Origin of the sequence: Haloactinospora alba (assembly GCF_006717075.1) — a bacterium.
Taxonomy (GTDB): Bacteria; Actinomycetota; Actinomycetes; order Streptosporangiales; family Streptosporangiaceae; genus Haloactinospora; species Haloactinospora alba.
In genome coordinates, this window is sequence record NZ_VFQC01000001.1 from 2895369 (window position 1) to 2953039 (window position 57671).

The window sequence follows — 57671 nt, forward strand, 5'->3', positions numbered from 1 at the left end:
GGGGCCGCTGGTTCTGGGAGAGCTGGGCGAGTACTGCCCTGGAGTCGGCGGTAAAGACGGCTTCGGCCGCTGTGTAGGCCTCTCCCCCACCCCAGCGCCCTGTCTGGGGATAGGAGGTCGCATAGGCCACGTCGCGCAGCAGTCCCCATGTCTGCAGGTCATCGGCCCAGGTGCCGACCGCTGCGGCGGTGTCACCGAAGGTGGCGGGGCGGGAGTCGGGAAGCGTGATGCGCAGCCGGAGATAGTGGTCATGGTCGTCGCGGAAGCGCAGGAACCACCACACCGGCGGGTCACTGCCCCAGTGGGAGAGCAGCGTCGGTAGGTGTTCGGTGAGGATCGTGTCCTGCCGGGCGAGGTCACCGTAGAGCTTGACGAACAGCAGTGGGGATGCTGCGGGGGTCTGCCCGTGGCTGCGGTCAATGACACGCTGGGAGGTGGGTTGGGGCGGTGGGGAGCGCCGGGACGGTTGGCGAGCGGCCAGCGGTACCACCATCTCGTGGGCCCGACCATCGCACCAGCCAGCGGCCTGCTCGTCAGGGCCTTCCTCCAGGAGGGCGTGGTTCCGTGTGCGCAGATGCTCGCCCAACAGTGTGCGGTGCCCGGACTCGTTCAAGTCCAACGGGAGGCGTTGGTCATCCTCGACGAGCAGCACTCTGGAGGGCAGGCGGCGTTGCCTGCACCATGCAGACAGAGCCGTGTCCCATGCGTGCCACCCGGCGGTGGGGTCGGGAAGGTCGGCGGCCTCCAGGCGCCAGCGGGCGGGGGAGAGCACTGTTCGACCGTGGCGAAGCCGGGGCACGAACGGCAGGCGCGTGGCAGCACCCCAGTCAAACGTTGTGACCTGGGTGCAGTTCTCGCGTGAGAGTTCCGTGATCAACCGGGCCAGCGGTGGAGTGTGGCGGTGCAGGTTCAGCGCGTGCATCGGCCAGGCCTGCACCCGTGTTCCCCACGCCGGGGCGGCTAAATACAACCGGTGACTGTCGCAGCCCACCGCCAGGTCCTCGGCCGTCAGCACAGATGCGTCATCAGGGTCACGGTGTTCAGCGATGCTCACCACTGTGGGCAGCACACGCCCCGCCCGGGCGACATGCGCTGTTGACGGATCCAGTGGTGCGAACGAAAGTTGCGCGTTCACACTGCCAGGGCCTGGTTCCAGATCCTGAATGTCGGTTGTCGCCTGGTGGCGGTCCGCACGGGAGAGGACATCGAAAAAACGCCCTGTTGCCACACCCGCACCGCGCGAGACCGAGGTTACGACAAGCTGGAAGTTCCCGTGGCGCAGCGCGTGTACGCCGGTGGCCTCCACGCGCACCCCCAGTTCCAGGTGCGGTGGATAGTGGGCTTCGCTTGCCTCGCCTGTCTCGAGTTCGGCGATCATCGCCTCGTCTACCGCGACCTCCCTGCGGCCTTCCAACGCGGCGGATTGGGCCAATGCCAACAGGTAATCGTCGCGGCGTGACACAGCACGCGGCCGTTGCGGATCGGTTGCGCCAGGATAGCCATCGGGCCAGCCGATCCCGCTGTCGGCCACAACATCGAGTAGCGGCACCAGCGTTCCGGGGCCAAAACGTTGGTAGAAGCGACGGTGGTACTCACGCCAGGCGGGCGTGCCCGACGGGTGGGGGCTCAGGCGCGCCAGGACGTGGGCCGCTCGCTCGGACTCCCGAGCCACGGCTGTGGGAACGGTCAGGGTGGTATCCAGCCGCAGATCCACAGCCAGCGGGTGGCGGCGCGGCCGGGCCAGGCGGCGCATGCGGGCGGCGATTTCCCTCCGACGGGCATGGTTGTGTTCCCTGGGGGTCTGATTGTGTTGGCCCATCAGGCCATGAATCTCGCCGAGGGCAGCAGCCAGCCCGGCCACATCCGACACTGTCGCGGCGCCGGCGTCCTCCAGTTGTTCCAGTAGCCACCCCAAGGCATCCGGTTCGGTGCTTGGCGCGTGCAGACTGGTGATCAACGCGCGGCGCACGACCAGTGTGGTGAGCATGTTCCGGACCTGTTCCCGGCTGGCCTGAGGGAACTCGGCCAGTACCTTCTTCTCCACCTCTGCCAACCGTGTCGGTGCAGAAGCCGCCGCAAGCGCGGCGCGAACGGCGGAGGTGTAGCGCAGTGACACGTCCACTGCCGTCGTGCCGTGCTCGTCTTCGTGCGGCTGGTGGAAAACAACCAGGCGGCTGCCGCGCAGCATAGCTGCGGAGTTCGCGACAACAGGCACGCGTTCGAGAAGGTCGAAACACCCCTCCAACTGGGCAATGATCTCGGCCAGCCATCCGGCATCTGCCCGGACCATGGACTGATGCTCCTCACCCCAACGCACCTGGGGCTGTCCGAATGTCGCGGGGGCCACCCCCGCCAGCAGACCGAACGGGGTCGGCCGGCCGACCATGCGCCGCAGGTAGCGCGCCACCGACACCACCGCCCGGCGTGTCCGGCGGAGCCCAGGCGTGTGCGTGGCCTGCAGCAGCTCGGTGACTTCACGATCGAGTCCGGGGCTGGCGTGACCAATGGCCTCGGCTGTCTCCGACATCGCCCACACCAGGCGCAACCACTCCACCCACGCGGCGACATCACCAGAACGGCTCTTAGCCAGCTCGGGCCACGGTGGCAGATCTCGCCCGCGGTGAGGGCTGGCACGCACCAGCGCCTGTCCCAGCGCTTGGAACTCTGCCTGACGGTGACCAGACGTGCTCACACGCAGCCTCCTGAACGGTCAAGAAGACACAGGGGGGGGTCATTTGGCTTCCCTGTGTGGGGCACCTCAGGATCTGAGGTGCCCCACAGGCTCATGCGCCGCTGATGCAGGTATCCTTCTCGCAGGTCGTCCCGCACCCGTCATTGGTCATGTTGACCAGACTGGCCGGGTCTTCCCTTTCCACCAGGGAAACGTCCAGATCGAAAACATCAGACTGGACTACCAGGTCGTCGGGGCGCATAGCGTTTACTCCTTCTCCGAACGATGAGAGAACAGTTGTGTCAGGGGGAGTGGGAACCGGCGTGCTCGGGCCTGTGTAAGGCCGAGAGCACACCGTCGAGATCAGGGGCGGTGTGGTCCGTGAACACCTCCCATGCTTTGAGGGTCTCGGCGATCGCCTCGATCGCCTCAGCTGGCAGTCCCGCATCAGCCAGAGCGCGGGCGGTGTCGTGCATCTCCGGCTCCCAGCGCCACGCACGACGGGCCAGCGGGGGAAGTTGTGCGGGATCAGCAGCCGGATGGGACCAGCCGTGCACACTGTCGGCCAATTCCTGGCCCACGCCGTGGTCAGCAGCAAGAGCATGACCGAGCGCGGCAAGCATGCGAGAGCCCTTCTGCACCACGGCCTGTGCGGTCTTCAGCCCGGATGCGCTACCGATCTGGGGGGCGAGTTCACGAAACTCCACGGCCGTGCCGGAGAAAATGTCACCTACCAGGCGAAGAGATTCTTCAGGACCAGAGGCGAAGAACCGCGTCGGAACCGCGGGATCGTGATCGAGTGGAGGTGCTCCGATCACGCAGGCATCCACGACGGTGCCGGTCATCGCCGCGGCGATGGCTTCCACCCGGGCGGACCGGATGGCGTTGGCCTCGACATAGATCCCGCTGAAGCCCTCCTCTTCAACCGCCGCTGCGGTGGCTTCCGCATAGGTGGGCGGTACGAGCGAGATGATCACCTCGCTTGCCTCAACCAGTTCCGCCAACGATGCGGATTCCAGCCCGGCGTCCTCGGCGCGGCGCAGCGACGCCTCACTCCGCCCTTCCGGACACCACAGGGTGCGGGATCGGCCAGCCCGAAGTTGGGCACCAACTGCGGCGCCCATCTGGCCTGGGTGCAGGAGACCGATCGTCCTTGTCATTCACGTACCTCCGTCCAAGGGAAGGCGTTGTCGGGAATCGCGAACATAGTCATACAGTTCGTCGCGGATTCCCCGCAGCGACGGAACAGAACGGCAGGCAGGCTGATCCAGGATCGCGGTCAACTGCAGTATCCGACGCACGACGGCCTCGATGTGCCTGTGCTGCGCAGAAGACAAGACCGGACCCACGTCCGTAGCGATCCCCTCGTGCTCGCCCTGCAGGATCCGGGCGGTGGCCAGGTCGAGGCGGGTCAGGCTCATCTCTCCGGTTCGACGGTGCTCGCCCGGAGCGGCTTCGTAGAGTTCCAACGCGCTGAGAGCCGCGGACTCCGCTCGGCCAGCACGTTGCCTCAGCCCCGAGCCGATGTGTGCGGAGGCGGCCCAGAACAATGACTTCGCTGGGGGAAACGACAGAATGCCGGGGAACTCATCGTCGCGTTCTTCTGCACGCAACTCTTCGGCCCGGTGCAGTGCGGCATCGAGTTCATCCACCTTGCCCAACTGCGCCAACGCACGAGCACGAATACCGTGGGCGCGCACCAGTGTTGTCCCCTCCGCACCGAGGAAGCCACACGCGAACTCGGCGTGCTCCGCCGCATCATGGGGGCGGCCGTCCCAGTAAGCGATAAGGGCGTGCAGGCTCCTCGACCAAGCGCACAGGGTCACATCCCCCACCAGCTCGGCATGCAGATCGGCCACCCGGAGATGCGTCTGCGCTGCGGTCATCCCGCCCAGGTCGAAGCTCGCGTTCGCCATCACCACTGACAACCAGCCCGCGATGCGGTGGAGGTCATGAATCTGTATGGGACGCTGGCACTGTTCCCGCAGCGTCCATGCCCGCAGACGCAGTTCCTTGGCCCGCATCAGTGTCGGCAGCACAGGAGTGTGGGGATAGGAACCGGCCACACTGTGCAGTGCGGCCTCCAACTCCTCGATGGTGTAGGACCCGATGGGGGTATCCATTCGGGCCCCGTAACGCTGGGATTCCTCAGCGCACACCGCCACTGCCTGTTGCGGTGTCAACGGTTGAGCATGTGCCGGAGGAGAGGGCTGCTCCTCCACCTGTCGGTAGCTGGGGGCGAACCCCAGACACACAGCATCGCTCGCGAAAAAACGCGAGAGCAGGTCCAGGTTGTGCGGCCCCGGACGACCGCCGGCTTCCCAGTTCTGCCAACTGCGCACATCGAGCCCGCTCGCAGGGAGCCCTTGCTCGGTCTGCCACTGCCGGATGGCCTCCACCGCGTCATCGGCGCGCCGCCACCCGCAGGCCAGCCGCATGGACTTGAACCGCGTGTGACGACAGTGCTGTTGGATCTGGACAGCCACCTCGTGAGGATCAACGCCCTGTCCACGCTCGGCCAGAATCCGTGCGCGTACCTCCAGAGCGCACTGAATCGCGTGTGGCTCACAACGGCCGTTGGACATCATCCCGCCTTCGTCTCCGATCAAGGACACCACCAGATCCTAACGAAGAATCCCCCCATCCACATCAAGTGAAACAATTATTCACTACCCACGAACAGTCTTTTCATCAGACACAAAATTCAACAATAAAAACACAAAAAATAGTTTAACAATACATTCTTTTGCGATAATTTATAATTATCACACTTTGCCCATCCCTCTTCTAGCAAAAAAGACAGCGAACCCAGATATGAGCCGTACAGCTCGCTGGCGCTCCGTCACGAATACGGGGTGTCGGCATCGGTGAGGGCCTGGCGTCCGACCAAGAACGCCTCGTGAGGGCGCGTCCATATCTATGAGTAGCGAGATCAGGCGCAGGTGGGAGAACACGCGCACACGAGGGCAGTGGGCATCGTACAGCCGGATGGCGGTACGCAGCAGGGGCACAGCCAGTTCGTAAGGCTGGCCCCGCAGCGCGAGGGCAGGGCGGAGACTCATGTACAAAACGGCAATTGCCTTTCCTGCTCTTCGTTAATCATGGAGGAGGCTGCATCCCCCTTCGCTATCGCGCTTACGAGCTATTCACGCAGCTCGTGTATGCAGGAAACGCTTCCAGAACCTTAACCTGGTCTTCTGCGACCTCGATTCCGACCGCGGCAGCCACCCGTTTGGCCCAGGAATTCGGAGAGCTCCTCCTGAGACGTGGACAGCCGGACGCACGAGTCCGGTCTACCATCACTGAAATGGCCACCGGCTGCAGATCACCCACGATGAGCTGATCGAAGGTACCAACGTGGCTAGTGTCCTGGGTCTGAAATTCGTTGTAGATATCGGGCGAGGGAGTCAAGGATCTCCTCGGCGGTCTTGCGCCAGACGAACGGGCGGGAGCGGGTGTCGACTGCTCGATCCAGTCGCGCACGTCCTGTTCCAGTGCAGCCACGCTTTTGCGCACGCCGCGGCGGGTGAGCTGGGTGGCGAGGAAGGCGAACCAGCGCTCGACCTGGTTGATCCAGGAGGAGCCGGTCGGGGTGACGTGCACATGGAAGCGGGGGTGGCGGACCAGTCACTACTGGGGATCAGCGGGGTCTTATGCGCGGCGTCGTTGTCGCAGGCCAGGTGGATGTCCAACCCCTCGGGTACCGCCCTGTCGATGCTGGTGAGGAAGCTGGTGAACGCGGCTGCGCGGTGGCGGCGGTGCAGCTCGCCGAGGACAGTGCCGCCGGCGATGTTGAACGCGGCGACTCCCCCGCGAGCGGGAGGTGCCCCCGGCTGGTGGCGCCGTGGCGGACGTAGTCGTGACTGGCCCGTTCGGGCGTGCCCGGCATCATCGGCAGTACCGGCGGGGAACGGTCCAGAGCCTGCATCCGATTCTTCTCGTCCACGCACAGCACCACCGCCCGCTCGGGCAGGGTGTGATACAGCCCGACCACCTCGACCACCTTCTCCACAAACAGCGGGACGGTGGAGATCGCGAAGCCCTCAGCGCGGTGCGGCTTCAGGTCGAAGCGCCGCCAGATCCGCCCGATCGTGGACCGGCTCAACCCGGTGCGCCGCACCATCGAGGCCCGCGACTAGTGGGTGGCATCGGGCGGGCTCTGCTCCAGGGTCAGCTCCACCACCTGCTGGACCCGGTCGAGCAGGATCGAGGGCGGTCGGCCCGGCCGGGACTCGGAGCTTCCCCCAATGCCGGATAGTTAAGGATCTCGGCGTCTACGCAAGTGGCGCGGTTGTGGACCCACCCAGGAAGAACGTAGGCAACGAAGCCTTGTAGAACAGGGAGTCGACCAAGACAGCTTGTCCTTCCGGAACTCCGTTGCCTTACCATTCTCCCTCAATGTCTGCTGTGACCACGATCCCCCGCACAGTCACGGTCGCCGCGGGGGTGTTCGCGCCCGGCCACCTCAGGGCGTTGACCGCTATCATCCCGTTCGCACTCGTCGACGCGGTCCTTGAGGAGACGCGGATGCTCCAGCAGCGGTTGCGCGCGCTTCCCTCGCGGGTGGGTGTGTACTTCCTGTTGGCGATGTGTTTGTTTCCTGAGCTCGGCGACCGGCGGGTGTGGGACACGATGGCCACCGGGCTGGTCGGGCTTTCGTTCGTCTGGGGGTCCCCCACGCCCGGGAATCCCTGCGAGGGATCGAAGCGAACACCTCAGCGCAAAACGCGTCGAGATCTCGCGTAGTTCCTCTACGGCGGCCAGATCCATCAATCCATGATCACGTCAACACAACACGAACGCAGCAACCTAACGAAGCACTATTAGTCCCATAGAGGGAAGGTGCGGTCTATTCCCGCGTGCGCGGGACCTTCCGGGGGCAGCGCCAGGTGTACTGGGCGCGGTACGGTCCACTCCCGCGTGCGCGGGACCTTCCGATCGAAGAGGGGATGCCCACCGTGGCCGCGCGGTCCACTCCCGCGTGCGCGGGACCTTCGGGCGGAGCCGGTCCGGATCATCAGCCGGAGACGGTCCACTCCCGCGTGCGCGGGACCTTCGGTGAGGCCCGGCGTTCGGGGGAGCGCCGGGCCGGTCCACTCCCGCGTGCGCGGGACCTTCACGTGGGTGAGCCGCTTTGACAGGTGCGGCGACGGTCCACTCCCGCGTGCGCGGGACCTTCGGACCTTGTAGTTATAGGTCATCGGGCATCCACGGTCCACTCCCGCGTGCGCGGGACCTTCGCTACACCCTGTCCATTCTGGACTGCATGGTTCGGTCCACTCCCGCGTGCGCGGGACCTTCGCCACGGCCTGATCCAGCGCGGGCACCGTCTCGGTCCACTCCCGCGTGCGCGGGACCTTCAGTCGTTCCGGCCAAACGAAAACGAAAAATGACGGTCCACTCCCGCGTGCGCGGGACCTTCCGAGGACTCGGTCAAGTCCTCGAACAGTGATGCGGTCCACTCCCGCGTGCGCGGGACCTTCAACCTCACGCCTGGTGTCCGGATCGCCCAGGTCGGTCCACTCCCGCGTGCGCGGGACCTTCCCGTGGGCGTTCTACGACCCCGACTCGTGTTCCGGTCCACTCCCGCGTGCGCGGGACCTTCCACGCAAGGAGCAAGCAGTGGCAGAGACCGATCGGTCCACTCCCGCGTGCGCGGGACCTTCTCAACGTTCCTTGACACAAGCATGTCAATGTTTCGGTCCACTCCCGCGTGCGCGGGACCTTCAAACTGAACCAGTTCTCATCTGGACGTTCCTTCGGTCCACTCCCGCGTGCGCGGGACCTTCGCCGCGTCATCGCCCTGCGTGTCGGTGCTGTCCGGTCCACTCCCGCGTGCGCGGGACCTTCTCGTCGTCATCGCCGGAGGAGGAGGCGGCGGCCGGTCCACTCCCGCGTGCGCGGGACCTTCGTCGCCCATCGTTTGGGGCACTTGCGGAGTGGAGGTCCACTCCCGCGTGCGCGGGACCTTCGCGGGCGCGGTTGTATCCGGCGCCGGTCTCGTCGGTCCACTCCCGCGTGCGCGGGACCTTCAGCACTTCACCTGCAAAAACGTGGAGCGTTACCTTGTTGCAACCTTCGCTGGGACAACAAACGCATCACCATCCATCTGGCACCTGCCGCTTCACCTCGACTTCAGACGGCGCGAGAGGGTTCATCTGCACCAGCATCATCCCCTCCCAATCCACGACCTCCCGCCGCCGCTCACCAGCCGTGCGTACGTCGAATCCCTGCTCGTTGTCGGCGGGATACAGGCACACAGCCGCCCCATCCCCCACCGACGCACTGACCGCATCCCACAGTTCATCGCGGACGCGCGCGCTCATCGTTCCCACATACACGCCAGTGGACGGCTCCACCATCCATCGCGACAACGCTCCCCGAACATGGTCGGGCACCGCAGTCGTGGTGATGACGACCATGGACCCCATCCTCAGTGGCCTCCCTCGGGGACGTCCGGATCGGACGCCGGCACTGTCCGGGCCGCGTCCTCGCCACCGTAGTTAACCCCGCCACCCACGCTGCCACCTCCGTCGGGATCCCACAGCTCCACAACGCGCCACTGCCCTTCGGCTTCGTCCTCCTCCTCGGCGTCCTCGGGTGCAAGGAGGTACTGGATGTCGCGCACCATCCGCGGAATCAGCCGATACAACCGGTAGTGGGTACGCAGCCGGTACCGGGCGTCTCTGTCGGGGGAATCGGACGCGTGCAGGGAGAACGCTAGCGGCACGGTCGTCTCCGCCTTGTACAGGTCCGCCACGTCATAGACGAACGAATGCTGCTTGCCGTGGTGGACAAACCCGAGCGCGGGCGAGCACCCCAAATGGGCGATGACCGTGTGCACGACCCCGTACAGCGCGGCATTGGCCGCACCGTAGGCCTTGTTGACCGGGTTCTGTTCGTCCCAGGCACCCGGGTCGTAGTTGCGTCGGAACGGCTGCAGCTTGTATTTGGTGCTCAGGTTCCGGTACAGCTTCTGCATCCGATTGCCTTCCAGACGCCTCAACTGAGCAACCGGCGCCTCTGGCGGGGGCGTCTCCTCGAACCGCATCTCGTACATCGCCCGGGCGACCTCCAAGCGTCGCGCCTCATCGGCGTAGGCGGCCACCTGGTGCTGCAGCCAGAAGGTGGACTTCTCGCTGGGCTGCCAGGCCCCGTAGTGCAGGATGCCGCCGAAACCGGAGGTGACCACGGTCGTGCCGTGGCGAAGGAACGTGGCCAGCGCCGGCTGGGTGATGGAGGTGCCCGGCCCCAGCAGCAGGCATCCCAGCGAGGCTGTAGGGAGATAGACCCGCCGGATACGGCCGGAGTCGGTTTCGGTCTCAGCGCACACGCCGGTGTCGGTTTGGACGATGCGGACGAGGTCGGCATACAGGAAGGACAGGTTGTCCGAGACGCGGGGCAGCATGGCCAGGGTCGGCCGGGCCAGAGCCGTGCGGGGGTTGTCGGCGTTCATCTGACTCCTCACTCCCCCGGCGCCAAGCTGAGCAGACCTAGGCCGAAGGCTTTGCCGCGTCCGATCCCCTCAGCCAGCGCTCGGCGCGCAGTCTGAGGGTCGGTGACGGTGGCCAGGCCGTCGAAGCACACGGCCGGCAGGCGGATCCTGCGCCGCGGATCGGCGACCTCCTCGGCTTCGCCGGCATTGATACTGCGCAGCTCGAGCCCATGGTCTGCGGCTTTGCGCTGCCACCATTCCTCGGCGGCGGCACCGCGCAGCGTGGTGGTGTGTTCCTTGGACGACAGCCGTTCTCCGTCCTCGGTCGTCAACTCCCGTTGCTGCTCGGTCTTACCGAGGCGTTTCACCGGAGCCGCGACGATGCGATAGCGCAGGGTGGGTTCCTGGTCCAATACCTCCAGGACGGCGCTGATATCGCGGCTGGCCTCCAAGGTGTATCCGGGGCCCAGTGCGGAATGGTCCAGCGGCGTCTGGCTTTGGACGATCAGGCACCGTCCGGCCCGGGTGGTTTCGTCGCGGAACAGCAGCCCGGCGGTTTGCCGGGCGCCCTGTCCGGAGGTCGAGGGGAGCGGGCCCAACGTTTTGGTGAGCATACGGTGGTGATCTCCTGCGCTAGCGCGGGCGACGCCCCGGTTCGCGGTGTCCAACCGGATGCGGTGTAGCAGCAGTCTCATCGGGTTCCTCCTTTCATGTAGTCCATGAGCTCCTTCCGGTAGGTGCCGGCCCGGCTGTTACGCAGTTCGTCGGGTACGGGCTCGGGGGTGATGAGGACCTCGCGGAAGGTGAAGGACCGTTCGATGCCGCCGGCCGGACCTGCGGGCACCGGCACATCGTTGAGTACCGCGCGGGTGCGTTCGGTTCCCGCTCCGGGGTTTTGGAAGGCGTCGGCCTCGTGAACGAAGTCGATCTTTTGGCGTTCTGGCCGTGCGGGCGGCAGCGGCACCCGTTGTTTGAGTTCGGCCACGGCGTCGGCCAAGCCGTGGCGCAGCAGCATCGGCTGGTCGGGCACGAAAGCGCGACGCCCCAGGTAGGGCTGCCAGTGCGGTCGCTGCAGCGCCGCTGCGGTGATGTCGATGACCGCGTCGGGGCCGGTGACCGCCACGGTGAACACCGCCCCGGCCAGGTAGGAGCGCCAGGTCTGCACCGTGGCCTGTTTCTTGCCTCGGCGTTTGCCTTCGGCAGTGGGCACCGTGCGTTTGGGAGGCAGTCCGCCGCCGACGGTGTGGTAGTCGACGTGGCGGTCGCCGGGCCGGTCGATGCGCACCGTGAAGGAAACGGTGTCGTAGTCGCCGAGGTCGCCGCCCCGCGGTATGCCGCGGGTGGCGGCCAGCAGTCCGATCAGCCCGGAGCGGGTGGGGTGGGGTTGGGTGTCGCGGTGGCCGAATGCGCTGTGCTCGCCCCAGCTCTGCATGGGTCCGGCGAGCCGGAGTACCAGTCCGCTCACTGTGCAGCCTCGTCGGCACCGGCGGGGGCGGCCTGCTGCACGGCTTGCTCGATCAGGGCTGCATACGACCCGGTGTTGGCGCCGAGGGAGGGCAGGTCCTTGTCCAGTCCAAGGCCGGCGTGGCCCTGGTAGAGGATGGCGTCGGGCCACCACACGGAGGCGAGCTCGCCGGCGTAGGCCTCGAGGCGGTCGCGGGCGGTGGCCAGGTGCCCGTGGGTGCCGGCGACGGGTTCTTCGAACGCCGTGGCGTAGGAGACGGGCCGGTCGCTGCGCACCGCGACGTGGACCAGATCGGGGACGGTGACCGCGGCGGTGGCGGTCTGCTTGCCCGAAGGGACGGTGTTCACGAAAGCCCGCAGGAATTCGGCAGCCAGGCGGGCGGCTTCGTGGGTGTCGCCTCCGGAGTTGTCCACCAGCTGGGTGAGGTTGAGGTTGGCGTAGCGGTAGAAGGTTCCGGCCGAGAACATGCCCTCGTTCATGTGGCCGCTGCCGCGGTCGTCGTCTTTGAGGAGATCGTCGACGGCGGTGAAGAAGTCGACGTCGATGTTGGTGGGGTGAACGGTGAAGGCGTGGGCGAACTGCACGGCGCCGTCGAGTTCGGTTTCTGGCAACTCGGCCAGCATCCGGCCGAACAGGCGCACCGAGGCGTTGCGGGAGTTGAGGATGGCCACAATCCGCTCGGTCGGCAGCACCGCCTTGGGCTGCTTCTTTCCGGTTTGGGCGGCAATGGCGTCGGCGTGTTCGGCTGCGAGCTCGGCCAGCTGGGCGATGGCGTCGCTGGGCAGATACAGCAGGACGGAGGTGTCGGGGGGCAGAGTCTCGCCCTTGTGGTTCTTCTTAGCCGGTTCGAGGCTGATGTCCTTGCCGGCCGAGCGCACGACCTGTTTGCCCGCCTCCAGTGCGTTCTCCTCGCTCCAGCCGGATGTGTGGAGGCGCTCGGCTACGGCCGCAACCAGTCGACGGGTGCGTACCGCCGGGTCACCGAGCCGGGTCTCGACGTGGCGTCGCACCTCGCGTTTCCAGCTTTGGCTCGATACCCGGGTGCGTTCGGCACCGCCGAACACGAGGGTCTTGGGCGAGCCGAGGTCGTCGCGGTTGAGGTTGGAGTAGGGAAGGGTCTGCAGGGCGTGGATGTCGATGTAGGCGGGATTGGGCATGGGAGCCTTGCTTTCTCTGGTGTCGGTTGGACGGGTCGGAAGTGTTGTCCGGTGGTCGACAGCGGGTTGTGACTGAGTCAGGCCTCCTGGGAGGGCGGTGTGTCTCCGGCGGGTTCCTGACGGCGTCGGCGGGCCTCCTCGATCGAAACCGTGCGGTAGTAACCGTCCAGCCACTGCTTGGCCACACGGTTACGCCCGTTGGTTCCGCCCTCACCCCACGTCGCCAGGTCGCAGGCCAACCTCGCCCAGTCGATGGCGATGCGTTCGGAGCGCAGGAACCGCACGACGCGGGGCAGGTGGCGGTGCAGGCCGTCAAGGTCCTGGCGGCACAGCAGGTGCAGGCGCTTCTCCTGGGGTGCCTCTCGGTAGGGCGAGGATCCGTCACCGTCACCGCGGGACTGGTCAGGGCGGGCTGAGGCAGCTTCGGCGGTAGAGCGTCCCAGGGCACTGCCGAGGTCCAGTGCCGCCACGTACGACTTGGGGAACGGAGCGTTTTCGGCCGTACCCCGGAGGCCGTCAGGCGTGTTCTGCGCCGAATTGTCCTCCTCCGCCGCAGGAGTGGGATCCTCCGCCTCGTCGCGGGCGCGCCGCGGTCGGGCGGCGATGAGCGCTGCGACGGTGTAGAAGGCGCGTTCGACCGCTTCGCGTTTCGGGCCGCGGAGGTCGTCCAGGTGGGGGGCGATGACGCGGCGGGCCGCCGGGCGGATCGCCGTGTCATCCGGATGACGGCCCAGGGCGCGGCGTAGCGCTGCACGCTCTCCCGGACGGTGCTCCACACTGTCGTGCACATGGGCGACGAGTTTGCCAGCGCGTTCACGCAGGCCTTCCGTAGTTCTGGTCATGCTGCTCCTTCCGCCCCGTCGTCGGGTTCGGCGATCCAGTTCTTGAACAGCGCGCCACGGTTGCGCGCAACAGCTTTGGCGACGCGGGGGCGGTGCCGGTATCCGTCGGTTGCCTCTGTGTAGGCCTCCAGAGCCAGGCGGATAAACGCGTTGCCGGGCTCCTGCGGGGTGTCGCCGCCGACGAGCTTCCAGAACACCTCGTAAGCGCGGGACCAGTAGCGGCCGGTTCCCAACAGCGTCCAGGGAGCGCTGTCGCCGCGCTTGACTTCACCCCCCAGTCCGCTGTCCTTCCAGGCACGGGTGAGCTGGCGCTCCAGGCGCCAGCCCGCGTCCTCGGCGGAGTCGGTGGCTTGGCGGATGACATTCAGCATGCGGCCGGCCTGCCGATTGTCTTCGGCGCTTTCATGCAGCCACTGCAGGATGCGGGGGGTGGTAGCGGTGAACCACTGCTTGTCCCGGGTCTGGCCGTCTTGGTCGAATCCGAAGGATCGGGCGCGCATCGCGCTGCGGATATCGGAGGGCAGGTGGTAGCGCAGGTCCCGGTGCAACCGCGGCATGCGGGTCAGCTGCCCGCGGTGCTGGCCGTCTTGGAGGATGGCTGCCACATCGCGCCAGACCGCCCGAGTGGCGTCCGCCTTCATCGGGGCGGGCGTGCCGTCCTCCCGGCGGATGTGGATCTGATACGGATCCTCGGGTGCGCTCCAGGTCTGGCGGATCTCCGGGGACAGTCGGGCGCCCCAGGTAACCGTCGCATCGCGAACCTCGGTACCGTCCGGTGAGGGTTCCAGCAGGACCGCGTGGCGGAATTGGTCGACGAGGCGGCCCGCCAATCCGGTCACCGGTGGCGGCAGGGTGGGATCGCGCAGTTCGTCGCGTTCCCAGGGGGCGAGGGTGTCCTCGTCATCGTCGATGAAGGGGATGTTCAGCAGCAGACTCTCGAACAGGGTGCGGCCCAGGGGGTGGAATGAGAGAGCACCCCGCAGCGGCCCGGCCGCGGTGTCGGCAGCGCTGACGTCGCCGGCGGTTCGCGAGGTGCAGCGGCCGGAGGGGCCGTAGTAGAGGGTAGCGAGGAGGTGGTGGGCCGCTTCGGCCGCAGGCACGGGGATCGGCCGCAGGTCGGTGGTGTGGCGCAGCCACACCTGGGTGTTGCCAGCGGGCCGTCCCCAGCACAGCTTGTTGACGCCTGAGGTTTTGGGGCATTGGGCCTCGGAACCGCCCAACCGGGGGTCCTGCAACCAAGGGCGATCACCGAAGAGGTCGAATCGGTCGCGGTAGCGCTGGAAGTAGTCCTCGACCTCTTCGGGATCGAACCGGCCGTCCTCGTGCAGTACCTGCTTGCGGATTCGGGCCCATTCGGACCACTCGGTGCAGGTGTCCAGGCCGCTCAAGCGAGCGGCGATGAACGCGAGGATGCGCCACAGACCGGCCGAGGCCGGGGGCAATGCAAGTTCCACGTCGGTGTATTCATGGGCCCGTTGGAACAGTGTGGTCAGCCCTACTGGGCTGGCGGGTCCGCCGTGTTTGGGCCGTACGGGGATCCACGGGTCGGTGGTCAGGTCGAAAGTAGGCAATGAGTATCCAGCCTTGTGATGCTCGCTGCGGGAAAGCGCGGATGGTCGGGGGACAGAAAAGGGCGCGAGAGTTAACGCCGGTTCTTATCCACCGGCTGCGATGGGATGGTGGATGAGCCCGCGTTCCTTATCTAGCAACCAGATGTGTCCGCCGAGGACGGCTTCGCTCCATTGGCCGGACTCGGCCAAAGGTTGGCGGATCAGCAGGAGTCGGCTGAGGTGGTTGTGTTTGCGCCACGGAGGCGGAATCGCCGCTTCTCCGGCGCTGAGCTCGCGGTACCAGGTTCCGCCTGGGACGGGGATCGTCAAATTCATAACCTCGTTGGCTTCCTGTGCGCTGAGCGGGGCTGTGTGACCGGGCTCGGTGCCCGCTAAGGCACGAGTGCGCTGCGCATCGGCCCACAGCCGACCGTTGGCGTCGGCGAAGCAGCACACGACGCGTACCGATTCGGCTCCGAGGCGGGTGGCCACGGCTTCGTCGGAGAAGTCGTTGAGCGTCATGGCTGACAAGTTCGCTTGGTCGGCAAGTTGGGCCGGGCGGGGGACGACGGCGGTGTTGGCCTGGGCCTGCTGTGCCATGGCTTCGCCGATGCGTTCGTACTCGCGTTTGACGTTTTGCGCGAGTTCGGGGTTGTCATGCACTTGTTCGACCAACGCCTGCACGTCGTCGGGAATCGCTACACACGCCCCGTGTTCCTGCAGCAGGCGGTGGGTGCGCTCCAGCAGGGAAGGCGCGTGAATCGCGGTCCAGGGGGTGGGCATCGCGTCGGCATCGGGTTCACCGGGCACCAGCACGGCCACGCGCGGCGCGGTGAAGGCGTGGCGGTCGATGATGCCCAGGTGCTCGTGGCGCCAGCACCGGCCCGCCCGCTGCAGCAGCAGCGCCATCGGCGCGAGGTCGGTGATCATCAGATCCAGGTCGATGTCCAGGCTCTGCTCGATGATCGCGGTGGCCACCAGCACCGCCGACCGCGGACGCGCACCCTCTTGGGCACCCTCCTTGCCGAATGCATGCAGCACGGTCGCGGTGATCTCGTCGCGCTGCCACTGAGGAAAGCGTGCGTGTAGCAGATGCAACCCGGTACCCTCGCCGGGGCCGCCGCCGTTCTCGTCGATGAGGCGACGGACAAGATCATAGGTTGCTTGGGCTTCCTTCACGGTTGTACACACCACGGCCGCGGTGCCGCCCCGGTTCAGCACGGGCGCCAGCAGGCGGCGCAGCGCCTCCGTCCGGTCGGCGGTGCGCGAGGGCCGCGAACGGGCCGAGCCTCGGGGCGTCTCTTCCAGGATGGGTACAGCCTCCAGCGACACGTCCAGAGGGCTGCGCTCGGTCGCGGCGATCGGCACCGGGTTACTGACCACACGGGGCCTGCCCTCATATGCCGAAACGTGCACCCAACCGGGATAGGACAGGCGCTCAATCACCGGCGCGGCAGCTCCCCGGCGGCGGGGCCGCCGCAAAACACCGGCCCCCTCCAGATAGGCGCGGGCGTAAGCGTCGGCCACCGATCGGTGCAAGGTCGCCGACAGTAGCACCACCGGGACTTCGAGGCGGCCGAGCCAGCACAGCAGCCTCTCCAACTCCTTCTGCATGTAGGGGTCGACGGCGTGGGCCTCGTCCACGACGACGGTCTTTCCGGCCAGACCCAACATCCGCACCGCGTTGAATCGGCTGGGCAGCACGGCCATCAGCGCCTGGTCGAAGGTGCCCACGCCCCACGACGCCAACAGGCCGCGCAGGCCTCCGTAGAGCCATTCCGTGGGCGAGAAAGCGGAGTGGTGACCGGTCAGCACGTCGGAGGAGGAACCCGGCGTGGGCGGCGCGTGGTCCTGTTCGAGCCAGGCCATCGAGTGCAGCCGCATCAGAGGACGAGGGTGGGCAGCGCGGCGCTCGGCGTACCGACGGACTCGGGTATGCATGCTGTTGGCGGTGGCCGTAGTGGGCAGGAGGAACGCCCGACCGGTCCGGCCGGCCGCTTCGCCCATGAGGTCGGCGACGTACTTTCCGACTTCGGTCTTGCCCTCGCCGGTGGGGGCGGTGACGATGAGCAACCCCGGTCCGTGCACGTGTCCCGGCAGGTGCTCGGCGACCGAAGCCTGCAGACCGAACGGTTCGGAAATGGCGGGGAAGGACTCGGCGAAAGAGGCCGCGGGCATGTGGAGCGGCTCCAGCCCTGCGTCGGCGACCAGGCCTTCGGCCGCAGGCCGGACCCGCGTAAAGTAGGCCGCAAGGTCGGCCTGCGCTCCGGATCGAGGCAGGTGCTGCAGCTGCTGGAGCAGAAAGCGTTCCTGGCTGGCCAGCCAGTCGGCGAGCACGATGAGCCCGGTGACGACAACCGCAGTGGGAGCGTCCAACGACGGCGGCACGGGGGGCTGGTCGAGGACGGTTCCGACAACCTGCAGATGAGCGTTGCGCTGGTCGTCCCATGCGTCTTCGTCGAAGTGGAACTCCGTGCGGGCGTCGTAGCTCACCTGGGGCCGTTCCGGGTAACGCCCGTGGTGGCCGCCCACCACTTGAGCGATCAGCGAAGTGCGGCTGTCGTCGGCGTCGCCGAACGGCGGATACCCCGACTCAGGCAGCGTCATCGCCAGCCATTGGCAGCCGGTGAGCGCATGCCCCTGCGGCATGGAGGGACCCACCGCGGGAAACCCAGACAATGGAGGCAAAGAAAGCCTTTTCGTCTGAAAGTAGGGCTCAATCTTGCCGATGTCGTGCAGCCCCGCCCAGTAGGACACGATTCGCCCTGCGGTGTCCGTATCGACCTCCAAGCGGCGCGCCAGATGTTCTCGGAGCCCGGGCGCAACGTGGTGTTTCCACAAGGCGAGGCAGACGGCCGCAGCGTCGAGACCGTGGCAGATCGCCGGGTACACGGCCCCACCGAGCCCGCGCTCCTTGGCCCCGATCCGCAGATCGATCTGCTCTTCATCATTCACCGTGGACTCCCTACCGTCGGACGGAGCACTCGCACTGTTTCGGGAACGCTAACGGCAACCAGCGACAAAAGTCGGAACCACATCAAAACCAACAGGCAGACCATCGCCCACCAGGAACATTGATAGCCTGAGGGCCTCCGCGCAGGCGGAGGTGGACCGCGTGGAGGCGGCGCCGTCGTCTAAGCGATCAACCAGGTCCCACGGACGTGGGATGCCGGTTGCCACCGGTCTCTCCGATGGCAACCGGCGCCTGAGGCATGGACGCTGCTATCCAGTGAGCAGCCAGATCAGCGCAGCAAGAGCCCCCATACTGGCGCCGCTCACCCAAATGCAGGCATCGCGGATCGAGAGGTGTCCAAGCGTCACGGCCACTCCTTGCTCCCCTGTGCGGTATCTCCAGCGCGCCGGAGCGCGTAGAGCCAGACTATATCAGTAAGCGTGGAGACGGTGCCGTTCCAATCTTTCGAAAGAGACTCGATCAGTCTATGTATGAGACCACGCCGCTGCTTCCCTCTTCAGTGAGTCTGCTGAGTAGGTACGCGGCCAGGGAGTGTTTGGCCGACATCTCGCTTTCGGCTGCTGTGCCGCCTCCCCCATGGCCAAGGCACAGGGCATCCCGCTGCGGAGCTGGCCTTACGCCTTCGATGCACTCCCGCGTGCGCGGGACCTTCCTCGCGGAGAACTGGGTACTCGATCCCAATTCCGGTCCACTCCCGCGTGCGCGGGACCTTCTCCGCGCGATGGTCCGGGTTGTCGTAGTCGAGCGGTCCACTCCCGCGTGCGCGGGACCTTCGGCAAGAAGGAGTGGATGCTGGCCATCGACAGCTGGTCCACTCCCGCGTGCGCGGGACCTTCAGGACGTCCCTAAGCCCGGACGAGGATCCGGCCGGTCCACTCCCGCGTGCGCGGGACCTTCCCGACCCAGCCACCATGCGACCGCAAAAGGTCCGGTCCACTCCCGCGTGCGCGGGACCTTCCGTCCTCCCTCCCGCAGGGACCTGAACCGTGCCGGTCCACTCCCGCGTGCGCGGGACCTTCCCGACCCAGCCACCATGCGACCGCAAAAGGTCCGGTCCACTCCCGCGTGCGCGGGACCTTCTTCGCGGCGATCCGGGCGTTCTGCCTGCGACGCGGTCCACTCCCGCGTGCGCGGGACCTTCTTCGCGGCGATCCGGGCGTTCTGCCTGCGACGCGGTCCACTCCCGCGTGCGCGGGACCTTCCAATACAGGGCGCCAAATCCCGTCCCGCAACGCGGTCCACTCCCGCGTGCGCGGGACCTTCTATACGAGCGCTACGCAGCTGCGGACGTTGTGCGGTCCACTCCCGCGTGCGCGGGACCTTCCGCTCCGCCCGGCCGGGAACCCGGTCGGGCGTTCGGTCCACTCCCGCGTGCGCGGGACCTTCAGGGCAGGTAGTCGGAGAGCGCCCGGTTGATTTGGTCCACTCCCGCGTGCGCGGGACCTTCGCGTCTGCTGCTCATCCTGCTGGTGCGCTGTCACGGTCCACTCCCGCGTGCGCGGGACCTTCCTGAGCCCCACGCACGTGGGGATGGACCACTACGGTCCACTCCCGCGTGCGCGGGACCTTCCACATATGTCGGAGGGCGAGACCATGAGCGGCCGGTCCACTCCCGCGTGCGCGGGACCTTCGCGGCCAGAGGGGCGGTTTCGGTGGAGGTTCAGGTCCACTCCCGCGTGCGCGGGACCTTCTCGGCGATGTAGGCGGGATGGCCCTCGAGCAACGGTCCACTCCCGCGTGCGCGGGACCTTCTCGCGCCGAGCCTTGCGCTCCTGTTCCAATGCCGGTCCACTCCCGCGTGCGCGGGACCTTCCCGGACTTCTTGCCGAACAGGCCACCGCCGGACGGTCCACTCCCGCGTGCGCGGGACCTTCAGGGCAGGTAGTCGGAGAGCGCCCGGTTGATTTGGTCCACTCCCGCGTGCGCGGGACCTTCGCGTCTGCTGCTCATCCTGCTGGTGCGCTGTCACGGTCCACTCCCGCGTGCGCGGGACCTTCCTGAGCCCCACGCACGTGGGGATGGACCACTACGGTCCACTCCCGCGTGCGCGGGACCTTCTGTCTCGGGTAGTCTCAGTCATGGTCGCCTTTCGGTCCACTCCCGCGTGCGCGGGACCTTCCCCACTATGCCCCGCCCCCGGGCGCCCTTCCCCGGTCCACTCCCGCGTGCGCGGGACCTTCCCCTCAACAGCGCGGCGAAAAGCCCGAATGGCGGTCCACTCCCGCGTGCGCGGGACCTTCCCGCCCGGGTGAGCCCCTGCCGCAGGGCGGCGCGGTCCACTCCCGCGTGCGCGGGACCTTCTGAGTGGGTCTGTAGGTCAGTACTGAGTGGGTCGGTCCACTCCCGCGTGCGCGGGACCTTCGGCTTGCGTGGGCGTCCTTGGCCTGCTGGGCCGGTCCACTCCCGCGTGCGCGGGACCTTCTCTCCATGAGTCTCGACATACGCCCCGAGCAGCGGTCCACTCCCGCGTGCGCGGGACCTTCGTCGATGGGGGCATCGTCCAGCGTGGTGCGGACGGTCCACTCCCGCGTGCGCGGGACCTTCTGCAGGTCGCATACGTAGGGCACTGTGATGTCCGGTCCACTCCCGCGTGCGCGGGACCTTCGGCCTCGTCGGCATCCTCTTGGGGGGCGACCCCTGGTCCACTCCCGCGTGCGCGGGACCTTCCTGGCCGCTCTCGCGGGATCACACAAGCTGGTCGGTCCACTCCCGCGTGCGCGGGACCTTCTGGAGCCGCCGACCATCACCACGTGGTTGATCTGGTCCACTCCCGCGTGCGCGGGACCTTCGGAGTACCAGAACCAGGGGACGGTATCCGGGGTGGTCCACTCCCGCGTGCGCGGGACCTTCGTGGGGGCCGCACGGCCCACCAAGAACAACACCGGTCCACTCCCGCGTGCGCGGGACCTTCCAGCCGGGGCGGGGACTCCTGAGAAAAGATCTCGGTCCACTCCCGCGTGCGCGGGACCTTCGATGAGGACTCCGGCGTGGAGACCGAGATCGTCGGTCCACTCCCGCGTGCGCGGGACCTTCTACTCAGCAAGCGCCGCCTCACTGATGCGGGACGGTCCACTCCCGCGTGCGCGGGACCTTCTCTGGCAACGACAACACCGACGTTGAGTTCGCCGGTCCACTCCCGCGTGCGCGGGACCTTCTCGCCGGGTGGTGGGTGGCTCGACGACCGGCACGGTCCACTCCCGCGTGCGCGGGACCTTCGCCTTCTCCTCGTGCACCTCGACGGCGGCCTGCGGTCCACTCCCGCGTGCGCGGGACCTTCGACATATCGGCTAAGCATCGGGGGAACATCGCCGGTCCACTCCCGCGTGCGCGGGACCTTCTGTTGCTGGCCCAAGCGGAAGCGGCCGAAACCGGTCCACTCCCGCGTGCGCGGGACCTTCTCCAGCCCCTGCTCCTTCAGCACGAAGGCAGCAGGTCCACTCCCGCGTGCGCGGGACCTTCAGCACCTCACCTGCAAAAACGTGGAGCGTTACCATCTTGCAACATAAATCTTAAGCATACGGAAGCCACCTACTCATTCATATTCGATGCAAAAAATCGCCATATCGACTGGAAGCCCGCTAGCAAGGACAGTGTGCTCCATCGGTGCTCGGCTGTCGCGGCACGAGCGGCACACGGCATGACAGCCCGGCATTGACCGCGAGGGTCAGACGGACAAAATAGCAGCAGCGACACTATTCGCCCCTGAGACGAATGGGAGGCAAGAACCGCGCCCACCCGTTTCCAACGGCCGCGAACAGCCCCAAGAGGCCCACCTGACCTACTCGGATCCGGAACGGGCTAGTCACAAGAACGGCCATACTACCTTGACACGGTAGAGGTCATCACCAGACCTTCGTCGGATTCCCCCTCCATCGCATCGGCTGTTGTCAGGAGCCCCTGTTCGCCCCTCTGTTTGACAAGTCGGCCCCACCTGGGTTTACGGCCGAACTGTTCGGCCAGTTCCTGACCGGAGGGCAGGGAGCCATCATCGCGGCGATGAGCCAACGCCCACTCCCAGGCATCGCACTGAACCTTGGGCGGCGCAACCTCCGTGGCGACGGGCTCAACGATCTCCGCCATCGAAGAGGCCCCCTGCGCCGGAACCACCCGCAGTGCGGGCCGTTCCTCTGCACCGGCAGCGTCCTCGGGACCCGGTGCCGAGTCCACAAAGTGATCCTCGTCGGCCTGGTCATCCCCGGTCTGCGTACGCAGGCAGCGTTCGCCCGGAACTGACGCATCAACAACTCATAGGAACCGATCAGTGCGAATGCGGGCCATGCGTGGATCACCCGCGACCACACCGTCGGATCAGCCACCGCCACGTTGGCGGCCAGGGACGCCGCGCTGCCGACGATCAACAGGGTCCAGGGCAGCACTCCCCCACGCCTCCCCTGGCCAGCGTCGCTGAGCAGAGACATGGAAGCGGCCACGATCATGCCGTCGACCGACAGCGGGAACAGACCGGCCCGCCAGGCGGGCTCGCCATGGCCCAAGGCCAGCTCGAACATATGGGCATAGGAAACCACGGCCGCGATGACTGCCAGCAGCAGCACCGCGGCGAGAGTGATCCAGCGGCTCCAGTGGGAAGCGACCATCGCCGATCACTCCCCAGACCCCTGTGACTGGCGGCGTGACCCGTGGTAACCCTCCCGACGCATCTTGGTGCGCGCTGGAGGAAGTTCAATGTGTGGCCCATCGATTACAGGCTGGAGGTTCGCATGCTGCCCTGCTGGGGGCACCGCCTCAGAAAAATCGGGAGACCCGGTTGACCGGACATCGTTTCGGTTGCCGGGTTTTCTTGTGGGTGTGGTCGTTACCCGCTGGTCGCGTTAACGCGCAACGCTCCCATACCCCCATGCGTCGGACGACATATGCCCACTGTCTGGAACCTGCCCCGGGGACTCTCCCAGCTGGTGCGCTTCGCTTGGCTGGAAGCGCGGGCGTGCGCCTTCGCCGTAGCCCTGTTCCTGGGACTGGCGCTCTCGGAGGTCGTACCCCTGCCCGTACCCCGCTACGACGCGCTGCTGGTCTACGGGATCATTCTGACCGTCACCTTCTGGCTGTCCGGTCTGGAGACCGGTCGGGAGGTACTCGGCATTCTGGGATTCCACGTGGTGGGGCTGGCTTTCGAGCTGTTCAAAGTGCGAGTCGGATCCTGGAGCTATCCCGAACCGGCCTGGACGACAGTCGCCGGGGTGCCGTTGTACAGCGGCTTCATGTACGCCGCTGTGGGCAGCTACGTCGCCCGGGCCTGGCGGCTGCTGGATCTGGACCTGGTGCGCTACCGCTCCGTGGCCACCGGCGTACTCGCGGCGTTGGTCTACGCGAACTTCTTCACCCACCACTGGCTGCCGGACGTGCGGTTCCTGCTCGCGGCCGGGATGGTCGCGGTGACGTGGGGCACCTGGGTGTACTTCACCGTCGGAAGCGTGTGTTACCGGATGCCGCTGGCCCTGTCGTTCGTGCTGATCGGCTTCTTCCTGTGGACGGCGGAGAACGTCTTCACGGCCCTCGGGGCGTTTCGCTACCCCCACCAGGTGGACACCTGGGCCATGGTGCACCCCTCCAAGTTCGGCGCGTGGGCGCTCCTGGTCACGGTGTCCTTCGTCCTGGTCGCCGCCTGGAAACTGCGGCGTCGCCCCGGCGCTGCCGACGAGAAACTCGTGGGGAGCACCCGCGGCGCTGGATGACCCCGGTCGCGGGCGACCCGTCCGGATCCGTAGGGAAAACGACGGAACGACCGCGACCGGGGTGGTTCCCGCACCGGAACCGGTCCGTCCGGACGCACACACTCCTCGGGAATAAACGACGATGATTATCGTTTTCAACAATGGTTGCCGACACCCACCGATCCCGAGGAGGAAGCCGTGGCACGCAACGACGTACGACCGGTCGTGAAGCTCCGGTCCGCAGCGAGTACCGGCTACACCTACGTCACCCGCAAGAACCGCCGCAACACCCCGGACCGGCTCGTACTACGCAAGTACGACCCGGTAGTGGGGCGGCACGTGGAGTTCCGCGAGGACCGCTGACACCGTCCGGCGCCTCCCGTGCCGAAGCAGCGGAAGCCCTTCTCGGAACGCGCGCTCCGACGCCGGTTCCGGGGAGGGCCCCACCGAAGCCAGACTCCCGCTGGCCCGGCTGACAGCACGGTACCGGTCGGCCGACCCGGCCCCCGGGTCGCGAACGGTCAGCCCTGCGCCTCCACACGGTCGGCGCCCCTGGAGACCGCTCCCTGGTCACGCCTGCCCCGCATCCGGGGCAACCAGCCGCCGCCCCATTCGGTCCGCTCCGGCGTCGGGGCGGTCGGTGCCAGGGCGACGTCGATGTCCTCCCGTGTTCCCCACTGGACGATCCGGCGGCAGGTCAGCATCGCGTAGAGGTAGACGGGGCGGAGCACGACCATCCGCCAAACCCCCGCCACCGGCGACACCAGGAACAGCAGGAACCGGTGGGCGGTGGTCTCGTCGCTGCGCCGCACCATGAAGACGCGCAGTGCCATGATGTAGTTGATCGCCGCACCGACCATCAGCGCCGCTAGGCCGATCTCCCTCCACTGCTCGCGCAGCCCCGGGTCGAGGAGGACGGCGAGCGGAATCACGAAGCCCAGCAGGAGATGCAGGTACTCCGCCACCGTTCCCCAGAACACCACTCCGCCCAGCGGCATGTACCGCAGCCACCACAGGTGCCGGACCGTGGTGCCCCGCATCCAGCGCAGCTGCTGCCCGAAGTAGTGCCGCAGCCTCTCGGGGACGAGGGTGAACACGAGCGCCGAGGGCTGGTGCACCGTGTCGCCGCGCAGTAGAGCGTAGAACGTGAGCATGGAGTCGTCGTTCATCTGCATCGGACGGTCACAGAAGTGCTCGTTCTCGTAGACGCCCGCGGCGGAACGGACCGTATCCGCGCGGTAGAACGCGAGCGTCCCGGAGTTGATCGTCACCCTCCCCAGGACCGACTGCGCGCTGCGCAGCCCGCGCGTGAACGGCAGGTACAGCAGGCAGGTGAGGCGGGTCAGCAGCGTGGTGCGCCTGTTCAGCACGACCACGTGTCCCGCCACCGACTGCACCCGCGGGTCGGCGAGGGGTTGCAGCCCCTCGCGTACGGCGTTGCGGTCCATGACGGAGTCGCTGTCCAGCGTGACGAAGACGTCGGCGGGATCCTCGGCCAGGACGTGCATCTGGGCGAACCGCTTGCCCCGGTTCTCGGTGCGGTCCCAGGTGGCTTCCACCCCCACCTCGGCGGCCCGGTCCAGGAACCGCTCGCGGATGCGCGTGTAGTCCATGGGTTCGCCGGTGCCCGGGTCCGCCGAGCCGTCGTCCACGACCCGCACCCGCTGCACCGGCCGACTCTGCTCCAGGACCGAGTGCAGGCACATGCGCAGGATCTGCGGATCCTCGTTGTAAACCGGGATCTGGACGGTCACGGTGAGCCCGGACAGTTCTGGTTGCTCCGCGGCCGCGGCACGCTTCGGGCGGTCGAACCAGGCCAGCGGCACCCACCACAGCAGCAGGAAGCACACGAGCCACACCGTCGTCAGACTCGCCGACCCCGCGTGGTGTCCGGTTGCGGCATGCGCGAGATGCAGTGCCCCCCAGCTGGCGAAGCCGAGCAGTGCCAGTGTGGCGCAGACCGCCGCCACACCTGGGCGGGCGTACTCCGCAGTCGGTAGTTCCGGGTCCGGATCCCGGGGAACCGTCGTGTCGCGGCTGCTCACCTCTCGACCGGCCCAACGCCGCGACGGAAGGTGAACCGGATCAGTAGAGCACCGACGACCACCAGGACCAGCCCGGCGACGACCAGCCAAAGATAGCCCGTCACGATACCGGTGGCGGCGAGTGTGGCGCCCGGACCGGACACGGTGTCATAAGGCATACAGAACTCCCAGAGAGGAACGCCGTTCGGTGTCACTCCGGGTATGCCACGGACTTCCATGCCGTTCCACACAGCACTTCGAGACCTGACCCAATCTTGACCAGCGTCGGGGACGCTCGTGGTCCACCACCCTCACCGGGGAAGGCCGACCGGGCCGGTCACGGTGACAGCCCACAGGATGCGGCGGTGCGAACGCGACCCGGTTCCTCCCGCCGGCCGCAACGGAACCGAACGTCGCTCGATACGCTGACGGCGGCACGTCACGCCACGGTGAAACGGAGCACGCATGACTCCCCAGTCGGTAACCCCCGATCTCGCCCGTACCACGTGGGCGGAGCTGGAACCCGTCCACACACTGGTCTACTTCGCGCCGGAGGCCGCCTCCAGCTACGCGCAGCTCGGTCTGGAGTCGCAGGCCATGGGGTACTTCGCTCCGCGTTGTGCCGCGCTCGGCCCGGTGGGAGCGGAGACGGTCGGCGCGGTGTTCTTCGTGTTCAACCCGGAGCTGATCCGTTCGGCCGTCCCGAGAGTCTGGTCACTGGTCAGCCCACAGGCGGTGCTGCGCGCTCGCCAGGAGGTCGCCGACCAGGCGCTGCGCCGGGCTCTCGGCGAGGAGACGGTGCGTTCGACGGCCGTGGCGGAGGCGGCCGAACTCGCGCGCGACGCGGCGCTGGAGGCCGGGCGCCACGTCCACGGCAGACCGTTGTTCGCCGGACACGCGGGACTGGAGTGGCCCGAGGAGCCGCACCTGGTGCTGTGGCACGCGGCGACCCTGTTGCGGGAGTTCCGCGGGGACGGGCACGTGTCCGCGTTGTTGCAGGCGGGGCTGTCTCCGGTGGAGGCGCTGGTGAGCCACGCCGCGGGCGCCCCGGGGTACTCAACGTCATGGCTGCGGAAGAGCCGGGGATGGTCCCTCGAGGAGTGGGACGCCGCCGTGGGGCGGTTGCGGCGGCGGGGGCTGGTCGACACGGATGCGGACGGCGCGCCCGTGCTCACCGAGGAGGGGCACGCGCTGCGGCGTGACCTGGAATCCCGCACGGACGCGCTGGCGCTTCCGGCGTTCGAGCGGCTCGGCCCGGAGGGTAACGCGCGGCTGGCGGAACTGACCGCGCCGCTCGCCGAGACGCTGGGGGCCGAGGCGCGCCCGCCAGCGGCCGAACGGTAAGGGCCGGAGCCCGGGTGGTGGGTGCTGGTCGTCCCGAGCGGCGCCCGCCACCCGGGAGCTGGGGCCTGTTTTTGGGCGCTGTTCGTCGCGAGCGGCGTCTCCGGTGCCGCCCGGCACGGCCGAGGAGGGGGCCAGAGCGGACCCCCTCCGTCGACCGGCGGGAACGCCGCCGAGCGGTGTGCCGGGGCGGCACGCAGCAGGGCAAGCGTCCGAAAACGGGCTCTAGTGGCCCAGTGCCTCCTCCGCCGCCGCCAGGGCAGCCTGCCGGTCGGAGGCGACCAGTCCCAGACGGGTGCGGCGTTCCAGCAGGTCGTCGGTGTCCAGTGCCCCCTCGTGGCGCACCGCGAACCGCAGTTCGGCTGGGGTGATCCCGCGTGCCAGCCCGGTGAGTGCCTCGGGGTCGCCGTCCGCCTGCGCCAGGACCGCCGTGGCTTCGGTCCCGTAGCGTTCCACCAAGCGGCGCGGGGCCCGCACCGCTGCCAGCCCGCGGGGGCCGGTGGCTCCCACGAGAGGGAGGGTGGCGGTGCGGCTCGGCCCGGCGAGGAGCCGGGAGTTGCTCACCGCCGCGTCCACCGCCTCGCGGGCCATGCGCCGGTAGGTGGTGAGTTTTCCGCCGACCGCGGTGATGGTGCCGTCGGGTGAGGTCAGGATGGCGTGCCGCCGGGAGACGTCGGCGCTGTTTCCCGAGCCGGTGTCGAGGAGGGGGCGCAGGCCGGCGTAGGCGCCCAGTACGTCGGCGCGGGTGAGCCGGGTGGCCAGTGCGCTGTTGACCACGTCGAGGAGGAAGGCGACGTCGGTTTCGGGAGGTTCGGGAACCTCCGGAACGGGGCCTTCCACCGGTTCGTCGGTGAGACCGGCGAACACCCGGCCGTCGGGTTGCGGGAGGGCGAACACGAACCGGTTGATGCTGCCGGGCACGGGAATGGTAAGGGCGGCCGCGGGGTTGCCCAGGGCTTCGGACGGCAGGACGATGTGTGTGCCGCGGCTGGGGCGCAGCCGCACGTCGGGGACGAGGTCTCCCGCGTACACGCCGGTGGCGTTGATGACGGCTCCCGCCCGCAGCTCGAGTGACTCCCCGGTGAGGCGGTCGCGGAGCGTCGCGCTGCCGCCGTCCAGGCGTTCGGCGGCGCACCGGGTGATCACCCGGGCCCCGTGTCCGGCGGCGGTGCGGGCGAGGGCGAGCACCAGCCGGGCGTCGTCGGTGAGTTGGCCGTCGAACGACACGATCCCGCCGTACAGGCCGTCCTGGGACACTCCGGGCACGAGTCGGCGAGTGCGTTCCCGGCCGATGCTGCGGGAGTGCGGCAGCGTGTCGGTCCCGGTCCCCGCCGCCACGCGGAGCACGTCACCCATGGCGGTACCGACGCGGGTGGCGGCGACCCGGGCGAACCCGGTTCCCGCGTGGACCGGAACGAGCATCGGGAGGGCACGCACCAGGTGCGGCGCTGTCCTGCGCATCAGGATGTCGCGTTCGCGGGCGCTCTCGTGGGCGATGGCGAACTGGCCGTTGGCGAGGTAGCGCAGCCCCCCGTGGACCAGTTTCGAGCTCCAGCGGCTCGTGCCGAACGCCAGGTCGTCCCGGTCGACGAGTGCGACGGAGAGACCGCGGGAGGCGGCGTCCAGGGCAGCCCCCGCCCCGGTGACCCCGGCGCCGACCACCAGCACGTCGACCTGCGGGTCGTCGTGCAGGGCCTGCAGCTCGCGGTGGCGGCGTCCGGCGTTGAGGGAGGTGTCCGGGTCGGTCATCGGGTGTTCGCCTCCTGGGGTGCGAGGTATCCGGAGAGGAGGGTGCGCAGTTCTGACAGCAGCGCCTCCTCGGACATGGCGTCGGTGGTGAGGCGGCGGGACGTGGCGACGCTCTGCACCACGAGAAGCACCATCCGGGCGAGGGCCGCGGGCTCGCCCTGCCGGATCGACCCGTCGCTCTGCCCCGCCCGGACCTGCGGCGTGATCAGTTCCAGCGCGGCGAGGTGACTGGTTCCCAACCGGTGGAAGGTGTAGGTCGCCAGCAACTCCGGTTCGCTGTCGATGATGCGCAGGAACAGGGGGTGGGTGAGGAGCGCCTCGGTGACGCCGGCGGCGCGGCGTACCAGATGCTCGCGCGCGTTCGTTTCCCCGTCCCCGACCGCGGCCTCCTGCAGCAGTTCCCGTAGTTCGCGGGTCAGCGCGTCGGAGACCAGTATGGTCACGTCGGGCCAGTGCCGGTACACGGTAGGGCGGCTCACCCCGGCACGGCGGGCCACGTCGGTGAGAGTGGTGCGCCGGATTCCGAACGCTTCGACGCAGGCGCGTGCCGCGTCCAACATCCGATCCTCAACGTTACGTCTTGACGCCATATGTAAAACTGTACTGTATGAGTGCCGACCACGCTACCGACATGTCCTGGTTCGCCTGGGGCGACCCCGACTACGCCACACCGCTCTCCGACTCCCTCCGCGGGCTCGTCGCCGACGCTCTCGGCGCCGAGCTGGTGGAGCTTCCTCCCCCCGACGAGGAGGAGGTCCGCCTGCCCGATCCGACGCTGACTCCGGCGGCGCTGGCGGAGCTGCGTAACGTCGTCGGGGAGGAGCAGGTGCGCACCGACCGCGCCTCCCGGCTGCGGCACGCCGGCGGCAAGAGCACGCCCGACCTGCTACGGCGGCGGTCGGGGGACGCCACCAACGCTCCGGACGCGGTCCTCCTCCCCGGCAGCCACGACGAGGTGCTGGCGGTGCTGGACGTGTGCGAGCGCCACCACACCGCGGTGGTCCCGTTCGGCGGCGGGACGAGCGTCGTCGGCGGGGTGGAACCCCTGCGCGGGGACGGGGTGGCCGCCGTGTCGCTCGACCTGCGCCGTCTGGACCGGCTGGTGGCGTTCGACCCCCTGTCACAGACCGCGACCCTGCAGGCCGGGCTGCGTACGCCGCGCGCCGAGGAGCTGCTCGCCGAACACGGGCGCACACTGGGCCACGTCCCCCAGAGTTACGAGTACGCCACCATCGGGGGCTACGCGGCCACGCGGTCCAGCGGCCAGGCGTCTCTGGGGTACGGCCGGTTCGACGACCTGGTGGTGGCGATGCGCGTCGCCACGCCGCGCGGCACGCTGGAGGTGGGCGGCACGCCGGCGTCGGCCGCCGGCCCCGACCTGCGCCAGCTGGTGCTCGGCTCGGAGGGTGCCTTCGGAGTCATCACCGAGGTGACGCTGCGGACCCGACCGGTACCCGAGGCCACCCACGACGAGGCGTGGTCGTTCCCCGACTTCGACTCCGGAGCCGCGGCGCTGCGCGCCCTGACACAGGCCGCCCCCCGACCGATGGTCGCACGGTTGTCGGACCCCACGGAGACGTTCGTGAACGCCGCGCTCTCCGGAGGCGGCGACGGCGGGAGTGTCGGCTGCCTGCTCGTGGTGGGGTTCGAGGGGACCGAACAGCAGGTGTCCGACCAGCACGCCGCCGCCCGGCGGACCCTGGAGCAGGAGGGCGGCACCCCGCTCGGGTCCGAGCCCGTCTCCCAGTGGCGGCACTCGCGTTTCCACGGCCCTTACCTGCGCGACACGCTGCTCGCCGCCGGCGTCCTCAGCGAAACCCTGGAAACGGCCACGACCTGGTCAGGGCTCCGCCCGCTGTACGAGGCGGTCACCTCCGCTGTCGCCCAGGCCCTCGACGGCCCCCACGGAACGTCGGTGGTGATGTGTCACATCTCGCACGTGTACCCGACGGGGGCGTCGCTGTACTTCACCGTGGTCACCGCGGCGGGTACGGACCCCGAACAGCGGTGGTGGGCGGCGAAACGCGCCGCGAGCGACGCCATCGCCGCGCACGGGGGAACGATCAGCCACCACCACGCGGTGGGCGCCGACCACCGCCCCTGGATGACCGCCGAGGTGCAACCGCTGGGGGTGGACGTGCTGCGCGCCGTCAAAACGGCCCTGGACCCGGCGGGAGTGCTGAACCCGGGCAAGCTCATCCCGCAGGACGGCGGTTCCTGAACCCTCGCTGTTTAGCGCGCGTCGTTCCCGCATGGTAGACGGGGAAGACCCCCTGCCCCCCGGAACTTTCGGAGAACCGTTGCCGTCCGCCGTGTGCCCCGTCCCGCCTGCAGCCGGCCGCCGCCCTCCCCTCCCCCGACCGGCCGGAGGCCGCGGCCGCGACGGCGCACTGAGGGTGCGGCCATGATGGCGGGGGCGCACGCGGCGAGCGGCGCGCTGGCGGGGGTGGCCGTGTCCGGAGCGGCCGGTGGCGGTCCGGTCGAGTTGGCCACCGGCGCCGCTGCGAGCGCAGGAGCGGCGCTGCTGCCGGACCTGGATCATCCCTCCGCCACGGCGTCCCGCTGTCAGGGAGCCGTGACAGGGGTGGCCTGTCGCGGCGTGCGCGCCCTGTCCGCGCTGGCGTGGCGCGCTACCGCCACCCGCTACGACCGGGGTGGTTACGACCAGGACGGCACCCACCGGCACCTGTCCCACACTGCTGCGGCGGCGTTGCTCGCGGGACTGGCCGCCGGTGCGGCTGCGCTGCACTGGGCGGGCGCGGCCGCGGTGCTGTGGTTGCTCTTCTCACTGGGCGCGCGCGGAGCGGGAGCGGGTCGCTGGGTTGGCGGCCGGCGCGGGGCGGCGGCCGCGTGGGTGAGCGTGTCCCTCGGTGCGGGCGCCGCCACCGCCGCGGTCGTGCTGCTCTCCCCACCGTCCCCGGTCCTGCTCGCCGCCCTGGTGAGTGTGGGCATGGTGGTGCACTGCCTGGGGGACGGGCTCACCACGGCCGGGGTGCCGTTGGCGTGGCCGGTGCGGCTGGGAGGTCAGCGCTGGCGCATGCTCGGTGCGCCGCGGCGGTTACGGTTCGATGTGGGTTCCCGGTGGCAGGAGGTCACGGTCCAGTGGTTGTGCTGGTGCGGCACCCCGGTGCTGGGGGCGGTGGTCCTGTCCTGACCGGGGACGCGGCAGTGCCGCCGCATGCCCGCCCACCCGTGCCTGCGGGAGGGCCGTGTAACCCGCCCCGGCATGCCCGCGACGTGCGCTATCCGGTAGAAAAGCCAGTGGGGAGCATTGTGCCCGACCGCGGTCGCGTCCCCGTTCGTGCCCAGCGCGGCAACCGGTAAAGGAAACAGGTATGGAATTCGACGCGGTGATCGAGATCCCGCAGGGATCGCGCAACAAGTACGAGATGGACCACGCTCGCGGCCGGATCAGGTTGGACCGGACGCTGTTCACCTCGACCCAGTACCCGGCCGACTACGGGTACCTTCCGGGCACGCTCGCTGAGGACGGCGACCCGCTGGACGCCATCGTCCCGCTCGCCCGTCCCTCCTTCCCCGGCTGCACGGTGCGGGTGCGGCCGGTCGCGGCGTTCTGGATGCAGGACGAGAGCGGCCCGGACGCCAAGGTCCTGTGCATGCCGGTCGGCGACCCGAACGTGGAGAACGTCCGCGATCTGCCGGACGTTCCGGAGCTGCAGCTCAGCCAGATCACGCACTTCTTCGAGATCTACAAGCGCCTGGAGCCCCTCAAGAGCTCGGAGGTGCGCGGCTGGCAGAACGTGGAGGCGGCCGAGGAGATCGTGCGGGACGCGCAGCGGCGCGCGGCGGACTCCACCACGCCGGTTCCCGGAGCCCGCTGATCCCTGACGTGCGGGTACGCAGCGCGAGCGAGGCCGGGGAGGGGGCGGAGAACGAGGACGGGATGGCGTGGGGCCCGGGTTGGGCGTTCGTGCTCGACGGCGCCACGGCACCGCCGGGAGTCGACACCGGATGCCGCCACGGGGTGGCATGGTTCGTGCGTCGGCTCACCAGCGAGCTGCAGCACGAGCTGGCATCCGGGCAGCGGACTCTGCCGGACTCGCTGGCCACGGCGATCACCCGCTCGGCACAGGCCCACCGCACCAGCTGCGACCTGGGGAACCCGGACAGCCCGTCCGCCACGGTCGCTGTGGCGCGCCACACGGACCAGGGGACGGAGTACCTGGTCCTGGCCGACGCGGTCGCCCTCGCTCCGGGAGATGACACGCCGGCCCGTGCCGTCACGGACGACCGGCTGGACCACCTGCCCGGCGGCCGCCCCTACAGCCGGGAGCTGGTACGGGCGTGCCGCAACGCGCCCGGCGGGTTCTGGGTCGCGGGCACCGATCCGAAAGCGGCGTACCAAGCGGTCCAGGGCACGTTTCCCGGGCGCCGGTTCGCGCTGCTGACCGACGGGTGCTGGCGCCTGGTCGACTACTACGGCCACAGCGTCCCGGCGGTCGCCGATTTCCTGGACAACCGGGGCCCCGAGGCGCTCATCGCCTGGGTCCGGGCCGAGGAGCGCCGGAATGGCGTCCCCGGCGGGAAGCTGCACGACGACGCCACCGCGCTCCTCGCCGAGCCGGGGCCCTGACTCCCGTTCCTGCCATCGGACAGGCCCCGGCTCGGTTCCGGGGCGACTATTCGGTCTCGTATTCGGTCTCGGAGGCGCGGGTGAGTGTTCCCTCGACGGTCGAGGCGAGGTCGTCGGCGACCTCCAGTTTCTCCTCCGGGGAGAGCCCGTCGGACCCGGAGTAGCCGACGTTGACCATCAGGTTGCGCGAGACGAACGTGGCCCAGGCGAGGGACTGGTCATCCATGAGGTACTCGCTGTTGGGGTCGTCGACGTAGTACACGAACCCGCCGTCCCCGGTTCCCATCTCCCGTTTGCCGACCTCGATACTCCCGTCTTCCGGCGAGGACGCGTCCTCGGAGAGGTCCACGTCGTAGGACTCCCCCATCTCCGTACGGACGTCACTGAGATGCTGCTGCATCCGCGTGTAGTCGTCCTCGGCGGTGTCCGTGGGGAAACGGAACACGCTGACCTGGAGTACCGGCCTCTCGGACAGCTCCGTTCCCGAACCGGTGGAGCACAACAGCGCCTCCTCCGCCGTGACGCCGCCGTCCGTGACCGGCATACTCTCCTCGTAGCGGTCCTCGATGATGTCGGAGCTCTCGGCGTCCGGGACGCCGGAGAGTTCCGACTCGGTCAGGAACGCATCGCAGTCGGCGACGCCGCTCAGTGGGGGCGGGGTGCGCACCACGGCCCAGGTGGTGATGCCGGCGGCCACGAACAGCACCGCCGCTCCCCCGGCGATCCCGCCGATCAACCACCCTCTGCCCCGGGAGGGCCGCTGTGGGTATCCGGGGCCGGGCGGGCCGGAGTTCCACGGCGGGTGGGGATCCTGTTGCTGCGGCGGTGCGGGATAACCGGGCGGTGGGGGTTGCCCACCCGGTGGGCCGTACCCGGGCGGGGGCTGTTGCGGGGGATTCGGCTGTTGCGGCCCGGGAGGCGGGTAGGGGGGCTGGCCAGCCATGCGGAACTCCTCGGGGGATGGGAAACCTGGTTCGGCTGCGGACACTCCCTGTCTATATCCCATCCCACCGGGACGGCACACGCGCGGCCCCTGTAACCCGCCGTGTTCCTGGCCACTGCGGAGACACCGGACCGGCGACCTGCGCGGGCATGCCAGCGGCGACCACCCACAATGGGGGGTGTGACCGGTAATCAATCGCCGCACCCTCCGGTGTTCACGCCGGGGATCGGCGATCCCTGCTGTCACGACCCGCGTAGCGGGTCGTTAGGACGGGCGATGTTGGTTCTCCACGTACTGGCGAATGGTCGACAGCGGTGCCCCGCCGCAGAACACCGCGGGATACGACGGCGACCACAGGTGGGTCCGGTGGGTCCGCCCGCGGAACTGGTGCCGCCGCGGCGGCACCAGTTCCGGACTGTTCGCCGGCGGGGACACTTGCACCTGCGGCGGCGACTCCACCAGCAGGTGCAGGTGGTCATCCTCGCCGTGGAACTCCGACACGTGTGCACCGACGTCAGACCACACCGTGGAGAGCACGGGGTCCGGGAAGTTCCGATGGCCGCTGGTGAGCACGTCCCGCCGATACGTCGTCGCAACGACCACGCGGGCATGAAGCCGGAATCCGCAGTGCTGGCCAGTGTGGTCGTTCTCGCGGTCACCCCTGGACCACCATGGTGTGTTGCTCATGGTGCACACCGGGTATCCCTACCGGATCGAGCCCACCGGGGCGCAACGGGCGATGCTGATGCCTACGTTCGGCTGCGTGCGCGTGGTGTCCAACGACGTGATCCGTGCGCGCGAGGCGGCCTGGCAGGCGGGCGAGAAACTGTCGAACGCCGAGGTGCAACGTCGGGTCATCACCGAGGCGAAACGCACCGAAGCCCGCGGGTGGCTGGCCGAGGTCGCCTCGGTGCCGCTGGTGCAGTCCGTCCAGGACGCGATGCCGCTGCGGTTGCGCCTGTTCGAGTGCCAGGCGTGCGGTTTGGTGCTGGATCGGGACGTCAACGCAGCGTTGAACATCCCCGCCGCGGGGCGTGCGGAGAGGGTAAACGCCTGTGGAGCCCGGGTGAGTCCCGCCTCGTTCGAGGGGGCGTTGGGTGATGAGGCAGGAAGCAGAGGGAAACCGCCAGGAGGTACCGCCCGAGTCGCGGCATAGCAGCGAGGGGATCCCCGCCGCCCACGGCGGGGAGCACGTCAAACGTGCGAGGCTGCGGATCTACCTGGGCGCCGCGCCCGGTGTCGGGAAGACCTATGCCGCGCTGAGCGAGGCGCGCCGCCGCCGCGGCCGCGGCACTGACATCGTGGTCGGCGTCGCCGCCTCCCACGGGCGGCAACGGGTGCAGGAGCTGCTTGACGGTACGGGAACGGCGGAACAGCCCCTGCCCGCCGTGGCCGAGACGACCGAGGGCGACCTCGACGTGGAGGCCGTGCTCGCCCGCCGCCCGCGTGTCGCCGTCGTCGACGAACTCGCGCGGACCAACGCCGCCGGTGCCCGCAACACCAAACGGTGGCAGGACGTCGAGGAGCTGCTGGAAGCGGGCATCGAGGTCATCTCCACGGTGAACATCCAGCACCTGACCTCGCTCAACGACGTCGTGGAACAGATCACCGGGGTGCGGGAGACGAGCACGATACCGGACGAGGTGGTCCGCCGGGCGGACCAGATCGAGTTGTGCGACATGTCACCGCAGTCGCTCCGCCGGCGGATGTCGCACGGCAACATCTACCCGGAGGAGCGGGTCGACGCCGCCCTTTCCAGCTACTTCCGGGAGGGCAACCTCGCCGCCTTGCGGGAGTTGGCGCTGTTGTGGGTGGCCGACCGGGTCGACGAGGGGATCGCCCGCTACCGCGGTGAGCACAAGATCCGCGAAACGTGGGAGGCACGGGAGCGGGTCGTCGTCGCGCTCACCGGCGGGCCCGAGGGGAAGACGCTGCTGCGCCGCGCCGCGCGGATCGCCGCGCGCTCCCGCGGGGGCCAGCCGCAGCCCAGCAACCTGATGGCGGTGCACGTGGTCTCCAGCCGCCACCTGAGCCGGAACCGCTCCGGGGCGCTCTCCCGGCAGCGCCAGTTGCTCGCGCAGCTCGGCGGAACCTACCACCAGGTTGTCGGGGACGACGTCCCGGCCGCGCTGCTGGAGTTCGCGCGGGGTGTCAACGCCACCCAGATCGTGCTGGGCTCGTCACGGCGACGCCCGTGGCAGTACGTCCTCGGCCCCGGTGTGGGCGCGACCGTCGCGCGGGAGTCGGGCGACATCGACGTGCACATCGTCACCCACGAGGAGGTGGGACGCGGCCGGGGTATGCTCCCGCCGCTCTCCACGAACCTGGGACGTGGAAGGCGCGCGTGGGGGTGGACCGCGGCGTTGTGCCTCCCGCCGCTGGTCGCCGCCGCCCTGCACCTGCCGGTGCTGGACCACCTCAACACCACCACGGGGATGCTGGCGTTCCTGTTCACCACGGTGGGGGTGGCGCTGGTGGGCGGGTCGTGGCCCGCGCTCGCCTCCACGGTGTGGAGCGTCCTGTTGTTCAACGTCCTGCTGCTTCCTCCCCTGTACCGGTTGTCCGTCGCCCGTGTCGACGCTGTGGTGGCTCTCGTCGCGTTCCTCACGGTGGGGGTAGCGATCGCGCTCGTGGTGGACGTGGCCAACCGCCGCTCGGTGCAGGCGGCGCGTGCCCGGGCCGAGTCCAGCACGTTGAGTCTGCTGGCGGGGAGCGTCCTCAGCGGCCAGGAGCCGTTGGCGGCACTGCTGCGCAGGATCAGGGAGACGTTCGGCCAGCGTTCGGTGGCCCTGATCGGGCAGCGCGACGACGGAAGTTGGGAGCTGGTCGATCACAAGGGTGAGGGCCCGTGTCGTTTCCCGGAGGACGCGGACGCGCTGGTGTCGGTCAGTGACACGTTGGCGCTGGCTCTGCGCGGGCACACCCCGCCGGCTGCCGACCGCCGCATCCTGGGGGCGTTCGCCACCCACATCGGGATCGCGCTGGAGCAGCAGCGTCTGGCCAGCGACGCGGCCGAGGCGAAACGCCAGGCAGCGGGCAACAAGATCCGTACGGCCCTGCTCGCCGCGGTTTCCCACGACCTGCGCACTCCGCTGACGTCGATCAAGGCGAGTGTCTCCAGTCTGCGTGCGGTCGACATCGCGCTGGACGAGAGCGACCGGGCGGAGCTGCTGGAGAACATCGAGGAGTCGACCGACCGGCTGAACGGACTGGTCGGCAACCTGTTGGACATGAGCCGGCTGCAGACCGACACGGTGCGCCCCAACCTGCGTGCCGTCGGGCTGGAGGAGGTGGTCCCGGCGGCCCTGATCGGCCTTTCCGAGCACACGGTCACGGTCGACGTCGCGGACCACCTGCCTCGGGTCCGCGCTGACGTCGGGCTGCTGGAACGGGCCGTGGCGAACGTGGTGCAGAACGCGACCCGGCACAACCCGCCCGGTGCCCGGCCGGTCCGCATCGCCGCGAGCTCGCTGGGCGCGACCGTGGAGCTACGGGTGGTGGACCACGGTCCCGGCGTTCCCGAGGAGTCCCGGGAACGCATCTTCGAGGCGTTCCGCCGCAGCGATGACGCCCCGCGCGGTACGGGCATCGGACTGGGGCTGGCTGTCGCACGCGGGTTCGCCGAGGCGATGGGGGGCACACTGAGCGCTGAGGACACCCCCGGCGGAGGGCTGACCATGGTGTTCACGTTGCCCAGTTGGACGGCTGGCCCCGCCGCGGAAGCCGAGGTCGAGTGATGCGGGTACTGGTTGTCGACGACGACGCGCAGATCGTGCGTGCGATGCGGATCAACCTGCGGGCCCGGGGTTACGAGGTGGACACCGCATTCGACGGTGCGGCCGCGCTGCGCGCCGCGGCCGCGAACATGCCGGACATCGTGCTGCTCGACCTGGGGCTTCCCGACATGGCGGGCGGCGCGGTCATCGAGGGGTTGCGCGGGTGGACGAGCGTGCCGATCATCGTGCTGTCCGCGCACCACTCCTCCACCGAGAAGGTGCGGTCGTTGGACGCGGGGGCCGACGACTACGTCACGAAACCGTTCGGTATGGACGAGTTGCTGGCGCGGTTGCGCGCCGCCCAGCGCCGTTCGGTACGGGCCGAGGAGGCTCCGGTCGTGACCACCCGCGCGTTCACCGTGGACCTGGAGGCCAAACGGGTCACGCGCCACGGCCACGAGGTGCGGCTCACTCCCACCGAGTGGCACATTCTGGAGCTGCTGGCCCGCAACGCGGGCAGGCTGGTGAGCCAGCGCCAGCTCCTGCACGACGTGTGGGGGCCGGTGTACCAGAGCGAGACGAACTATCTCCGGGTGTACATGGCCCAGCTGCGTCGCAAGCTCGAACCGGACCCGGCGCATCCCGCCTACCTGATCACCGAGGCCGGCATGGGTTACCGGTTCGAGAAGGGCGGCTGAGACGCACTTCCCCTCCCCTCCGGCGCACGGCCGCCTCACCCGTGGGCCCCAGTGCGGCTCGGAGCCGGACGGCCACCGGTTCGCGCGGTTTTGGCGCCCCTCAGCGGGAGGACATCTCCAGCAGCATCGTGAACTCCGCCGTGTCACTGCGTCCCAGGTTGGCCCAGGCGACGGCGAACAGCGGAGCGCAGGCCCGGCACCAGGCGAGCAGCCGGTCCGCGCTGACGCCGATCAGCGGCGCCAGGACCGCGGCCCGGTGTTCCACCTCGGCGAGTGTCGTCGCTCGCCACAGCGGCCACTCGAGGCCGTCGGCCGCCGCGTCGCCCATGCAGGCGCGCGGGTCGACCGCGACGAGTCCCCGCTGCTGCCCGCCGTCGAGGACGTTGCCGGGATGCAGGTCACCGTGCAGTGGGACGGTGTCCTCGCCGCGGTGCGCCAGTTCCCGGGCGTGGGCATGACCGCGGTGCAGCAGGGCGGGGTGCACGTGGGCGGCCGCCGCCCCCTCGGCGCGGCGGTGCTCCCACAGCTCGAACAGGAAGTTGATCCTGGTGAGGAGCGGGTGCAGCTCTCCAGCCTCGTGGCAGGGTATGTCCACGCTGTGCAGACCGTTGATGAGCGCTCCGACCTCCTCCATCGGGGGGACCTCCCCGATGGAGGCGACGGTGTGCCCCTGGCCGATGGCCTCCATCAGGACAGCACCGCGGTCGGGGTCCACCCCCCACACTTCGGGTACCCGCCTGCTGTTTTCCCACAATCGGAGAACGCGCGCTTCCGAGGAGAGCAGCCCCGGATCGGGAGATACCTTCAGTATGGCCGGGACGTCGTCACTGCCGCGGCAGCGCAGAACGACGGAGGTCCGTCCGTGTTCCGCGGGACCGTCGATGGTGAGCCCCCACTCCCGGGCGATCTCGTCCACCAGCGCGGGCAGCCGCTCCAGCCAGTCGAGTGCGCCGTGGCCGAAGCGGTCGACCAACCGGTCTCGTTGGTCACTGTCGACCAGTGGCATTGTGACGTCATTCATACACACACCCTACGTATCTGCGGGTCACCTGGTGCTTTACCCGGCCGGCCCGTGGGCGTCCCGGAGCGCCCGGGGACGCCCACGGGCCGGAGGGCCGGGCCCCTGCGGTCGGGGCGCGGAACCGGATCAGGCCGCGAGCCGCGCTTTCCCGGCACGGTGCCGGGCGAGCAGGAGGTCAACGATGAGGGGCGAGGGCCACAACGGGTCCGTCATCCCCGAAGCGGCGAGGTCGTTCGGGTCCCGTTCCCGGCTTCCTCCGACGAGGCACCAGTTCGCGACCGTCACCCGTGGATGGCCGTTGTTCCGCAGGCGCTGCGCGGCGTGCCACACGGAAGGCGCCCAGACGTTGAGGTAACCGACATGCACCGCCGCCTGGAGACGGCGGCTCAGCATGCGGGAGACGTCGGTGACGACGCGACGGTCCTCCTGGCCGGTACACCCGTCCGCGGCGAGGACCACTCCGTCCCCGTGGGCCCAGCCGTGGTCCTGCAGCCGCCTGGCCAGTTCGGCGATGATCGAGGGGACGGCGCCCAGCGGGGGGAGTGTGTAGGCTTCGCCGCGGTCGTTCAGGTCCAGCTGGGCGAGCAGCTCCGCGCTCGCCCGGTCCCCGCCGGCGAGGAAGGCCGGCACGAGTACGAGAGGACCGTCGACCGCGCGTATGGTCTCGTTCACTTCCGCGGGAGAACCGAAGGCTCCGACGACGGGGGCCTCGTTCCGGTCGGCGACCGCTGTCGCGAGCTCGCGCAGTGCCTTCTGTCGGTGGGTGTCGCGCTCGTCATCCGCGACAAGCACCATCGTCGGAACCATGGTTCCTCCCCTTCTCTTTCCCAAAGACCAATTGCCTGCATATGGGAGTGTTTTTGCTGGTTTCCACGTGTGTTGGAGGGATTGGACGCGCTCCGTTCGGACAAATCCCGGATTCGCGCGCGGAGTGGAACGTCTCCGACGCAGGAGGCAAAAATGTGGGCGCGGTCCCCGCTACCCCTTCCCGGGTGCGTTACACCGTTAGTAGCGTGGTGCACAGCCTGCTGTACGCGCGTTTCCACCGAGCTTCCGGATCCCGATATTCCGGAATCCGGAACTCTGGGACCGAGAATACCCGCAACCTCAGCGAGCTGCGATGAACCACCTCACTACGAAAGTCGAACTGGGGAAACAGGGACGTGCACCCGGGCCCTGATAAATACCCCGAGTTCTTCGGCAAATAACATGCAAACAAGAATCCGGGCTGCGGAAAAACCGCAATAATATGCATATGCACATGCAGAATCATTGCGACCAATGTGTTCCGACGGCACCTCCGGAGAACGGAGGCCGCCGCGTTCCCCGACGCCGTCGTCTCCTCCGTGGAGGCTCCCCCGACGGCACGGGCAGGGGGAGCTTGCTATCGGCCTGTCCGCCGCTCAAACTTGTAGGAGGGGAGACAGTCACACCATCCCCGGACGAACCGTTCCCGAGCGACCGAGCAGACTGGAGTCCCGATGCCGATCCACCCGCGCGTGCAGACCCTGACTGAGGCATTCCTGCACAATGTGGACGCCGAGTCACCGGGACTGGTCGAGGGGCTGTACCTCACCGGCTCCGTGGCACTGGACGACTTCCGGCCGCACACCAGCGACGTCGACTTCGTCGTCGTCACATCCCGCTCACCCAGCGGGTCGGACCGCGAGGCGCTGCGTCGCGCGCACTCGCGGACCCGGGCCCAGGTTCCGCGGCCACAGTTCAACGGCATCCACGTCACGTGGGAGGATCTCACGCGCGACCCGATGTCGTGCGGGCCCGTCGTCTCCGTGCTGGGCGGTAAGTTCCGGAAGGGGTCAGGGGCCGACGTCAACCCGGCCACCTGGCACATCCTCGCGGAGCGGGGGGTGACCGTCCGCGGCCCGCTACCGGTGGAACTGGCCGTGTGGGACGAGCCGGAGAGCCTGCGCGCCTGGGCGCTGGGCAACCTGGACGAGCAGTGGCGGCGCTGGCGGGCCAAGGCGGGCAAGCTGGTGTCCCCCCGCGGACTGGCCGCGCTGGGATCGCTGGCGCCCTCATGGAGCGTGCTCAGTGTCAGCAGGGTGCACTTCACCCTGCGTACCGGCGAGATCACGTCCAAGTCCGCCGCCGGTATGTACGCGCTGCACGCGTTTCCGGAACGGTGGCAGCGCATCGTCAACGAGTGCCTGCGGATCCGCCGCGACGGCAGGCGCCCCTCGCTGTACGAGAACTCCCTGGCCCGGCGACGCGCGGCCCTGGACTACATCGAGATGGTCCTCGACGACGCTCTCCATCCGCGCCTGGCCTGACCGGCAGCGCCCCAGCTCCGCGAACGGCACGACCAGACGCTGTCCGTAACGGGCGACGCCCCCCGGACAGGACCTAACCTGTTAGTCATGACCAAGCGTTCCATCGTCCACTTCGGTGACCCGGTGCTCGCCACACCGGCAGCACCGGTCACCACATTCGGTCGGCACACCGAAGCCCTCGTCCGCGACCTGCTGGACACCGTCGACGCGCCCGGCTACGCGGGAGTGGCAGCACCGCAGATCGGCGTCGGGAAGCGGGCTTTCAGCTACAACGTCGACGGAGAGATCGGGTACATCCTCAACCCCACCGTCGTCGAACTGTCCGAGGAGATCCAGGAGGACGACGAGGGATGCCTCTCGGTTCCCGGCCTGTGGTACCCCACCCGGCGCGCCCAGTACGCGACCGTCACCGGCGTCGACCTGCGCAACGAGCCGGTCACGCTGCGCGGTTCCGGGCTGATGGCCCGCTGTCTGCAGCATGAGACCGATCACCTCGACGGCACCGTCTACCTCGACCGGCTGGACCGTGCGCACCGGCGGGAGGCACTGCGTGAGGTCCGCGGTTCCTCCTGGTTCCTGCGTGAGACACCGCCTTCCTCCGACACCGCGAAACTCCCCACCGCTTTCGGCGGAATGTCGTAACGCGTCCCATTAGCCCCGGAGGCCGGCATTAGGCAGATAACGACCTGATCTCGTATGCTTTGCCGCAGCATCGCGTGGCCCACAGCGCACATCCGCCCCCTTGGATAGAGCTGAGCGGCCACCGGCCCCCTCCTCCCCGGAGTTATCCACGTGACACGACTATCCGAACCAGCAGTGCGCCGCGCCCGGTCCGCGGTCTCCGTGGCCGTCGGCGCGGCAGCGGTCCTCGCCCTCGCACCGGCGGCAGCCTCTGCCGACCCTTCCGACGACGAGCCCAGCATCGAGGAGCTCAACGACCGGGCTGAGGACCTGGAAGAGCAGTACGACAGCGAACTCGTCCAGTACACCGACGCGAAGGACGCGGCCGAGGAAGCTGACGAGGAGCTGGAGGACGTCAACAAGAGGATCGAGGAAGCCCGCGGCGAGGTCGCGGAGCTCGCCGCGCAACGGTACAAGGGCACCGGTGTCGATCCCACGGTCGAGGTCGTCATGAACAACGACCCGGACCAGATGTTCGACGACGCGGCGATCGTGAGTCACCTGTCCGAGAACAACGGCAAGCGCCTGGACCAGCTCACCGAGCTCAAGAAGGACCGCGAGGAAGCGGCCGAGAAAGCCCAGGGCAAGCTCGAGGACGCCGAGGAGCTGGTCGACGAGCTCGAGAGCAAGCGCGACGAGGTGCAGGAGAAGATCGACCGGTACGAGGAGGAAGAGGTTCCCGACGGTACCGGCGGTGGGAACGACGACAGCGGCGACTCGGGCGGCCCGGGGGACGGCAGCATCCCGGCCGACGCCAAGGGCCCCGGCTGGGACGGCGCCACCCCGCGCATGGCCGGCATCCGCGACGAGATCGTGCGTGAGTTCGGCGCTCCCTACCCCGTGGGGTGCCTGCGCCCCGGTGACAACTCCGGTGAGCACGGTAGCGGCCGGGCCTGCGACTTCATGATGAGCAGCGGCGGGGCGACCCCCTCGGCCCAGCACCAGCAGCTCGGCCAGGAGATCGCCAACTACGCGCAGAGCAACGCCGACCGCCTCGGGGTCATGTACATCATCTGGGAGCAGAAGATCTGGGACACCCGCAACCCCGGTGCGGGCTGGAAGCCCATGGATGACCGGGGCGGAACCACGGCCAACCACTACGACCACGTACACATCTCCTCTTACTGAGGGCTTCCCCTGTCCCTGCTCGGTCCGCTTCTGCCGGCCATAGCCAGGGACAGGGGAAGGCAGGCCAGCATCGCCACGGAGGCGGCCGCGAAACCGGGGCCGTAGCCCACGTGCTGGATGGCGAGTCCCAACCCGAGCGATCCCGCGCCGGTTCCCGCGTCGTAGCCGATGTTCCACGCGGCGCTCGCCGTGCCGTAGGCCCGCGGCCCGCAGCGGCGGAACATGAGGACGATGGTGTCGTTCTGCACCCCACCGAATCCCGCACCGAACAGTGCCGCTCCGGCGACGACCAGGGCGGTTCCCGCACCGCCCGGTCCGGCCCACCCCTCCTGGGCCGGCCAGAGGCCGGCCGCGACGAGACCCATACCCGCCACAGCACTGGCGGCCGCGGGCAGCAGGAGGCACGGGCGGCCCCGGCGGTCACTCAGCAGCCCGCCGAGCCAGCGGGAGGCCACCATCGCCGCGCCGAACACCAGCAGCGCCGCCGTAACGGCGCCGGAGGCGTTCTCCAGCGGGATGGGGAGGAAGGTCACGATGCCGCTGGAGGCGATCGCCGGCAGGAGCATGACCACCAGCGGCACCGCCAGCGCCGCGTACATCCGGCCCCGGGAGCGCGACGCCTCCGGATCGGGGGTCTCCGCCGTGCTCTCCGGTTCCGCGGGGGCCACCGTCCCGCCGGAGACCCGGCCGATCGCCGCCGCGGCCACCGCGCCGAGCACAGGGGCGAGCCCTGCGGTCCAGAACACCGCGGAGAAGCCGGCGTGCAGCGCCAGCCACACCCCCGCCGAGAGAAGGACGAGGTTGGGTAGTCCCACGGCCATGCCGTAGTAACCGGAGGCGCGTCCCATCTGACTGCTGGGCACCAGCCGGACGGCCATGGCGGCGCCGGCGACGGTGACCATGCCGAAGCCGACGCCGCGCAGGGCCGACAGGACGAGCAGCGGCGCCAGGTCCGTGGTCAGCAGCAGCAACGGGGCCGGAGCCCCCAGCAGCACCGCACCGGCCGGCAGCGTCCAGCGGTAACCGCCGCGGGCGAGCAGCCACGGCATGGCGAGCTGGGTGAGTACTGTCGCCAGCATGAACGCGGACGTGGTGGAACCCGCCCCGAACTCGCTGGCTCCGCCCCGCGCGGCCCACAGCGGCACCAGCGGGAGCAGCAGCACATACCCGCAGAAGCTCGCTACGGTGGCGAGCAGCAGCAGGGCGAATCCCCACCCGCGCAGACCGGGATGGGCAGGCTGGCCCCCAGTCCCCGCAGAAAGATCCCAGGTTCGGCTCATCCTTCCTTTCTAGCCCAGTGGGGCCGCCGCTGTTCCTCCCGGGATCCGGCATCCGGCATGTTGCGCACCAGCCACCCCGCCACCCGCTGGGCACGTTGGCGGGTCATCGCGCGTTCGGCGTGTCCCATGCCGGGCTCGATCCACAGCTGCGCGGGATCGTGGGCGGCCCCGTGGATGCGGCGGGGGTGCTCGAGGGGGAAATAGTCGTCGGCGTCGCCGTGCACCACGAGCAGTGGGGCGGGGGCGATGGCGGACGCTGCCTCGGTCGGGTCGAGCGGCATGGCCTCCCAGTGCTGGTCGATGACGCGCACCCCCCGGAGCGTGCGCAGGAACCACCGTCCCGCCGGTTTCTCCACCCCGGCGTGCAGCAGCCGCATACGCCTCGTTCCCCGGTAGTACCAGCGGCTGGGGCCACTGACGGAGACCGCGGCCGCGACGCCACCGACGATACCGGCGTGGCGCACCACCACGGCGGCTCCCATGGAGAAGCCCACGGTGGCCACACTCGTGTACCCGCGGGCGCGCAGATGGTCCACGGCGGCAGTCACGTCATGGATCTCGGCGTTACCGACGGTGCACACACCGCCGGAGGCGTGGTGGCCGCGGAAGTCGAAGGTCAGCACGTCCCCCACGGGCAGGAGGGCGGAGGCGACCATCCGGGTCGCGGGGCTGTGCCGGGTCCCGGTGAACCCGTTGGCGACGACGACAGCGCTCGTCGCTGTTTCGGGGCGTCGCCCCCGCAGCAGCGACGCGTCCAGGGCGACGCCGTCACTCGTGGTTAGCCGCAGCGGTTCGGGACGGGCGGAGCGGGGTGTGGAAACGTACGCAGCATCGGACACCGTTCCAGCTTGCCTGACCGGACGGTGTCACCGCACCCGGGGCGCACCCGTTCCTCGGACCGGCACGCCGCGCTCCGGCACGCCGCGCTCCGCAGCGACCGGTCACACGGACGCGGCCCGGTGGCGCCGACCGGTTCCGGTGAGGAGGAGGGAACGCAGCTCCAGCCCGATGTGCAGCACGACCGGGACGAGAAGGCTTCCGGTACCCAGGTACAGCACGGTGAACAACGCGCCGAGGAGGCCGGGGCCGACCAGCCCCCACCACCCCTGGTAGATGTGGGCTCCGGCGTACAGCAGGCAGGACACGATCGCCGCCGCCCACAGGGGAACCCCGAGACTGACCCCGAAGGCGAGGAACAGGCCGCGGTAGAGCAGCTCCTCACCGACGCCGGCGGTGACAGCGACTCCGGCGGCCAGCCAGCGCTCGTAGCGGGAACGCGGCGCCAGCACCTCCAGTGTGCTGCCGGCCGGTTCCGTCCCGGAGGTGAACAGCGAGCCGCGGCCCGCCTTCTTCCCCCGGCCGGACAGGGTGCGGGTGAGCAACCACATCGTCACCAGGGCGAGCGCGAAGCCGAGCGCCGCTGCCGCCAGTGGCCCCCACGCGGACGGCAGACGCACTCCCACATGCCCGACGGACAGCTCCGGGGAGAACACCAGCAGCACCGCGATGAGGGCAACCCACACCAGGTGGAGCCCGATGGTGCCCCAGTAGAAACCGGCCAACGCCCCCGACTGGCTGTCCCGCCGGCTGCCCAGCCAGTTGAAGGCCCACCTGCCCAGTAACGGCTCCCCCACCGCCGCGTAGACCAGCAGGGCGGCTCCGAGGATCGTCGCTAGGGAACTGAACTGAGGAATGCTCTCCGACCACGGCACGGGGACAGCCTAGGAGATCCACGAGGGTGCGCTGGACACGGTGCGGGGCCACGGTCCGGTGGCGTCTCCGTCGGCCCGGCCCGGGATCCGTCGCGGCGTGTCAGTAGCTCCCCTCTTGTGCTGTCCGTCCAGACCGGCAACCGTGGTGTGTGTGTCACCTCACATCCGAGCGGGCCCTGTTCGGCGCGGACGCGCACCGACCGGTGCGGTGGGGCAACGCGCCACCGCACCGGGGGCAGCCCAGGGCACGTTCCCGCACGTTCCCGAAACGAGGAGGAGGGTGACAGGACATGGCCGACAGGAGCACAGCGACCACCACCCGTACAGCACCCAGAACCGAGCACCCGTCCGACATCCGCAACGTGGTACTGATCGGCCCCTCCGGATCGGGCAAGACGACGCTGGCGGAGGCGCTGTTGCACGCCTCCGGCGCCACGAGCCGTGCGGGGCGGGTGGAGAACGGCACCACGGTCAGCGACCACGACGACGCCGAGGTCCGGCAGGGGCGTTCGGTCAACCTCGCCGCTCTGCCGTTCATGGTCGGCGGGGTGAAGGTGAACCTGTTGGACACGCCGGGCTACGCCGACTTCGTCGGGGAGCTGCGCGCCGGGCTGCGCGCGGCCGACGCCGCTCTTTTCGTGGTGTCGGCACTCGACGGTGTCGACGAGCTGACACAGCTGCTGTGGGAGGAGTGCGCCTCGGTCGGGATGCCGCGCGCCATCGCGGTCACCAAGATCGACCACCACCGGGCGGACTTCGAGGACGCTGTGGAGCAGTGCCAGGCCGCCTTCGGAACGAACGTCCTCCCCGCCTACTGCCCCGTCACCTCGGGTGAGGGCACGGACCGTACCGTCACGGGCCTGGTGGGTCTGCTTTCCGGCCGCTACTACGACTACACGGGCGCGGATCCCGCCCCCACCGCGGCGGACGCCGGTGACGGACGCGTCGCCGCCATGCGCGAGGCGCTGCTGGAGGGCGTGATCCAGGAGAGCGAGGACGAGACGCTCATGGAACGTTACATGGGGGGCGCGGAGCTCGACCCGTCCGTCCTTGTCGCGGATCTGGAGACGGCCGTGGCCCGGGGGAGCTTCTATCCGGTACTGGCCGTGTCGGCCCTCGGCGGGGCCGGCGTACCCGAACTGATGGGCGAACTCCCGCTCGCCTGCCCCTCCCCTGTCGAGCGTCCCTGCCCCGAGGTGGCGACACCGGAGGGGGCGCCCGTCACCGGTCTGGAGTGCGACCCCAACGGCGCGCTGCTCGCGGAGGTGATCCAGACCCTCAGCGACCCCTACGTGGGTCGGGTCAGTCTCATCCGGGTGTTCTCCGGCACGCTACGCCCGGACAGTACGGTCCATGTGAGCGGCACCGACCCGGCCGGCGGGGAGGGGCACGACCTCGAGGAACGAGTGGGGTCCCTGTTCGTCCCGCTCGGCAAGCACACCACCCCCGCCGGAGAGGTGCGGGCGGGAGACGTGTGCGTCGCCGCCAAGCTCACGACGGCCGAAACGGGCGACACGCTCTCCGGACGGGAGCACCCGCTGCGGATGCCGCCGTGGACCTTCCCGGAACCGCTGCTGCCCACAGCGATCGAGGCCACCACGAAGTCCGAGGAGGACAAGCTGGCGCAGGCGGTGGCGCGGCTCGTCGCCGAGGACGTCACCGCACGGGTGGAGACGAACCCGGAGACCCACCAGCTGGTGCTGTGGACCATGGGCGAGGCGCACCTGGACGTGGCTCTGGACCGGTTACGCAACCGCCACGGTGTCAGCGTCACCACGGCCGAGCTCCGCGTCCCGCTACGGGAGACGTTCTCCGTCCCCGCCCAGGGCACGGGCCGCAACGTCAAACAGAGCGGCGGGCACGGGGAGTACGGCATCTGCCGGATCCGGGTGGAACCGCTCCCTCCCGGGACCGGCCTGCAGTTCGTGGACAACATCGTCGGCGGTGTGGTGCCGCGCCAGTACATCCCCTCGGTGGAGAAGGGGATCCGAGCGCAGATGGCGTCGGGGCTGCACACCGGACATCCGCTGGTGGACATCAGGGTGACCCTGTACGACGGCAAGTCCCACTCGGTGGACTCCTCGGACATGGCGTTCCAGAAGGCCGGCCGACTCGCCCTGAGGGACGCGGCGGACAACGGTGAACTGTCGATGCTGGAGCCCGTGGACGAGTTCTCCGTCCTCGTTCCGGACACCTACATGGGGGCCGTGATGAGCGACCTGTCCGCGCGACGGGGCCGGGTTGTCAACACGGAGGCGTTCGGCGGCGGCCGAACACTGATCCGGGCGGAGGTTCCGCAGCTGGAGACGACCCGCTACGCCGTGGACCTGCGCTCCCTGTCGCACGGCACCGGATCGTTCACACGGCGGTACCTGCGCCACGAGGTGCTACCGTCCCACCTCGTGGCGAGGTACGCGGGTTCCTCTCCGTGACCGCGCCGCGGGTTACAGGCGGTACGGCGGATCGGGATAGTGCGGCGGTTGCTCGTCCTCCCCGCGGGTTCCGCTCTCCTGTTGCTCCTCCGACGGGTACGGCGCAGCGTAGGGCGGCGGTGGCGGCACATCCATCGGCGCGCCTTCCGGAGGCGGCGGAGCGTCCACCGGAGCACCCTCCGGCGGAGGCGGCGGACCACCATCAACCGGCGCCCCCGACGGCACACCCGGCGGCGGAGGAGGAACAGCGTCAGCCGGCGGCTCCTGCGACACCGGAACCGCACCCTCACCCGGCGGAGGCGGATACGACCCCTCCACCGGAGCACCCTCCGGAGACGGAGGCGGCGGCACATCCATCGGCGCGCCCTCGGGAGGCGGCGGAGCGTCCACCGGAGCACCCTCCGGCGGAGGCGGCGGACCACCATCAACCGGCGCCCCCGACGGCACACCCGGCGGCGGAGGAGGAACAGCGTCAGCCGGCGGCTCCTGCGACACCGGAACCGCACCCTCACCCGGCGGAGGCGGATACGACCCCTCCACCGGAGCACCCTCCGGAGACGGAGGCGGCGGCACATCCATCGGCGCGCCTTCCGGAGGCGGCGGAGCGTCCACCGGAGCACCCTCCGGCGGAGGCGGCGGACCACCATCAACCGGCGGGCCGGCTCCGGTTATCGGCTGGGAAGCCCCCGTTGCCGGCTGGGCGGTAACTCCCGTGAACGGTCCCGGTGCGGGCCCCTCCGGAGCCGGTTGGGGGTGGTCCATCGCGGGAACGGCCGCCTGACCGGCTGTCTCGGTGCCGGTTTCCACACGCCCCAGGTAGGTGAGAGCCCCCATCGTCAGGGCGGCGAGGCCGGCGCGCAGGGTGAGTTCCCGTTCCGGCGCGAAGTAGGAGGAGTGGTTGCCCGGCAGGGAGGCCAGCTTCTCGTAGGGCGTCTCCCCCGGTGCCTCCTCCCACACGTCGTGCGGGGTGGCCCCCACGAACCAGAACGCGTAGGGAACGGGGTCGGGGTCACCGGGAAGCCCCAGCTCCCCGAAGTCCTCACTACCGGTGAACGGTTCGGGAAGGTCGATGACGTAACCGTCGCCGAAGTACGCCCGGTGCGCGGAGGCGACCTGCTCGGTGGCTTCCGCGTCGTTGCATGTCACCCCGGCCTCCTGTGTCCGGGTGATCTCCGGTTCGCGCGCGGCGCCGGCCGCGGCAGCTTCCGCCCGCACGATCCGTTCTATCGCGCTGTCCAGGTGCTGACCGACGGTGTCGGTCAACGCCCGGGTGTTGACCTCGAGGTAGGCCTCGTCCGGGATGATGTTGGCTTTGGTCCCGGCCTGCAGCGTGCCCACCGTCACCACCGCCATCTCGCTCGGGCTGACCTCCCGGGCGACGACGCTCTGCAGCCGGGTGACGATACTGGCGGCGATCACGACCGGGTCGACCGTGGTGTGCGGCTGGGAGGCGTGGCCGCCGTCCCCGAAGATACGGATTCTCAGCGTCGAACTCGCGGCCAGGATGACGCCGGCGCGGTGCGAGATCATTCCCGCGGGCTGCGGGCCGATGTGCTGGCCCAGAGCTATGTCGGGACGTCCGAACCGGGTGTAGAGACCGTCCTGGAGCATCGTGGCCGCGCCGTCGATGGTCTCCTCGGCGGGTTGGGCCACCACCATCAGGGTGCCGCGCCACTCCTGCCGGGCGTCGGCCAGCAGGTCGGCGGCGCCCACCAGGCAGGCGGTGTGCGCGTCGTGCCCGCAGGCGTGCATCACCGGCACGTCGTTGCCGTTCTCGTCCACGCCACGTGCCGTACTCGCGTACGGCAGGCCGGTCTTCTCCTCCAGCGGCAGGGCGTCCATATCGCCGCGGAGCAGCACCGTGGGGCCCTCGCCGTTGCGGAGGATCCCGACGACGCCGGTGCCACCGACCCCGGTGTGCACCTCGAACCCGGCCCGGTCGAGCCATCCCGCCACCGCGGAGGCGGTGCGGTGCTCCTGGTGTGACAGCTCGGGGTTCTTGTGCAGGTCGACGTACATGCCCTCAACGAGGGGGAAGATCTCGTCAACGAGCCGCATGACCACGTTTCCGTGCTCGGCGGCACGCTGCGGATCGACCGCGTGCGGCACTGTTCCCACCTTCTTCCTCGGGTGGCTACGCAGGGGTGTCGTCCCGCGGTTGGCCATTGACCAGCGCGGAGCCGCCGCGCCGATTCTCTCCCGTGGAATAACGAATCTCAAACGGAGGTACCACGACACCCGCGGCGTTCCCGGTCTCATCAGGGGATTCCCGGGCAACATCCGGCGGGCGCCTCCGGGGCCAGCGGAGGCTCTCCGGTGCGCTCCGGTTGACCGGGCGGAGGCAGCTCACGACCGGAGGGCGCGCAGCTCCCGGACGAATCCGCGGGTGGCCCGCCACAACCTGTACACGATGAGGACCTCGAACAGTGCCAGCCCGGCGCAGGCGAGCACCGTCACCCCCACCACCAGACTGGTCACCGGGAGCAGCGGCGCCAGCAGCGCGGTGACCGGTGCGACAACGCACACGAACATCTCGAACTCGATGCCGCTGAACAGGTGCATGCGTACCCGGCTGCGCAGCAGCGTGCTGCGCAGCCGCTCGTACCAGCCGGAGCCGCCCCCCTGGTCCGCGTCAGCGCCGCGGGTCCCGGTCTGTCCGGTGTCCGCGGCGTCCTGGTGCGTCCCACCACCGGGGGTGTCTCCCGTAAGCCTCCGCCCGGTCCCAGCGGCGGCGTTGTCGCCGTCGTCCTCGGTGCTCTCCGGGTCGTCCGGCCCCGCTTCCGAGACGTCCTCTCCCGCTGCTGCCGCGCGGAGTTTCTGCCGCATGGTGGAACGGGTCTTGGCGACCTGGGAGGCGTTGAGGTAACGCATCAGGTCGAGGAAGGTCACCACGGGCGCGAGCAGCAGGAACACCACCTGGCCGGTGGCCACCCACTGCCCCAGGAGCAGCGCCATCATGCAGACGAAGAACCGCACCCGGTCGAAGACGAAGTCCACCCACGCCCCGAACACGGACCCGTTGCCCTTCAACCGGGCGATCTTCCCGTCCATGCAGTCCAGGACGAAGCTCAGGTGGAACAGCACCCCGCCGAGCACCAGCCACGGCCAGGTTCCCAGGGCGAACGCCACGGCAGATCCCGCACCGAGAACCCCGGCACCCGCGGTGATCTGGTTGGGGGTGATACTCGTACGGTTCGCGGTGAACAGCACCAGCCGGGAGGCGAGCGGGTCGACAAGGAATACTGTCCACCACGCGTCGCGTCTCTTGTAGGTGTGTTCACGAACGTCCGCGAGTGTAAAACTGGCCATGGGTCTCTCTCTTGCGGCGTTTGGGACGGTCCCACGCATCGACGCTGAACGGCGGCCGCCACGGGCTGGGAGGAGACGGCGGGCGGCCTGCTGGCCGGGATCTTCCCAGACCAGCTGTCCAGTGGGCTAATCGGTGCGGTCATAATTGTCGAGTACGAGGGGTCCGCTGGATGTACGCGTCCGCGCGGCAGCCCCCACAGGTCCCGACCGAGGTAGAGGCGTGCGCTTTCTGAACAACCAGGTCCCCGAACACGACCTGACCTACAGCGATGTGTTCATGGTTCCGCGGCGCTCGGCCGTGGGTTCCCGGTTGGACGTGGATCTCACGTCCTCCGACAGCACCGGAACCACGATTCCTATCGTAGTGGCGAACATGACCGCCGTCGCAGGTCGGCGCATGGCGGAGACCATCGCCCGCCGCGGCGGGATCGCGGTCCTTCCCCAGGACATTCCGCTCGACGTGGTGGCGGAGGTGGTCTCGTGGGTCAAGCAGCGCCACCTCGTGCACGACACGGCGATCACCCTGGGCCCGCAGAACACCATCGGTGACGCGTTGAACCTGCTGCCGAAACGCGCCCACAACGCGGTCATCGTGGTCGACGACCAGTGGCAGCCGCTCGGGGTCGTGACCGAGGGCGACTGCGTCGGCGTGGACCGGTTCACCCAGCTGCACGAGGTCATGTCCACCGACCTGCTGACCCTACCGGCCGACATCGACCCGCGGGACGCGTTCCGGAAACTGAACGACTTCCGGCACCGGCTGGCACCGGCCGTCGACGCCTCGGGCGCGCTGGTGGGGGTCCTCACCCGCACCGGAGCGCTGCGCGCCACGCTGTACGACCCGGCGACCGACGGCAACGGCAGCCTGCGGATCGCCGCCGCGATCGGCATCAACGGCGACGTCGCCGGCAAAGCCGGCGAGCTGCTCGCGGCCGGAGTGGACGCGCTCGTCATCGACACCGCGCACGGGCACCAGGACAAGATGCTCGCGGCGTTGCGCAAGGTCCGCGCGCTCAGCCCGGATGTTCCGATCGTGGCGGGCAACGTGGTGACCGCCGATGGGACCCGGGACCTCATCGAGGCGGGTGCCGATATCGTCAAGGCCGGGGTGGGCCCCGGCGCCATGTGCACCACGCGGATGATGACGGCTGTGGGGCGACCGCAGTTCTCCGCGGTACTGGAGTGCGCCGAGGCCGCGCGCGAGATGGGCAAGTCGGTGTGGGCCGACGGGGGTGTGCGCCACCCGCGGGATGTCGCCCTGGCTCTGGCGGCGGGCGCGTCCAACGTGATGGTGGGCTCCTGGTTCGCCGGCACCTACGAGTCACCGGGCGACGCGACACGCGACGCCCAGGGCCGGATGTACAAGGAGAGCTTCGGAATGGCCTCGGCGCGCGCCGTCCGGCTGCGCACCTCGGAGGACTCGGCGTTCGAGCGCGCGCGCAAGGCGCTGTTCGAGGAGGGGATCTCCAGCGGCCGGATGTACCTGGACCCGGAGCGTCCCGGCGTGGAGGACCTGATCGACCAGATCGTCGCGGGGGTCCGCAGCTCCCTGACGTACTCCGGTGCCAGCAACCTCGCGGAGTTCCACGAACGGGCGACCGTGGGAGTGCAGAGCTCCGCCGGTTTCAACGAGGGGATGCCCGTGCCGACGAGCTGGTGACGCACGGCCCGGCGACAGCGGCCGAAGCGGGGGCGGGAAGCGCAGGCGTTTCCCGCCCCCGTTCGTCGTTCCGGCGCCGCTGTCGCGGCGCAACGACCACCGGACTCCCGCCCCGCTGGGAGGAGCGGGAAAACGCCGCGTCGCGGCCCCGGGACGCGCCCCTCTCCCCGTCCCCGGGTACGGGAATGCCCGTCCGGGCGTGTGGCTCGCCACGGACGCGCTCTCCGTACCGAACCCCTGGTCCACGGCGCTCCCCCACTCCGGCCGGCCCCGAGTCTCGGCTTCCGCGGCGCACTGTGGCCCTCCCCATGCCCGCCCCGCTCGCGACCGCTCCCGTCCCGCGTTATTTTTGAACTGACCGGTCAGTTCAAATTTGGTGCCGACAACGGACAGTGGAGGAGAGCGAATGCGCCGGGCGACAGGAGCCCGCGTCGAGGCCAACGGGCTCGCGCTGCGCACCAGGCAGGGGCCGGTGTACGCCGGCGTCACGTTCACGGCCCTCCCCGGGTCCCTCACCGCGTTCCACGCCACGTCGGGCAGCGGACGCACCTCACTGCTGCTGAGCCTCGCCGGCCGCATGCGGCCCTCCCACGGTTCCCTCCACGTCGACGGCCACCCCGTTCCCGCATCGGCCCGACGGGTGCGCCGCGTGTCCGCGCTCGGCCTGTTCGACGGTGTGAACGACCTGGACGAGCGGCTACGCGTCACCGAACACCTCAGTGAACGCACGCACCTGCGGCTACGCCCCGCGGGGCGGTCACAGCACCGCGCCGCCCTGTCCGACGCCGACCTGCCCGACGTGGACACCCGCGCACTCGTCCGAGACCTCTCCATGGTGGAGAAACGCCGACTCGGTGTGGCGCTGGCCCTCCTGGAGGAGCCCCGCCTGCTGCTCGTCGACAACGCCGACCACGGGCTCACCCCCGACGAGCAGGCCGATTTCGCCCGCACCCTCGGGAAACTCGCCGACGCGGGACTCACCGTCGTCGCGTCGTGCACCGACGCGACCGCGTTCCAGGACCGCGCCACCACCATCCCGCTCACCCGCGGCGCGCGACCGCCCTCGGCCGAACCGTCCGAACCGTCCGGGCGGCACCGGCGGTTCGGCGCCGGTTCGCTACTACCGGGCAGGCGGCGCGTCCCGCGCCGCACCCCGGAAACGGAGCAGGAAGCCCCCGAACGGGACACCGGGGAACAGGCCCCGGCGCCGCGAAAGGAGCACACGTGAAACCCCCCACGTTCCGGACGCTGCCCACCCTGCGGCTCAGCGGCCTGTCCGTCCTCTCCTTCCTGCGCGCACCACTGCCCGCCGCCGCCCTGGCGGCGCTGGTCCTGGTGCCGCTCCTGTACTCCGGGCTGTACCTGTGGTCGTTCTGGGACCCGTTCGGCAGGACGGGCGACCTGCCGGTCGCGCTCGTCAACGAGGACAGGCCGGCGACCGCCGACGGGGAGGAACTGGCGGCCGGGGACGAGCTCGCCGACACCCTGACCAGCCGCGACGATCTCGACTGGCACCTCGTGGACGAGCGGGAGGCCGAAGCCGGGGTCCGCGACGGGCGCTACTACGTCGCCCTCACCATCCCCGAGGACTTCAGCGCGAACCTCGCCGCACCCTCCGACGAGAACGCCGAACCCGACCCGGCCATGCTCGAGGTGCAGTACGACGACGCCAACAACTACATCGCCCGGCAGCTGCTCAGCGCCGCCTTCGGCGAGGTGGAGTCCGCGGCGGGCGAGTCCGCCATCGGGCGTTACTTCGACACCATGTTCCTCGGGTTCAACGAGATACACGGCCGCACCCAGGAAGCCGCGGAGGGGGCCGGGGAACTGTCCGAGGGAGCCGACGACGCCGAGGACGGGTCCGGCGACCTCCACGAGGGCCTGGGAGACGCCGAGGACGGGTCCGACGAACTGAGCTCGGGACTCGCACAGCTGCACGACGGCTCCTCCGAGCTCGCCGACGGTTCCGCCACCGCCTCCGACGAGGTCTCCGACGCCGTCGACAAGATCGACTCGGTGGCCGACGACACCGTTCCGCTGCTCGAGGAGAACGCCGAGGACGTCGAGGACACCGCCGAGACCGTCGCCGACGCCGCCGACACCGTCGCCACGGCGGTCGACGAGCTACCCGAGACCAGTGAGGAGGACCTGACCGCGATCCGGGACACCCGCGACCGGCTGGACACCTACCTCGAGGAGAACCCCGACCTGGAGGAGAGCGACCCGCAGCTGTACACGCTGCTCACCGACGCGCGCGACGTCGCCGACGATGCGGCCGCGGTCAACGGGTTCGTGCACGACAACCGGGACCGGATCGACACCATCGGCGAGAGGGCCAGCACGGTCCACGACGTCGCCTCCGACATCGCCGACGCGGCCCCCGATGCCGCCGACAAGGTCGAGGACGTCCAGGACAAGGCGAACAAGCTCGACACCGCGCTGCAGGACATCGCCGACGGCAGCAGTGACCTCGAGGACGGACTCGAGGAGGCCCACGAGGGGTCCGTGGACCTCAACGACGGCATCAGCGCCCTCCACAGCGGCGCGGGAGACCTCAGCGACGGCCTCTCCGAGCTCAACGACGGCTCGGAGGAACTCGCGGCGGGGCTGGACGACGGGGTGGACCGGATCCCCACCTACGACGGGGACGAGCGGGACAGCCGTCAGGACATGATGAGCGGCCCCGTCCAGCTCAGTTCCGTCGTGGACAACGAGGCCCCCAACTACGGGACCGGTTTCGCCCCGTTCTTCATCACGCTGTCGCTGTGGGTGGGAACCATGGTGACCTACATGGTGCTCCCGGCCGCACCGAAGCGGGCCCTGGCGGCGAGTGCCCCGGCGTGGCGGGTGGCGCTGTCCGGCTGGTTCCCGGCGCTCGCCGTCGGCGGTGTCCAGGTGCTGGCGATGCTGGGGGTGCTGCACTTCATGCTCGGGCTGGACGCCCAACGGTGGCTGGCACTCATCGGGTTGTTGGCGCTGACCTCGGCCACGTTCGCCGCCATGGTGCAGTGGATCAACGCGAGGTTCGGCCCGGCCGGGCGGATCCTGGCTCTCGCGCTGCTCATGTTGCAGCTCACGTCGGCTGGTGGTACCTATCCCATCCAGACCAGTCACGAGTTCTTCCAGACCATCGCGCCGTACCTGCCGATGAGCTGGGTGGTCTCGGCTGCCCGGCACCTGGTCAGCGGCGGCCCGCTCGACGCGGTGTGGGGCGCGTGCGCGGTCCTGACCTGCTACCTGCTCGTCTCCCTGCTGCTGACCTGGGTCACCACGGCACGCAGCCGGACCTGGACCGTGGGGAAGCTGTACCCGGCGCTGTCCCTGTGACC

At 69.3% G+C, this 57671-nt stretch carries 46 protein-coding genes and 2 CRISPR repeat arrays (1 of these 48 only partly in view); of the genes, 18 read left to right on the forward strand and 28 right to left on the reverse strand.

All coding sequences use genetic code 11. The features are described 5' to 3' along the window. From FHX37_RS13010 to FHX37_RS23250, 6 genes are all read right to left on the reverse strand, one after another. Window positions 1-2692, reverse strand: partial view of a lantibiotic dehydratase gene (locus tag FHX37_RS13010; RefSeq protein ID WP_211351821.1) — the 5' portion only. It extends 431 nt beyond the left edge of the window; only the first 2692 of its 3123 coding nucleotides appear in the window; it begins with the start codon at window positions 2690-2692; the stop codon falls past the left edge of the window. A gap of 91 nt (window positions 2693-2783) precedes the next feature. Continuing rightward, window positions 2784-2933 (reverse strand): FxLD family lanthipeptide, encoded by a 150-nt coding sequence (locus FHX37_RS13015; RefSeq protein ID WP_141924148.1) that lies wholly within the window; start codon window positions 2931-2933, stop codon window positions 2784-2786. 40 nt (window positions 2934-2973) lie between these two features. Then, window positions 2974-3675 (reverse strand): DUF1932 domain-containing protein, encoded by a 702-nt coding sequence (locus FHX37_RS13020; RefSeq protein ID WP_170181578.1) that lies wholly within the window; start codon window positions 3673-3675, stop codon window positions 2974-2976. A 156-nt stretch (window positions 3676-3831) separates the two neighbouring features. Beyond that, entirely contained in the window at window positions 3832-5286 is a 1455-nt protein-coding gene (locus tag FHX37_RS13025) for a hypothetical protein (protein ID WP_141924150.1), read from the reverse strand. A gap of 520 nt (window positions 5287-5806) precedes the next feature. Beyond that, the gene (locus tag FHX37_RS23245) at window positions 5807-6274 is read right to left on the reverse strand and encodes a hypothetical protein (protein WP_211351822.1); all 468 of its coding nucleotides are present in this window, start codon (window positions 6272-6274) and stop codon (window positions 5807-5809) included. Window positions 6275-6311: 37 nt separating this feature from the next. Continuing rightward, window positions 6312-6794: a hypothetical protein gene (locus tag FHX37_RS23250; RefSeq protein ID WP_211351823.1), complete on the reverse strand. Its 483-nt coding sequence runs from the start codon at window positions 6792-6794 to the stop codon at window positions 6312-6314. A gap of 284 nt (window positions 6795-7078) precedes the next feature. Here FHX37_RS23250 and FHX37_RS23885 point away from each other — a divergent pair, with 284 nt between their 5' ends. Further along, window positions 7079-7417, forward strand: coding sequence for a transposase domain-containing protein (locus FHX37_RS23885; RefSeq protein ID WP_170181579.1), 339 nt, complete (start codon window positions 7079-7081; stop codon window positions 7415-7417). 99 nt (window positions 7418-7516) lie between these two features. Further along, window positions 7517-8704: a CRISPR direct-repeat array (repeat unit 29 nt; unit sequence CGGTCCACTCCCGCGTGCGCGGGACCTTC). 65 nt (window positions 8705-8769) lie between these two features. Here FHX37_RS23885 and cas2e read toward each other — a convergent pair. The 9 genes from cas2e to FHX37_RS13080 all read right to left on the reverse strand — a co-directional run bounded on the left by cas2e (window position 8770) and on the right by FHX37_RS13080 (window position 22689). Beyond that, window positions 8770-9093: a type I-E CRISPR-associated endoribonuclease Cas2e gene (cas2e, locus tag FHX37_RS13040; protein WP_246062274.1), complete on the reverse strand. Its 324-nt coding sequence runs from the start codon at window positions 9091-9093 to the stop codon at window positions 8770-8772. 11 nt (window positions 9094-9104) lie between these two features. Next, window positions 9105-10127, reverse strand: coding sequence for a type I-E CRISPR-associated endonuclease Cas1e (gene cas1e / locus FHX37_RS13045; RefSeq protein WP_141924153.1), 1023 nt, complete (start codon window positions 10125-10127; stop codon window positions 9105-9107). 8 nt (window positions 10128-10135) lie between these two features. Beyond that, a complete protein-coding gene (gene cas6e / locus FHX37_RS13050) occupies window positions 10136-10801 on the reverse strand; it encodes a type I-E CRISPR-associated protein Cas6/Cse3/CasE (RefSeq protein WP_141924154.1) in 666 nt (221 codons plus the stop codon). After that, the gene (cas5e, locus tag FHX37_RS13055; RefSeq protein WP_141924155.1) at window positions 10798-11571 is read right to left on the reverse strand and encodes a type I-E CRISPR-associated protein Cas5/CasD; all 774 of its coding nucleotides are present in this window, start codon (window positions 11569-11571) and stop codon (window positions 10798-10800) included. The genes cas6e and cas5e overlap by 4 nt, the downstream gene beginning before the upstream one ends. Continuing rightward, window positions 11568-12728: a type I-E CRISPR-associated protein Cas7/Cse4/CasC gene (gene cas7e, locus FHX37_RS13060; RefSeq protein ID WP_141924156.1), complete on the reverse strand. Its 1161-nt coding sequence runs from the start codon at window positions 12726-12728 to the stop codon at window positions 11568-11570. Before cas7e ends, cas5e begins: the two co-directional genes overlap by 4 nt. Before the next feature lie 77 nt (window positions 12729-12805). Then, window positions 12806-13570 carry a type I-E CRISPR-associated protein Cse2/CasB gene (gene casB, locus FHX37_RS13065; RefSeq protein WP_141924157.1) on the reverse strand — a complete coding sequence of 255 codons (765 nt, stop codon included), beginning with the start codon at window positions 13568-13570 and terminating at the stop codon, window positions 12806-12808. After that, window positions 13567-15141: a type I-E CRISPR-associated protein Cse1/CasA gene (casA, locus tag FHX37_RS13070; protein WP_141924158.1), complete on the reverse strand. Its 1575-nt coding sequence runs from the start codon at window positions 15139-15141 to the stop codon at window positions 13567-13569. Before casA ends, casB begins: the two co-directional genes overlap by 4 nt. Window positions 15142-15225: 84 nt before the next feature. Further along, complete coding sequence (locus FHX37_RS13075) at window positions 15226-18075, reverse strand: CRISPR-associated endonuclease Cas3'' (RefSeq protein ID WP_141924159.1); 2850 nt, start codon at window positions 18073-18075, stop codon at window positions 15226-15228. Between the two features lie 642 nt (window positions 18076-18717). Continuing rightward, a CRISPR array of direct repeats spans window positions 18718-21553; the repeat unit is 29 nt; unit sequence CGGTCCACTCCCGCGTGCGCGGGACCTTC. Window positions 21554-21981: 428 nt separating this feature from the next. Continuing rightward, a complete protein-coding gene (locus tag FHX37_RS13080; RefSeq protein ID WP_246062275.1) occupies window positions 21982-22689 on the reverse strand; it encodes a DUF2637 domain-containing protein in 708 nt (235 codons plus the stop codon). Between the two features lie 276 nt (window positions 22690-22965). Here FHX37_RS13080 and FHX37_RS13085 point away from each other — a divergent pair, with 276 nt between their 5' ends. Together FHX37_RS13085 and rpmG are read left to right on the forward strand one after the other, a co-directional pair. Continuing rightward, window positions 22966-23784, forward strand: coding sequence for a DUF817 domain-containing protein (locus tag FHX37_RS13085; protein WP_141924160.1), 819 nt, complete (start codon window positions 22966-22968; stop codon window positions 23782-23784). A 177-nt stretch (window positions 23785-23961) separates the two neighbouring features. Continuing rightward, entirely contained in the window at window positions 23962-24126 is a 165-nt protein-coding gene (rpmG, locus tag FHX37_RS13090) for a 50S ribosomal protein L33 (RefSeq protein WP_141924161.1), read from the forward strand. Between the two features lie 158 nt (window positions 24127-24284). On the opposite strand, the gene FHX37_RS13095 is transcribed toward rpmG, so the two are convergent. Together FHX37_RS13095 and FHX37_RS13100 are read right to left on the reverse strand one after the other, a co-directional pair. Continuing rightward, the gene (locus FHX37_RS13095) at window positions 24285-25808 is read right to left on the reverse strand and encodes a glycosyltransferase (protein WP_141924162.1); all 1524 of its coding nucleotides are present in this window, start codon (window positions 25806-25808) and stop codon (window positions 24285-24287) included. Continuing rightward, window positions 25805-25966, reverse strand: a complete 162-nt coding sequence (locus tag FHX37_RS13100; protein WP_141924163.1) for an LPXTG cell wall anchor domain-containing protein — start codon at window positions 25964-25966, stop codon at window positions 25805-25807. Before FHX37_RS13100 ends, FHX37_RS13095 begins: the two co-directional genes overlap by 4 nt. Before the next feature lie 286 nt (window positions 25967-26252). Between FHX37_RS13100 and FHX37_RS13105 the strand changes: the two genes are divergently transcribed. Beyond that, a complete protein-coding gene (locus tag FHX37_RS13105; protein ID WP_141924164.1) occupies window positions 26253-27131 on the forward strand; it encodes an SCO6745 family protein in 879 nt (292 codons plus the stop codon). Window positions 27132-27353: 222 nt separating this feature from the next. On the opposite strand, the gene FHX37_RS13110 is transcribed toward FHX37_RS13105, so the two are convergent. After that, window positions 27354-28877, reverse strand: coding sequence for a glycerol-3-phosphate dehydrogenase/oxidase (locus FHX37_RS13110; RefSeq protein WP_141924165.1), 1524 nt, complete (start codon window positions 28875-28877; stop codon window positions 27354-27356). Then, complete coding sequence (locus tag FHX37_RS13115; protein WP_141924166.1) at window positions 28874-29467, reverse strand: TetR/AcrR family transcriptional regulator; 594 nt, start codon at window positions 29465-29467, stop codon at window positions 28874-28876. Before FHX37_RS13115 ends, FHX37_RS13110 begins: the two co-directional genes overlap by 4 nt. A gap of 17 nt (window positions 29468-29484) precedes the next feature. Between FHX37_RS13115 and FHX37_RS13120 the strand changes: the two genes are divergently transcribed. From FHX37_RS13120 to FHX37_RS13135, 4 genes are all read left to right on the forward strand, one after another. After that, on the forward strand, window positions 29485-31098 hold the full coding sequence (locus FHX37_RS13120) for an FAD-binding oxidoreductase (RefSeq protein WP_246062276.1): 1614 nt from the start codon (window positions 29485-29487) through the stop codon (window positions 31096-31098). 183 nt (window positions 31099-31281) lie between these two features. Continuing rightward, on the forward strand, window positions 31282-32031 hold the full coding sequence (locus FHX37_RS13125; RefSeq protein ID WP_246062277.1) for a metal-dependent hydrolase: 750 nt from the start codon (window positions 31282-31284) through the stop codon (window positions 32029-32031). Between the two features lie 181 nt (window positions 32032-32212). Then, window positions 32213-32719, forward strand: a complete 507-nt coding sequence (locus FHX37_RS13130; protein ID WP_141924167.1) for an inorganic diphosphatase — start codon at window positions 32213-32215, stop codon at window positions 32717-32719. An 8-nt stretch (window positions 32720-32727) separates the two neighbouring features. Continuing rightward, complete coding sequence (locus tag FHX37_RS13135; protein WP_141924168.1) at window positions 32728-33471, forward strand: protein phosphatase 2C domain-containing protein; 744 nt, start codon at window positions 32728-32730, stop codon at window positions 33469-33471. Window positions 33472-33517: 46 nt separating this feature from the next. Here the strand turns inward: FHX37_RS13135 and FHX37_RS13140 are convergent, their stop codons facing one another. Both FHX37_RS13140 and tnpA read right to left on the reverse strand, forming a co-directional pair. Next, a complete protein-coding gene (locus FHX37_RS13140) occupies window positions 33518-34414 on the reverse strand; it encodes a hypothetical protein (RefSeq protein WP_141924169.1) in 897 nt (298 codons plus the stop codon). A 264-nt stretch (window positions 34415-34678) separates the two neighbouring features. Beyond that, window positions 34679-35101: an IS200/IS605 family transposase gene (tnpA, locus tag FHX37_RS13145; RefSeq protein WP_141924170.1), complete on the reverse strand. Its 423-nt coding sequence runs from the start codon at window positions 35099-35101 to the stop codon at window positions 34679-34681. Between tnpA and FHX37_RS13150 the strand changes: the two genes are divergently transcribed. From FHX37_RS13150 to FHX37_RS13160, 3 genes are read left to right on the forward strand one after another with little or no spacing between them, the layout of a single operon-like run. Next, window positions 35100-35570: a helix-turn-helix domain-containing protein gene (locus tag FHX37_RS13150; RefSeq protein WP_141924171.1), complete on the forward strand. Its 471-nt coding sequence runs from the start codon at window positions 35100-35102 to the stop codon at window positions 35568-35570. The two genes, tnpA and FHX37_RS13150, sit on opposite strands and share 2 nt — an antisense overlap. Then, window positions 35515-38151, forward strand: coding sequence for an ATP-binding protein (locus FHX37_RS13155; RefSeq protein ID WP_141924172.1), 2637 nt, complete (start codon window positions 35515-35517; stop codon window positions 38149-38151). The genes FHX37_RS13150 and FHX37_RS13155 overlap by 56 nt, the downstream gene beginning before the upstream one ends. Next, complete coding sequence (locus tag FHX37_RS13160; protein WP_141924173.1) at window positions 38151-38828, forward strand: response regulator; 678 nt, start codon at window positions 38151-38153, stop codon at window positions 38826-38828. The genes FHX37_RS13155 and FHX37_RS13160 overlap by 1 nt, the downstream gene beginning before the upstream one ends. A 100-nt stretch (window positions 38829-38928) precedes the next feature. Here the strand turns inward: FHX37_RS13160 and FHX37_RS13165 are convergent, their stop codons facing one another. Both FHX37_RS13165 and FHX37_RS13170 read right to left on the reverse strand, forming a co-directional pair. Then, window positions 38929-39849: an aminoglycoside phosphotransferase family protein gene (locus tag FHX37_RS13165; protein WP_141924174.1), complete on the reverse strand. Its 921-nt coding sequence runs from the start codon at window positions 39847-39849 to the stop codon at window positions 38929-38931. A gap of 126 nt (window positions 39850-39975) precedes the next feature. After that, on the reverse strand, window positions 39976-40656 hold the full coding sequence (locus FHX37_RS13170; protein WP_141924175.1) for a sirohydrochlorin chelatase: 681 nt from the start codon (window positions 40654-40656) through the stop codon (window positions 39976-39978). A gap of 674 nt (window positions 40657-41330) precedes the next feature. Between FHX37_RS13170 and FHX37_RS13175 the strand changes: the two genes are divergently transcribed. The 3 genes from FHX37_RS13175 (at window position 41331) to FHX37_RS13185 (ending at window position 43949) form a co-directional block, all read left to right on the forward strand. After that, window positions 41331-42140: an aminoglycoside adenylyltransferase domain-containing protein gene (locus tag FHX37_RS13175; protein WP_141924176.1), complete on the forward strand. Its 810-nt coding sequence runs from the start codon at window positions 41331-41333 to the stop codon at window positions 42138-42140. 87 nt (window positions 42141-42227) lie between these two features. Further along, window positions 42228-42782 carry a peptide deformylase gene (def, locus tag FHX37_RS13180; RefSeq protein ID WP_141924177.1) on the forward strand — a complete coding sequence of 185 codons (555 nt, stop codon included), beginning with the start codon at window positions 42228-42230 and terminating at the stop codon, window positions 42780-42782. Between the two features lie 150 nt (window positions 42783-42932). Further along, window positions 42933-43949, forward strand: a complete 1017-nt coding sequence (locus FHX37_RS13185; RefSeq protein ID WP_141924178.1) for a coiled-coil domain-containing protein — start codon at window positions 42933-42935, stop codon at window positions 43947-43949. Here FHX37_RS13185 and FHX37_RS13190 read toward each other — a convergent pair. The 3 genes from FHX37_RS13190 to FHX37_RS13200 all read right to left on the reverse strand — a co-directional run bounded on the left by FHX37_RS13190 (window position 43943) and on the right by FHX37_RS13200 (window position 46941). Then, the gene (locus FHX37_RS13190; protein ID WP_141924179.1) at window positions 43943-45229 is read right to left on the reverse strand and encodes an MFS transporter; all 1287 of its coding nucleotides are present in this window, start codon (window positions 45227-45229) and stop codon (window positions 43943-43945) included. The genes FHX37_RS13185 and FHX37_RS13190 overlap by 7 nt on opposite strands. Further along, window positions 45226-46068 carry an alpha/beta hydrolase family protein gene (locus FHX37_RS13195; protein WP_141924180.1) on the reverse strand — a complete coding sequence of 281 codons (843 nt, stop codon included), beginning with the start codon at window positions 46066-46068 and terminating at the stop codon, window positions 45226-45228. The genes FHX37_RS13190 and FHX37_RS13195 overlap by 4 nt, the downstream gene beginning before the upstream one ends. A 102-nt stretch (window positions 46069-46170) precedes the next feature. Next, window positions 46171-46941, reverse strand: a complete 771-nt coding sequence (locus tag FHX37_RS13200; protein WP_246062278.1) for a CPBP family intramembrane glutamic endopeptidase — start codon at window positions 46939-46941, stop codon at window positions 46171-46173. Between the two features lie 290 nt (window positions 46942-47231). Between FHX37_RS13200 and FHX37_RS13205 the strand changes: the two genes are divergently transcribed. After that, window positions 47232-49373, forward strand: a complete 2142-nt coding sequence (locus tag FHX37_RS13205; RefSeq protein ID WP_141924181.1) for an elongation factor G-like protein EF-G2 — start codon at window positions 47232-47234, stop codon at window positions 49371-49373. 12 nt (window positions 49374-49385) lie between these two features. Here FHX37_RS13205 and FHX37_RS13210 read toward each other — a convergent pair whose 3' ends face one another. Further along, window positions 49386-51491, reverse strand: a complete 2106-nt coding sequence (locus tag FHX37_RS13210) for an amidohydrolase (protein ID WP_170181581.1) — start codon at window positions 51489-51491, stop codon at window positions 49386-49388. A 228-nt stretch (window positions 51492-51719) separates the two neighbouring features. Continuing rightward, window positions 51720-52682 carry a CDP-alcohol phosphatidyltransferase family protein gene (locus FHX37_RS13215; protein ID WP_141924183.1) on the reverse strand — a complete coding sequence of 321 codons (963 nt, stop codon included), beginning with the start codon at window positions 52680-52682 and terminating at the stop codon, window positions 51720-51722. Between the two features lie 220 nt (window positions 52683-52902). On the opposite strand from FHX37_RS13215, the gene FHX37_RS13220 reads away from it, so the two are divergent. The 3 genes from FHX37_RS13220 to FHX37_RS13230 all read left to right on the forward strand — a co-directional run bounded on the left by FHX37_RS13220 (window position 52903) and on the right by FHX37_RS13230 (window position 57669). After that, on the forward strand, window positions 52903-54342 hold the full coding sequence (locus FHX37_RS13220) for a GuaB1 family IMP dehydrogenase-related protein (RefSeq protein WP_141924184.1): 1440 nt from the start codon (window positions 52903-52905) through the stop codon (window positions 54340-54342). A gap of 406 nt (window positions 54343-54748) precedes the next feature. Further along, on the forward strand, window positions 54749-55570 hold the full coding sequence (locus tag FHX37_RS13225; protein WP_141924185.1) for an ABC transporter ATP-binding protein: 822 nt from the start codon (window positions 54749-54751) through the stop codon (window positions 55568-55570). Then, window positions 55567-57669, forward strand: coding sequence for a YhgE/Pip domain-containing protein (locus tag FHX37_RS13230; protein ID WP_141924186.1), 2103 nt, complete (start codon window positions 55567-55569; stop codon window positions 57667-57669). The genes FHX37_RS13225 and FHX37_RS13230 overlap by 4 nt, the downstream gene beginning before the upstream one ends. The last annotated feature ends 2 nt before the right edge of the window (window positions 57670-57671 follow it).

Coding starts and splice junctions, on each gene's coding strand:
- FHX37_RS13080 (WP_246062275.1), bottom strand. CDS start 22,689: ATGGTCGCTTCCCACTGGAGCCGCTGGATCACTCTCGCCGCGGTGCTG.
- casB (WP_141924157.1), bottom strand. CDS start 13,570: ATGACCAGAACTACGGAAGGCCTGCGTGAACGCGCTGGCAAACTCGTC.
- FHX37_RS13085 (WP_141924160.1), top strand. CDS start 22,966: ATGCCCACTGTCTGGAACCTGCCCCGGGGACTCTCCCAGCTGGTGCGC.
- tnpA (WP_141924170.1), bottom strand. CDS start 35,101: ATGAGCAACACACCATGGTGGTCCAGGGGTGACCGCGAGAACGACCAC.
- cas6e (WP_141924154.1), bottom strand. CDS start 10,801: ATGAGACTGCTGCTACACCGCATCCGGTTGGACACCGCGAACCGGGGC.
- FHX37_RS13015 (WP_141924148.1), bottom strand. CDS start 2,933: ATGCGCCCCGACGACCTGGTAGTCCAGTCTGATGTTTTCGATCTGGAC.
- FHX37_RS13225 (WP_141924185.1), top strand. CDS start 54,749: ATGCGCCGGGCGACAGGAGCCCGCGTCGAGGCCAACGGGCTCGCGCTG.
- FHX37_RS13165 (WP_141924174.1), bottom strand. CDS start 39,849: ATGAATGACGTCACAATGCCACTGGTCGACAGTGACCAACGAGACCGG.
- FHX37_RS13170 (WP_141924175.1), bottom strand. CDS start 40,656: ATGGTTCCGACGATGGTGCTTGTCGCGGATGACGAGCGCGACACCCAC.
- FHX37_RS13100 (WP_141924163.1), bottom strand. CDS start 25,966: ATGCCTTATGACACCGTGTCCGGTCCGGGCGCCACACTCGCCGCCACC.
- FHX37_RS13215 (WP_141924183.1), bottom strand. CDS start 52,682: ATGGCCAGTTTTACACTCGCGGACGTTCGTGAACACACCTACAAGAGA.
- FHX37_RS13115 (WP_141924166.1), bottom strand. CDS start 29,467: ATGGCGTCAAGACGTAACGTTGAGGATCGGATGTTGGACGCGGCACGC.
- FHX37_RS13150 (WP_141924171.1), top strand. CDS start 35,100: ATGGTGCACACCGGGTATCCCTACCGGATCGAGCCCACCGGGGCGCAA.
- cas1e (WP_141924153.1), bottom strand. CDS start 10,127: ATGAACGCCGACAACCCCCGCACGGCTCTGGCCCGGCCGACCCTGGCC.
- FHX37_RS13105 (WP_141924164.1), top strand. CDS start 26,253: ATGACTCCCCAGTCGGTAACCCCCGATCTCGCCCGTACCACGTGGGCG.
- FHX37_RS13190 (WP_141924179.1), bottom strand. CDS start 45,229: ATGAGCCGAACCTGGGATCTTTCTGCGGGGACTGGGGGCCAGCCTGCC.
- FHX37_RS13125 (WP_246062277.1), top strand. CDS start 31,282: ATGATGGCGGGGGCGCACGCGGCGAGCGGCGCGCTGGCGGGGGTGGCC.
- FHX37_RS23250 (WP_211351823.1), bottom strand. CDS start 6,794: ATGGTGCGGCGCACCGGGTTGAGCCGGTCCACGATCGGGCGGATCTGG.
- FHX37_RS13155 (WP_141924172.1), top strand. CDS start 35,515: ATGAGGCAGGAAGCAGAGGGAAACCGCCAGGAGGTACCGCCCGAGTCG.
- FHX37_RS13130 (WP_141924167.1), top strand. CDS start 32,213: ATGGAATTCGACGCGGTGATCGAGATCCCGCAGGGATCGCGCAACAAG.
- def (WP_141924177.1), top strand. CDS start 42,228: ATGACCAAGCGTTCCATCGTCCACTTCGGTGACCCGGTGCTCGCCACA.
- FHX37_RS13110 (WP_141924165.1), bottom strand. CDS start 28,877: ATGACCGACCCGGACACCTCCCTCAACGCCGGACGCCGCCACCGCGAG.
- cas2e (WP_246062274.1), bottom strand. CDS start 9,093: ATGGTCGTCATCACCACGACTGCGGTGCCCGACCATGTTCGGGGAGCG.
- cas7e (WP_141924156.1), bottom strand. CDS start 12,728: ATGCCCAATCCCGCCTACATCGACATCCACGCCCTGCAGACCCTTCCC.
- FHX37_RS13160 (WP_141924173.1), top strand. CDS start 38,151: ATGCGGGTACTGGTTGTCGACGACGACGCGCAGATCGTGCGTGCGATG.
- FHX37_RS13120 (WP_246062276.1), top strand. CDS start 29,485: ATGAGTGCCGACCACGCTACCGACATGTCCTGGTTCGCCTGGGGCGAC.
- FHX37_RS13140 (WP_141924169.1), bottom strand. CDS start 34,414: ATGGCTGGCCAGCCCCCCTACCCGCCTCCCGGGCCGCAACAGCCGAAT.
- FHX37_RS13205 (WP_141924181.1), top strand. CDS start 47,232: ATGGCCGACAGGAGCACAGCGACCACCACCCGTACAGCACCCAGAACC.
- FHX37_RS13175 (WP_141924176.1), top strand. CDS start 41,331: ATGCCGATCCACCCGCGCGTGCAGACCCTGACTGAGGCATTCCTGCAC.